The organism is Neoroseomonas lacus (genome assembly GCF_014644535.1).
In the GTDB taxonomy this organism is placed as follows: domain Bacteria; phylum Pseudomonadota; class Alphaproteobacteria; order Acetobacterales; family Acetobacteraceae; genus Neoroseomonas; species Neoroseomonas lacus.
The window spans coordinates 1-55,169 of sequence record NZ_BMKW01000020.1 but is presented as its reverse complement, the minus strand read 5'-3'; the positions used below and the strand labels follow the sequence as shown (position 1 = coordinate 55,169).

Genomic DNA, 55,169 nt, shown 5'->3' with positions numbered 1-55,169 from the left:
CTACTTCCACCCGCGTCCGTCCGCGACCACCGAGCCTGACCCGGCGAATGAGGGCAGCACCCGCGCCGCGCCCTACAATGCGGCCGCCTCCGCCGCCTCGCAGCTCGGTCCGACCTCGGCAGCGCTGCTGGAAGCAGTGACGGAGCGCGTCGCCACGCTCGGCGGCGCTCCGGTGCCGGCTGATGCCGCTACCGCCTCGGGCTCGGGCCTGGATCCGCACATCAGCCCCGAGAACGCGGTGCGGCAGATCGCGCGCGTTGCCGCCGCGCGTGGCCTGCCGGAGGCCCGGCTCGCGGATCTGGTCGCGCGCCACACGGAAGGCCGGGAGCTTGGCCTGTTCGGCGAGCCGCGCGTGAACGTCCTTCGCCTCAACCTCGCGCTTGATGCGCTGCGCTGACCCCTGCGCAACCTGACTTGGAGATCAACAGTATCATGCGCACCCGCCTGTACTCTGCGGTCGCGATCGCGGCCCTCCTGAGCACGCCGGCCGTCGCCCAGACAGTTGCAAGCCCACCCTCCGAGACCCCGCCGGCATCTGAGACCGCGTCGCCCGCACCCACCCCGGGCATCGCCATCCCGGACACCGGCCTCACGCTCACCTCCACCGCGGCGGCTTCCAGCGACTACCTGTTCCGGGGCATCAGCCAGACCCGGAACAGGCCCGCGGGGCAGGGCACCTTCGACCTCGCGCACGAAAGCGGGGTCTATGCCGGCGCCTTCGTCAGCAACGCTACCTTCCTCGGCAACCCCTACAACGACACCCGGCAGGAGCTCGACCTGCTCGCCGGCTACCGGTTCACGGTGGGCCATGTCAGCCTCGACGTCGGCTACATCGCCTATCTGTACCCGGACCAGAGCAAGCCGCCCGGGACGCAGCTGAACGAGTACCAGGAGGTCGCGCTCCGCGCCTCGAGCCAGGTGACCGAGGCGCTGAAGCTCTCGGCGGCCATCAATTACTCGCCGAACTTCTTCGGGCGATCTGGCAACGCCTACTACGTGGAGGGCGGTGCCGACGTCTCGCTGCCGCTCGGCTTCACCGCCTTCGGGCGGCTCGGCTACCAGTGGATCGAGAACAACGCGCGCTTCGGCACGCCGGACTACCTCTGGTACGGCATCGGCGTGCAGCGCGAGATCGTCCTCGGCGTGACCCTGGCCGTGGGCTGGTACGGCACCAACATCAGCCAGAGCGAATGCGCGCCGGTGGCCGACCGCGCCGATACGGGCCAGAAGATCTGCGACGGCCGGGTGCTGGTGACGCTGAGCCGCACTTTCTAGAGCGTGATGGCCGTAGGTGCGAATGCACCGAAGGTCTGAATCGCGCGATAGAACAATTGGTTAGAGCGTCATGCGTGAACGACGTTGAACGCATCCCGCTCTGACGGTGCGCCTGCGTGCGTTGAGGAGACATCGCCTCGTTCGCACTCGTGGCCGGGCGCGCGAGGACGTTGGTCTGCCGCCTTGTGGCTGAGGATAATTCGCTGACTCTGCTGCTCGCCGTGCCGATCTGGCTCGGCGGGCTCGTGGCGATCAGCGGAGGCACTGTCTTCGCGCTGCCGAGGCTGCCCAGGATCAGATCGGCGCGTTGATGCGCTCTTTATGCGATCGACCCGGATCTCACATCGATTCTTTGCAGCCCCGCGGACCATGTTCGGCCGGCGCCCCAATCGCTGCCCAGCCCGGCATGGTGCCGGAGCCGATCCGGCCGGGGCCGTAGGCGGGCTTACTGCCTGTGAGGACCATGACGTCGCTTCCCGAACTCCTGATGCAGATGGGCCCGGCTTGGCATGCTGTGCTGGCGATTGCCGGCGGTTGCCTTTGGCTTCTCGCGTTCCGCCGGGTGCTGCGCGACCTGCGGCGCGTTTCGCCAGCCAGGCCGGAACAGGCGCGCTGCGGCCTGCCCAGCGGCCCGCTTGGCGGCTCGCCTCTAGCCCACTACCTCGGCCGAAACTCCCATCACCGACGCGCCTCCTTCGGGCCGCACGCCGCGTGAGGGTGCCCGCGCCATTGCTGCCTCGAAGCCGCCGGGAGGTCTGCGCGCTGATCTGCCTCGGACAGCTCTTGTGGCTCGACGCCATCGTGACTTTGGCCGGCGTATCGTCGCAGTCGGCAACCGACCTGATCGCCCTCGGTGTCGGTGGCGCGATCGGATTCTTGACCGCCGGCGTCCTCTACGCGCGGCGGTTCCGCCGCTGACTCGGTGCCGACAGGCGCCTATGGTCATCGTCACATGAGCGCCGCCGAGCCCGCCCGCCCCAACCCCGACGCCCTGCTCGCGCTCGCGCGGCGCGAGGGGCGCGGGCGCCTGAAGGTCTTCCTCGGCGCCGCGCCCGGCGTGGGCAAGACGGTGGAGATGCTGACCGAGGCGCGGCGCCGCCATGCCGGCGGCGCCGACGTGCTGATCGGCATCGTCGAGACGCATGGGCGGGCGGAAACCCAAGCGGCGATCGGCGATCTGCCCATCCAGCAGCGCGCCCGCATCGATTATCGCGGGCAGGCGCTGGAGGAGTTCGACCTGGACGGGTCGCTGGCGCGCCGACCTCAGATCCTGCTGCTGGACGAGCTCGCCCACACCAACGCGCCCGGCAGCCGGCACCCGAAGCGGTGGCAGGACGTCGAGGAGCTGCGCGAGGCCGGCATCGAGGTGTGGACGACGATGAACGTCCAACATTTGGAAAGCCTGTCGGAGGCCGTCGCGCGCATCACCGGCGTGCGCGTGGCAGAGACAGTGCCCGACCGGGTGCTCGCCGACGCCGACGCCGTCGAGCTCATCGACATCCCGCCGGCCGAGCTGATCGAGCGGATGCGCCAGGGCCGCATCTACCGGCCCGACCAGGCGAGCCGCGCGCTCAAGGGCTTCTTCAAGGAGGGCAATCTCGCCGCGCTGCGCGAGATGGCGCTGCGCCGCACGGCGGAGCGCGTGGACGCCGATGTCACGGGCTACATGCGCGCCAACGCCATCGCCGGCCCCTGGCCTGCCGGCGACCGCGTCATGGCACTGATCGGCGCCGACCCTTCGGCCGAGACAGTGGTGCGAGAGGCGCGGCGGGTCGCCAACACGCTGAAGGCACCGCTGCTTGCCCTGCATGTCGAACAGCCGACTGCCGACCCCTCGCCAGATCCTGGCGGCGCGCTGCGGCTGGCAGAACGTTTGGGCGCCGAGACCGAGACGGTGGCCGCCGCGGACCTGCCCACTGCCATTCTGCGCGAGGCACGGGCGCGCAACGTCACCCACCTCGTCATCGGCCGCGGCCGACCGGGATGGTGGCGAAGGCTGACGGGGCGGACACTCTCGGCGACGCTGGTGCGCCAGGCGACGGACTTCACGCTGCACCTCGTCCCGGAACCGGCGGGCGCGCCCCGCCGCCTTCCTCCGGAGCGCGGTGCGCTGCCGCCCTGGTCCGGCTGGATCGCAACGCCCATCCTCGTGGCGCTGGCGACGGCGGTCGGTCTCGCCGTGGACGGCGTGGTGCCCGAGGGCGCGCTCGGCATGGTCTATCTCGTGCCGATCGTCGCGGCCGCGGTGGGGTTCGGGCCGGTCCAAGGCAGCTTCGCTGCCGCCTTGTCTTTCCTGAGCTGGAACTATCTGTTCCTGCCGCCACGCTACACGCTGACCATCGCCGGTCCGCAGGACGTGGTGGGGGTCGTGGTTTTTGCCCTAGTCGCCCTGCTGCTGGCCGGGACCACCGGTGGGCTGGGCCGTTCGGTCCGCACGGCGCGCGCGCGGATGCTTGGCCTTCGGCGGCTCGTTGAGTTCAGCCGGCGGCTCGGCGCCCCGGGGGACAAGGGGGATCTCGTCCTGGCCATCGCTGAGGAGGCGTCGCGGATCGCTGGCGGCCCGGCGTGCGTGCTGCTGCTCCTGCCGCCGCTCCTGGGGGAGAGCGCGCCCGAGCCAGTCGTCCGGGCCGCCGTCCCGATCGATGCCGAACCCGACGACGCCAGCATGGCTGCGGCGAGATGGGCGGCCGCGAACCGGCGCCCTGCCGGACGCGGCACCGACACCTTGCCCTCGGCTGCCTGGCAGTTCCGGCCGATGCGTACCGCCCGCGGTCTGGCCGGCCTTGTCGGGCTCCGCCCGGCGGACAGGCCTGGCGCACTGGATGGGGAGGCCGATCGCGCGCTGGATGCGCTGCTCGACCAAGCGGCCGTCGCGCTGGAGCGCGCCGACCTGATGGAGGAGCGCGCTCGCGGCGAGGCCCGCGCCGAGACCGAGGCGCTGCGCCTTGCGCTGCTCACCTCGCTCGGGCACGACCTGAAGACGCCGCTGACCTCCATCCGCGGCGCCATCGCCACGCTGCGCACCTCCGGCCCCGCGCTGTCCGAGGCAACGCGCGCCGACCTGCTGGCGACGGCCGAGGAGGAGACCGAGCGGCTCTCCCGCTGGATCGCCAACATCCTCGACATCGTCCGCATCGAGAACCGGCAGATTGCGCCAAAGAGCGAGGTGGTGGATCTGGCCGAGGCGGCGGAGACGGCCGCCGCCCGTGCCTCCCGCACGCATGACCGCGAGGTCGATCTCGACTTCGGCCCACGGCCCACGGCGCCGCGCCTCGACCCAGCCCTGCTCGACCAGGTGCTGGCGAACCTGCTCGACAATGCGCTGAAATTCTCCGGACCGAATGGCCGGGTCGCCCTGAGGCTGACCCGTGAAGGGCCGGAGGTGGCAATCGCCGTGGAGGACGACGGTCCCGGGATCCCGCGCGAGGACCTGCACCGCGTCTTCGACCCCTTCTTTCGGGCCACGCGCACGGACAGGGTCGCGGCCGGCAGTGGCCTCGGCCTTGCGATTTGCCGAGGACTGGTACAGGCCATGGGTGGACGGATCGCAGCCGAAAGCCCCGTGATGCCAGACGGACGCGGGACTCGGATCGTGGTGAGGTTTCCGGGCGCATGAGCGGCATCGCCCGGCCCCGCATCCTCGTCGTGGACGACGAACCGCAGATCCACCGCTTCCTGACCCCGGCGCTGGAGGCTGCGGGCTACGAGCCACTGCGCGCCGAGACCGCCGCGGAGGGCCTGCGCCTCGCGGCCGAGCGGTCGCCAGCGCTCGTCCTGCTTGACCTAGGCTTGCCGGACGGCGACGGCAAGGCGGCCATCCCGAAGCTTCGGGGTTTCATCGAGGCGCCGATCATCATCCTGTCGGCGCGCGACCAGGAGGCCGAGAAGGTGGCTGCTCTCGATGCCGGGGCCGACGACTATGTGGAGAAGCCCTTCGCCCTGGGCGAGCTGCTCGCGCGCATGCGCGCCGCGCTCCGTCGGGCCGGGCGGCATGTGCCGGAGGCGCCGGGGACGGTGGTCCGGGTGGGCGGGCTTGAGGTCGACTTCGGGCGGCGCTGGGCACGGGTCGGGGAGGACGAGCCGCTGAAGCTCACCCCACGGGAGTGGGACCTCCTGGCGGCGCTCGTGCGTGGCGGCGAGGGCCGGGTGATGACCCACCGCCAACTCCTGACAGCCGTATGGGGGCCAGCGCATGCTGAGGAGACCCAGTATCTTCGGGTCTATGTCGGCCATTTGCGGCAGAAGCTGGGTTCCGCGGCCCCTCTGATACGCACCGAACCCGGCGTGGGGTACCGGTTCGGCAACGACGTGTCCTGAGGTTTCACAGCACCCGGCGCCTCGTCACCCGAACCGACCGCGTCGCCGCGTTGAGCTCGATGAACCGCGTCGACGATACCAGCGACGCCTGCACCAAGTCCCCCGCCCGTGCCCCGCTCACCGTGACATCGATCAGCGAGGTCGCCCCCGGCGCCAGGCTCGGCAGGTCCCAGGACACCTCCGCCGCGAATTCCCGCTGCCCCGACTGAGGCAGCAGCGGCGTGCCGTTCAGCACCGCGGGCGCGGCTTCCGGCAGCCCGTAGAGCCGCAGCGATTGCAGGTCGATCGGCCCGTCGAAGCCGATCACGCCCGCCTGCGCATAGGCCACGGACGCGCCCACGCGGATGGTCTGCCGCCGATTGAAGTTGGCATCATCCATCGGCGCGCCTGCATTCCAGCCCTTGGCAGGGCCGTTCCACTGCATGGTGGTGATGGAGGCCAGCACGTCGCCCGCGATGTCCTCGCGGACGTTTCCCGCGCCATCGAACAGGAGAAGCGGCGATGTGTCCGCGAGCAGGATGCTCGTATAGGCGAGGAGGGAAACACCGGTCCGCGCCGCGGCCACGACGACGTTGACGTGCTGCCGCAGCCGCCGATCGACGGCGTTGGAGGAAATCAGCAGCAGCCTGTCCACGCCGGCAAAGGCGGCATCAAGCGTCTCCGGCCGGTCATAGTCGAGGACGCGGACATGCACGCCGCGCGCCGCATGCGCGGCCGCCGCAGCGGTGTCGCGCACGCCGGCGACGATGCATCCGGCCGGTACGGTCTTCAGCAGTTTCTCGATGACGAGTGTGCCAAGTTGTCCGGTCGCGCCGGTGACGAGGATGACAGGCAGATCACTACGCATGAGGGGGATCCCTTCGATTTCCGGTCATGGTCGTCACGGGCCGGGATGCGGCAGGACCGTCTGTCGCGATGGTGAATGCCGGTCCCGCCGATGCCGCGATCCGCGAGCGGGAGGCGCCGCCGCCGGCCACTTGCGACGAGGCTCCCATTGCGTGGCGGCGGCGTGGAGCGGTGTGTCTTCGCGCTCCCCGGCCGCTGGGGCCGCGCAAGGGGCATCGGGGCTGCCTCTGCGACTCAGCTCGTCGGGCCAAACGCGTCGGCGGCGATCCAGCCCAGCAGCCGCGCTGCGACGCGATCGAGGGCCCGGGACATCAGCAGCAGCGCGAACAGCAGGGGCACGCAGATCGTCATTCGCATGGGCATCGGGTTGCTCCAGGAACGCTTCGGCGTCAGAAGCGGTAGGTGAAGCCCAGCAGGCCGAAGGGCTGTGTCGCCCGCTGGGTGATCGGGCTGTCGGCGGCGTCGCCCAGCAGCTGCGACACGCCGCCGGAAACGCTGACCGACCAAGTGTCGGTGATCTTGTAGATCGCCGTCAGATTGGCGCTGACCGAGCGAAACCCTGCCCCGGCATTGTAGGCGGCGAAGCGGGACCGGCTGGCCTGCTGCGCCGTCACGCCGAACCATTCCTGCATGTTGTCCTGATCCGCCCAGGTCGCCTCGACCTTGCCCATCATCATCAGGCCGGGAGCGATCGGCTGGCCCAGCGACGCGCCGAGCACCACCGTGGTTCCCTGCTGGTCGCCCACAGCGGTGAAGCTCTGGAGGGACAGGCCGAACGGGCCGAAATCGGCGCGCACGAAGGCGCTCGCGCGGGCCGCGGCCTCGATGTCGCCCATACCGTGCAGCCGCGCCGCCACATCCTGGTCGCGCCCCGGCGCGAAGCCGATCGACCCGCCGATGGAGATCGGCCCCTGGCGGAAGACCACGGCGCCGAACCCGTCGCGCCCATTGAGGAAGACGGAGTCGAGGAAGGGCAGTTCCGGGCGGTAGGCGATTTCCACCACCGGCAGCGGCAGGGCCCTGATCGTGCTGCTGCCGGGATAGGCGGGGCCGAAGGCCACGCCGGCGCCGAGCCGCACCTGCCATTGCGATTGTTCGAGATCGGCGCCCTGGCGCACGGCGGATGGTTCGACCTGGATCGGCGCCTGCTGGGCGCGGGCAGCGGGGGGCAGGACCGTCGCGATGCCCGTCACGGCCAGAAGGACAAGGGTGGGCCGTGTCTGGCGGAGGCGGCGGGCATCGGGCGTCATGCGGAAAGTCCTTGATGGCGAGCCGGGTGATTCCCGGCGTCGCCGCCGCTGTAACGGTGCCGGGTTGCGGCAAGCTGGCATGGCGAGGAATTCCGGCGCAGCGCGGATCACGGCGCCGCCGCCGCGACGGCCCTTCCGTCTTCCATGGCCACGACCCGATCGGCGATGCCGAGGATGCGCGGGTCGTGTGTCACCATCAGGATCGGCGTGCCGCGGGACTTCGCCATGTCCCGCAGCAGATGCGCCACCTCGCCGCCCGAGACCCTGTCCAGCGCCGCCGTCGGCTCGTCGGCCAGCACCAGCCCGGGTCCGGCAACCAGGGCGCGGGCGATGGAAACACGCTGGCGCTGGCCACCGGACAGATGCGCCGGCGTCCTCTCCTCGTGCCCCGCAAGGCCCACGGCGGCGAGCATCGCCCCGGCGCGCGCCATTCGCTCGCCTTCGGGCATCACCGGGTCGATCTCGAGCGCCATGGCGACGTTCTGCCGGGCGGTGAGGAAGCCCAGCAGATTGTGGTTCTGGAAGATGAAGCCGATGCGACGGCGCAGCGCCACGCGCTCGCCTTCGGCCGCCCCGATCAGTTCGCGGCCGAGCACCTGGCAGGACCCGTCCTGCACGCCGCGCAGCGCGCCGATCAGGGTCAGCAGCGTAGTCTTGCCCGAACCGGACGGGCCGGTCAGCAGCACGACCTCCCCGGCCTGCACAGTCAGCGACACGTCGCGCAACACCGTCCGGCGCAGTTCGCCGTCCCCATAGGCATGGTTCAGGCGTCCGACGTGGATCGGGTCCATCAGAACATATCCGCCGGATCGGCATCCCGGAGCTTGCGCATTGCCAGCAGCCCCGCCGCCGCGCACATGCCGAAGACGAGAACGAACACCAGCGCGGCGCGACCGATGGTCATGGTCAGCGGCATGAAGGTCGCCCCTGCCACTACCTCATACAGCAGCACGCACAGCACCAGCCCCGGCACGAAGCCCATGACCGCGAGGATTAGCGACGCGGCCATGACCACGCGCGCCAGGTATCCGGTGGCGTAGCCGATCGCCTTCAGCGTCGCGTATTCGCGCAAGTGGTTGGAGATATCCGAGAACAGGATCTGATAGACGATCACCATGCCCACGATCAGGCCCATGGCGGAACCGAAGGCGAAGATGAAGCCGATCGGCGTCGCCGTTTCCCAATAGTGGCGCTCGCGCGCCATCAGCTCCGCATGGGTCAGCACGATCGCATCCGGCGGCATGATGCTGCGCAGGCGCCGCTGTGCGGCGGCGACATCGGTCCCCGGGCGGAGGCGGATGGCCACGAGGTCGGTGTTGCTCGGCTGGCGTTCGCGGAGGATGCGGCGGAAATTCACCTCACTCATCATCAGGTTGCCGTCGGCGGCGAAGGACGGGCCGATGGTCACCAGCCCCACCAGCTCGACCATGCGGTTGTCGACCTGCACCTCGAATGGGCCGCGCTCGGCGAACAGCGCCGGGATGTCGCCGTATTCGGGGCGGGAGAGCGTGTCGAAGGCGACCGCGTCGATCCGGCGCAGCGCGGGAGCGAGGCCGTCCAGCCCATCGGCGCGGATCGCGCGGGAATCGGGGTCGAAGCCGATCAGTTGGATCGTCTGGCGCGATCCGTCGCGCGGGTTCCGCCAGCCCGCCTGCGCCAGGTAGATCGGCACCGCATGCGTCACCCCGGGCACCGCCAGCGCCTGATAGGCCCGCGCGCGCGGCAGCGGCTCCGGCTGGGTGACCGCGGGCGACTGGGGGTTGATCAGGAACAGCTCAGCATTCATCACGCTCAGCAGCTGCATCGCGCTGTCGAACAGCGCGGAACGGAAGCCGAGCTGCATGAACACCAACAGCACCGCGAACATCACCCCCGCCATGGCAGAGAGCAGGCGCGCCCGTTCCGCCCGCAACTGCCGCCAAGCGAAGCGCGCCGGCAGCAGCAGCCAGGCCCCCCATTCCGGGCGCGTACCCGTGGGCGGCGCGGCCGCAGGCATCGCCTCGCGGCCATGCTCGGGCGCCCAGGGCAGCAGGGACGGCTTGGTCAGCGCATTCATGGGCGGATAGCCACATGCACCTGCATGTTCGATCGTCGGCGTAGCGCCGCGCTGCCGGCATCATCGAGGGCGAGGCGCACCTCGACGGTGCGGCTGTCCACCGCCGCGACGGGGTCGGTGTTGCCCTGAGTCTGTCGCCGCACCGTCCAGCCGATGTCGCGCAGCGTCGCGACGAAACGGCCTTCTTCGCCAGGCACCACGATCTCCGCCGATAGGCCGATTCGCAGCCGGGCGAGATCCGTCTCGTAGACATCCGCGACGACATCCATGCACGTCACGTCGGCGATCTCGAGCAACCCGTCCGTGCCGACCTGCTCGCCGGGCCGGGCGATGATGCGCAGGATGGTGCCCGCGAGCGGGGCCCGCACGCGGGCGAGATCCGCATCGGCCGCCGCCTTGGCCAGCGACGCTTCGGCCGCGGCGATCCGCGCCTCCGCCAGCGCGATATCCTCGGGACGGGAGGAAAGGAGCGTGTCCAGCTCCGCCTCGGCCTGGCTCCGTTCCGCGGCGAGGCGCGTCGCCGCGACGCGGTTGCGGTCCGCCACGACGGCGGCCGCCGCGCCGGTCGGTACCAGCCGTTCCGTGCGCTCGGCCTCGCGCTGAGCAAGCTCCTCCTGCACCGCCAGCGCGGCGATGCGGGCACGCTGCGCAGCGATCTCGGAGGGTCGGCCGCCGGCCCGGACGCGATCGAGATTGGCGCGCGCTTCCGCCACCGCTGCACGCGCATGCGCAGCCAACGCATCCCGCTGCGGCGTATCCGCGAACTCGGCTAGCAACGCACCTTCCGCCACCACATCGCCGGCTTCGACGAACAGGCGCTCCAGCCGGGCGACCGCCGTGCCGCCCGGCTGGCCGAGGCGTCGGATGCCCGACGCGGGTTCGATCCGGCCCAGCGCACCCACGCCGAGCGGTTCGGCCGCTGCGTCTGGCCACATGGCCGGCTCCGGCCGGCCATGCCGCAGCGCGGCATAGCTGCCGGCAGCAAAGACCAGCATGGCCAGCCCGAGGAGAAGACCCGCGCGCAAGGTCACGACGCCGTCCGGCGCGACGGGCGCCGCGCCGCGGGAGTCCCAGTCGTCGGATGTCGGCGGGATACAGGAGACATGCAGAGGATCCTTGGCAGCGCGACCGGATTCGAGCCCGGCGTCGGCGTCCTCTAGCGATGCTGTATTGCGGCAGGCTGGCGCGGCGGTGCAGTCCGCCTGACGGGCCGTGCCAGCTTGTGGCAATCTACGGCCGGCATCAGGGCGTCCTCCCATCGCCGACCCGAGAGCCTGTACTGGAAGATCGATGCGTATCCTGCTTGTGGAAGATGAGGTCGAACTCGCGGCGGCCTTGCGCGGGGCGCTGGCGCGGCGCGGTTTCGTCGTCGATTGGGTGCCCGATCTCGGCCAGGCGCGCATCGCGGTCCGGGAGCCGGGGCTGCGCGCCGTGCTGCTGGATCGTGGCCTGCCGGATGGCGACGGCGTCGGCCTGCTGCCGGTGATCCGCAGGATGCCGGCCCCGCCGCCGGTGATCGTGTTGACCGCCCGAGGCCAGACCATGGAACGGGTCGAGGGGCTGGATGCCGGCGCCGACGACTATCTTGCGAAACCCTTCGAGCTGGATGAGCTGCTGGCGCGGCTGCGCGCGGTCATGCGCCGCCGTTCCGCCGCCGCGCCCGAACTGCTGGTGCTCGGCGCGCTGAGCTTCGACCCTCAGCATCGGGAAGCGCGCGTCGCCGAGGAGCCCCTGCATCTGCCGCGCCGCGAGCTGGCGCTGCTGGAGTTGCTGCTGCGCCGCGCCGGGCGCGTGGTGCTGCGCGAGACGATCGAAAGCGCGATGTTCGGTTTCGACGACGCGCCCGCCTCGAACACCGTGGATTCCCACGTCTCGCGGCTCCGCCGGCGGCTGGCGGAGGGCAAGGCGGGGGTGGGGATCCATCCGGTTCGCGGCGTCGGCTACATCGCGCGCGTCGAATGACGCCGCGCAGCGTGCCGCCGCCGTCGCTGACGCGGCGCATGACCCTCGCGATGATCGCCTTTCATGCGCTGGGCATTTTGCTGCTGTTGCTGGCCCAGCCGTTGCTCCAGGCCGGTCCCGGTTCGCTGCGCGAATGGTTCGCGACGGAGCAGGCGACGAAGCTGCTGCGCGACTCGCTCGGCCGCGACACGGCGGGAGTGCTTGTCTTCCAGCCGACATCCGACATGTTCACCTATATCGAGACCACGCCTGAATTCTGGTTCGGAGTAGCGGACGGCACCGCGCGCCTGCTTGGCGGCAGGGGCTCGCCGCCCGTCGGCGTGCGTCCGGGCGAGGGGGCCTCGCCGCCCTCTTGGGTGGCTATGCCGGTGGGTGTTGCCGCCATCGATCTCTGGATCGAGGGCCGCCGCGTCGCCGCGCTGATCGGCGGGCACCGCGGCAGTCTCGCCGCCGGGATCTGGGCTTGGATCACCGATTGGCTCGGCAACTGGCTGCTGGCGGTGGCGGCGATATCGGCCGGCACGAGCCTCGTGACCTGGCTGCTGGTGCGCTTCCTGCTGCGCCCGGTCCGCGAGGCCGCCGAGGCGGCCGGACGGCTCGTCCCCGGGCAGCACCAGGCTGGGCTGCCCGTGGAGGGTGTCCCGGCAGAGATCCTGCCCCTGGTCAGCGCAACCAACCTGGCCTTCACGCGCGTGGAGAAGGAGCATGAGCGGCAGCGCCGATTCATCGCCAATGCGGCGCATGAGCTGCGCACGCCGATTGCCATCCTATCGCTGCGGCTCGACGAATTGCCCGACGATGCGACTAGACAGAAGCTGCAACTGGACGTCCGGCGGCTGACCCTGCTCGCTAACCAGTTGCTGGATCTGGAACGGATGCGGCACGCGGCGGACACGGCGGAAGACCGCACCGTGGAGATGGTGGGGCTGGCGCGCGAGGTGGTAGCCGAGTTAGTGCCTCTGGCGCTCACGGCCGGCAGCGACATCGCCCTGCACAGTGCGGTGCCGCGCTGGAGCGTCCGGGGCGACGAGCAGGCGCTGCGCAGCGTGCTGCTGAACCTGATCGGCAATGCGCTGGCGCATGGTGGGCCTGGCGTCCAGGTGGAACTGCGGATCGATGGCCATGGCTTCGTCGAAGTCAGCGACAACGGTCCCGGCGTGCGTGAGGATGCGAAGGAGCAGGTCTTCGAGGCGTTCCAGCGCGCCGGCGGCAGCGGTAGCGGTGCGGGCCTTGGTCTCTATATTGTGCGCGAGTTGCTGCGGGCGCATGGCGCGAGCATCGACCTGCTGAACGGAAAGCCAGGAGCGGTCTTCCGCCTCCGCTTCCCGAAAGGTGACGTGTTCCGCGACCATGCCCCGTCAACCGAGATAGGGTGATGACTGCGCCGCGATGGAACGCCCGGAAGCTCTAGCCGCCAGTGATACTGCACGAGGGGCAGATCGAGGGTCGTGGTGGGGATGGCGGCGGACCCGCTGGTGCTCACCAGGCCGGCCGTCGTAGGGCCGGCCGCATGGTCGGAGGCGGGTGCGGAGAGGATGGAACCGCACCCGCGGTCCGACTCATGGCACGCGCCGCTTGCTCACCTGCACAGACAGCGTTGCCGAACCCAAGTCGAAGGTGGCCGGCGAGATGTTCCTGGCCATGACGCGCACGGTGTTGTTGGTCCACGCCGCGGCGTCGAGCTCGACGAAGCGCGTCGACGATGCCAGCGCCGCATGGGCAGGTCCCCCTGCCGCGCGCCGTTGACGGTCACGTCAATCAGACTGGTCGCGCCCGGTGCCAGCGATGGCAGGTCCCAGGCCACCTCCGCCGCGAACTCCCGCTGCCCAACCGGCAGCGCCGGTACCGCCTCGGGCAGTCCGTAATGCCGCAGCGCCTCGACCTCGATCTGCCCGTCGAAGCCGACACGATGCCGATCTGCGCGAAGGCGACGCCTGCGCCAAGCCGCACCGTCATGCGCTTGTTCAACGACGCGTCCGCCATCGCGGCGCCGCCGGTCCAGGCCTCGGATGAGACGTTCCACAGCAGGGTGGTGATCGAGGCCAGGGCATCACCGGCGACATTCTCGCGCACGTTCATCGCCGCGTCGAAGCGACGCGCAAAGACGCGAATCGCTCTTGCGGCAGATGCCGCGCCCGTGGCCGAAGCACGCATCGTGCAGATCATGCGCGCTTCTGCCAACCCTGCCATTGGTCGGGGCGGGCTGTCGCCGGAGACGTCACTAGCGTCACAGCGCACGCCGAAGAACCGAGCGCCGGCGGCGGGATTGCGGGGAAACCCATACCCGGAAATCGACCCCGTTTGATGGATACACCAGTTGCGGTCGGCTATAAGGAAGTGCGCCCCTGATTGGCAGAGGGGTGCGGAGTTCGATCATGGACTATGCGGACCTTCGCGTGCTTGAAGTTGTTGCCCGACACGGCAGCATGAACCGCGCAGCTATCGAGTTGCACACCGTGCAGTCGAACGTGACGGCGCGCATTCGTGCCTTGGAGGATGAACTCGGCAGTCAACTCTTCGAGCGAAGCAGCCGAGGCGTGTTGCTGACGGCCGCCGGGCAGAGGCTGCTGCCCTATGCCGCGCGGATCGGCGCGCTGCTGCGCGAAGCTGTCGTGGTGACCCGCGACGACGGGACGCCGCGTGGTCGACTTTCCGTCGGCGCGCTGGAAACCACTGCAGCCCTTCGCATGCCACTCGTCCTTGCCGCCTATGCGAAAGCCTGTCCCGAAGTTGGCCTCACGCTGACGACCGGCACCAGCGCCTCACTGATCGCCGATGTGCTCGAATACCGGCTGGACGGCGCCTTCGTCGCCGGCCCGGTGCGGCATCCAGACCTGGCGGAAGAGGCCGTGTTCCATGAGGAACTGCAGCTTGTCACTGCCCCCAGGCTCGGCGGCATCGATGATCTCGATGCGCAGCGCGACCTGCGGATCATCGTGTTCCGCCGCGGCTGCTCTTACCGCCAGCGGCTGGAGGCGTTCCTGAGCCAGCGCGGCATTCAGACTGCAGAACCGCTGGAGTTCGGCTCGCTCGACGCAATTCTGGGCTGCGTCGCCGCCGGGGTCGGCGTGACGATCCTGCCGCGTGCGGTGGTGCAACCGCTCCTGGCCGAGCGTCGCGTCGCGGTTCATGCGTTGCCGGCGCGGGATGCCCGGGTCGACACGGTCTTCATACATCGGCGGGCGAGCCAGCCAACCAGCGCCATGACGGCCCTGCTCGCAACCGCCCGGGCGGGACAGCGGCAGCTGGTGGCCGCCGAATGACCGGGTATCTTTCAAACCGATAGCGGCTCTTCCAATAATTCGTTATCGCCGATAGCCGAGCTGCGCCTAGCTGTTCCCCGGAAACGGAGGGCCCGGGCAGCATGGACGGATCCGATGCGATTGTGGTGGCGCGCCAGGATGCGCCTGCCGCCAGCGCCTGGCGGGCGACGCTGTCCGCCTGCTGTGCGAGCCTCGTGGGCATCGGGCTAGCGCGTTTCGCCTATACGCCCCTGCTGCCGGCGATCATCGAGGTTGGCTGGTTCAGTTCGGAAGCCGCCGCCTATCTCGGCGCTGCCAATCTTGCGGGCTATTTGGCCGGGGCTCTGCTCGCCCGGCCGCTGGCCGCTGCCTTTCCCGGAGCTGCGCTGCTGCGGGGGATGATGCTGCTGGCCGTGGTGGCATTCTTCGCCTGCGCGCTGCCCATCTCTCTCGCCTGGTTCTTCGCCTGGCGGCTGCTGTCCGGCGTGGCGGGCGGTGCACTGATGGTGCTCGCAGCGACGACGGTACTGCCGCATGTGCCAGCGCGGCGCCGCGGCATCGCGAGCGGCGCGATCTTCGCCGGCGTGGGCATAGGCATCGCCGCGTCGGGAACACTCGTGCCGCTGCTGTTGCGCCATGGTCTGGTGGCGACCTGGTGTGGTCTCGGTGCAGTCTGCCTCTTGCTGACGGCCGTGGGCTGGTCAGGCTGGCCGATGGGTGGCTCGGCGCCCGCGCCGCGAGATTTGGCGCATGGGCCGGCACCGACGACACGCCGTGCGAAGCTGCGGGCGCTCTATGCCGTGTATGGGCTGAATGCGACGGGGCTGGTGCCGCACATGCTGTTTCTGGTGGACTTCGTCGCACGCGGGCTCGGACAGGGTCTCGATGCCGGTGCGCAATACTGGGTGCTATTCGGGCTCGGCGCGATGGTCGGGCCGGTGCTGAGCGGCCATCTCGCCGATCGCACGGGGTTCGGACCGGCGCTGCGGCTGGCTCTGCTGGTCCAGGGCGTCGCCGTGCTGCTGCCGGCACTAGGCGACAGCACGGCGCTGCTGGCGATCTCCAGCGTTGTCGTCGGCGCCTTCACGCCGGGCGTCGTCCCACTCGTCCTTGGTCGCGTTCACGAAATCCTTCCCCATGACAGTCAGGCGCAGAAGGCCGCCTGGAGCAGGGCGACGACCGCCTTCGCCCTGATGCAGGCCGCGGGCGCCTATGGCTTGACCTTCGTCTTCGACCTTAGCGGCGGCGACTACCTGTTGCTGTTCCGACTCGGCGCGGCGGCGCTCCTGCTGGCGCTGGCCATTGACCTCGCCGCGGCAGTCGCCGGGCAGTCGCGCGGTGCGGCGTGAACGAGACCACCATGCGAGGATAGCGGACCATGAGCAGCATCTCCGAACAGATCTTCGGCACCGAGACCGGCCATGACCCCGGTGGGCCGCTGGCGGCGCTCATCGCCTTTTATCGCGGCTTCAATGCACGGGATCTGGACAGTCTAGCGGGGACTTGGCTGGACGGCGCGGACCCCAGCATGAGCAACCCGATTGGCGGGCTGCGCCGGGGCTGGCCCTCCATCCGGGAAGGATACGCCCGGCTGTTCCAGGGGCCGGCGCGAGTCACCGTCGCGTTCCACGACTTCACCATGCAGGGCGATGACCGGGCCTGCCTCTTCGTCGGACGGGAGAAGGGGCGTTGCGCGTGGCCAGGCGGCGAGATCGCGCTGCGCATTCGAACCACTCGCTGGTTCGTCCACAGGAATGGCACCTGGCGCCAGCTTCACCATCATGGCTCCATCGAGGAGCCGGCCTTGCTGGCTGCCTATCAGCGATCAATCCTCGGCACCGAACAGGCATCCGCATCGTGACGGCCCCTGGCACTCACAGCGCGGATCGCAGAGGAAAGTGACAGCCATGACCATGCGCATCGCGCGTATTGAGACATTCCTTTTCCGCGCCGAGGTGAAGGAACCCGTGAAGACATCCTTCGGCATCATCCCGCGCCGCAGCGCGCTTCTGCTGCGCGTCGAGGATGTGGACGGCGCGCATGGTTGGGGGGAGGTCTGGTGCAACTTCCCGCCCTACAGTGCCGACAACAAGATGCGGCTGTTCGAGACGGTCATCGCGCCGGCCGCGCTATCCGCGGCCTATGCTGATCCGCCTGATGCCTGGCACCGCCTGACGACCCGCACATCCCGATGGGCGATCCAAGGCGGCGAGCCTGGCCCTTTTGCGGCCTGCATCGCGGGCCTGGACTTGGCCCTGTGGGATCTGGCGGCGCGCCGCGCGGGCCTGCCGCTTCGGGTGATGCTGGCTGGCGACGCGGCCCGCGACACGGTTCCGGCCTATGCCAGCGGGCTTAACCCCGACACGGCCCCGGACACGGTGGCACGATGCCGGGAGGCGGGCTTTGCCGCCTTCAAGGTGAAGGTCGCCTTCGGCGCCGAGATGGACGAGTCCGTGGTGTCCGGACTCACGCGTGGTCTGCGGCCGGGCGAACGCCTGATGGTGGATGCCAACCAGGGCTGGGACATCGACGAAGCGCGGCGTGCCGTGCCACGCCTCGGCGCGCACGGGCTGGGTTGGATCGAGGAGCCGATCCCGGCGGATCGTCCCGCGGCGGAGTGGGCCGAACTCGCCATGCTGTCGCCGGTGCCACTTGCCGGCGGCGAGAATGTGATGGGCTACGACGCCTTCGCCACGCTCATTCGGCAGGGCCATCACGGCGTAGTGCAGCCGGACATGCTGAAGTGGGGCGGCCTGACCGGATCCTTCGCCGTGGGGCGACGCGCCGTCGCCGCAGGGCGCAGCTATTGCCCGCACTGGCTCGGCAGCGGCCTGGGTTTGCTGGCCGCGGCGCAGGTCCTGGCCGCCGTTGGTGGTCCCGGAATGCTGGAACACGACGTGATGGAGAACCCGCTTCGCGAGGCGTTGGCGAAGCCCTTCCCCTCCGTTCGAGACGGCGTCCTGCCGCTGCCGAGAGAACCGGGTCTCGGCGTCGATCCCGATCTCACTGCGGCGGCGCCATGGCTCGTTGCGCGCGTCGAGCACGTCCCCTGACGAGCGCCCCTACCCGCACTGATGGTGGAAAGCCGCGTCGACCGGGAGGACCAGCATTCAGAGGTGCCGATCGTGCATCTCATCGCGTCGCGGCTGGTCGATCGGTCGGATCTGCTCGAACAGCTGGGAAAATTCAATCGCCAGGACGATGACGCGTGGGCGAAACGGACGCTGGGGCGGGCCGATGAGGTGAATCGGCGCGTGCCGTGAACTGGGTTGCATACTCTTCACCGTGAGCGCGCATATGTCAGATTTCCTCCAGGGAGTGTCCGAAGCGATCGCTGCTGATGTTCCTCTATGATGGCACTGGGGACCGGGCTGCCCAAGGCTACATCTTCCCCGACGCCAGATATGGGATCGCGCCGGCAATGTCGGTATCGTCGATGACGATGAAATTGCTGATGCTTCCCGCCTGACGCGCCTTGCCGTAGGGCGCGTACTCCGGGTCCGCGGCGAAGTGCTCAAGCGCATCCATCGATGGGAACGCGACCAAGGCTATCAGAGTGCTATCCTTCGGCGGACCCTCAAGCGTTCGAATGTTTCCACTGCGAGAAAGATAGCGCCCGCCGTGCCGTTCGATGATCTTGTGGACTTGCGTGGCGTAGTCGGGAACCCACGCACCGTCCGTGACCTTGATGTCGGCGATCAGATAAACGCTCATTTGGTGTCCCTCCTCGTATAAGTGTTGGCATGCGTGATGCTGCCCGCTGCAACTTCTCGATGCCGGCGCCTGCCGGGTCACATCCACCCAAGCTCGCGCATTGCCCAACCGGCGTTCCAAATCTTGGTCATGTGGCGGATCTTCCCGCCCGCGAACTCCATGACGTAGACATAGTCGGTGCGCGTGCTCTTACCGGTGGGTGGGCACGGCCCTCCATCGGCGCTGTGCGTGCCGGCGAAGACGGCATAGGCGCAGACGCTGCTCCGCTCGGCATCAGTGGCGAAGGAGCGGACCTCGTACCGGCCATCCGGGATGAAGGTCAGCAGCCCGCGCATCCACTCGGCATAGGCCTGCAGGCTCTTGATCTCGGTCAGAGGCTCGGCCTGTGCGGCAAAGGTCGCGTCGGGCGTGCAATGGGCACTGGCTGCCGCCCAGCCCTTGCCTGTTTCGACGGCGTCGAAAAACGCGCGTGCCGTGTCGGTGATGTTGGCCATGTCGCTTGCTCCTCCGGTTGCTCGGTTGGTTCAGTCCCGTCGCGGGTGTGACCTGAAAGGCAGGCCCACCCGCGATGACGGATACGGCGTCACTCGGTTGCCGGACTGCCCGCGCGATGCGGCTTCAGCACGGCATAGAGCGCCGCATGATGCGGCGTCGGCACGCCCAGGCGGCGACCTTCGCGGACGATGTGACCCAAAAAGCCGTCCACCTCGAGCGGACCGCCCTTGGCGATGTCGTGGAACATCGACGCGTACATGCCAGGCAGAAGACCCTTGAGCCGCGTCAGCCAGGTCTCCTCGATGTCGTCCGGCAGCGTCACGCCCTCGGCGCGCGCGACCGCGGCTGTCTCTGCGATCAGCGCAGCGACGACCTCAAGGATATCGTGATCAGCGTAGAGTGGGCCGGCCGGCAGGCGCGCGGCCGTGGTCATCGCGGCATTGGCGGCGAGGCCGCTCAGCTTTCCCCACAGCGCGCTGCGCGCATCCTCCGTCATCTCGGCGCCGATGCCCGCGCGCCGGCAACGCTCCGCAACGTCGGCGGCCTTGGCGCGGGCTGCCTCATCGCCGACGGGGGCGCCGAAGACGATGGATGACATCGCGCCGGTGTACCGGATGTGACCTGGCGCCGTGATCACCGCTGAGACGTATGCGCAGCCGGGCAGGATGGTCGCGCCGGGCAGTGCGGATGCGATCGCGTCCGGACCGGTGACGCCGTTCAGCAGCGAAATCCCCAGGGTCTCCGGCCCGAACAGCGACGCTGCGGCGCGTGCCGCCTCCTCCACCTGGTACAGCTTCACTGCGAAGAGGACGATGTCGGCGAGCCCGAGACTGCCGGCGTCGTCGCTGGTGTCCATGCGTAGCGTGTCGTCGCCGCGCGGCCCCTCCACCCTCAGCCCGGACTTCCGGATGGCAGCAAGATGGGCGCAGCGCTCCAGGGCGGCGACATCTTCTCCCGCCTTGGCCAGCATCCCGCCGAAATAGCCGCCACCCCCGCCCGGGGCGACCATTGCGATGCGCATCGGTTTCTCTGTGGCGTTCATGATCTGGCGCCCTGACCCTATTTGGCCTCGGGGCGTACCGCGCCCGGAGCGCGGCCCTGCACGTAATGCTCAATACCGGGTGGCGGGACGACCCATGCGTGCTTGGATTCTTCGAAGAGGGAGACCAAAGGTGCGGGGAAGTCCGGGTCTGCAAATGCGCCGACGGGGATGTTGCAGATACCGGGAAACTTCTCGCCGCTAGAGTACACGGTCGTGCCGCATTCCGGGCAGAACAACCTGCGGATCTTGCGCCCCTCCTGACCTTCGCGCTCGTGAACCTTGTGCGTCCCTTCGAGGCGAACGTCGGATGTCTGGTAGAAGGCATTGTAGGCAAACGCGGAACCGGAGCGTCGCTTGCACGCCAGGCAATGACACATGGCCACGGACTTCAAATCGCCTGTCACGACGGCGCGGAACTGACCACACAGGCATCGGGCTACCATTTCCACGGAGCTTCTCCCCATTGTTCGTTTGGCGCATGTCCATCGCCGCCGGACGTCAGAGGCGGCTCGCTGTATTCCTCAATCCACGGAGCCGAACCGCTCGGCTAACGGCGCCTCGCATCCAGCCGGCGTCAGGGCTAGCACGCTGCGGATCGCGGGCGTTACCGTAACCTTCCCGGCGTCGGTGCGCCCCGGCGCGGGCACCGCGAAAATTGGCGCGCCTGCTGTCGGCGGCATCTCCCACCCGATCGCGTAGAGCCCTTCCAGCGCAACCGACCATGGCGGCCGCAGGAAGTCCGCCGCGCGCACATCCTCGAACCAGTGGCCGAGAGGTGAGTTGCGGGAATAGGCGCCGCCGCCGGCGATGCGGCACAGCTGCGTCAGCACCGGTTCCGCCAGTGTGGCCAGGTTCGCTTTGGCCATCTGCGCGTCGCGCCGCGACCTGCCGCGCTGCTCCAGCGCGCGCAGGGCGCCGTCATAGGCCTGCTGCGTCAGCCGGGCCTCCCGCTGAGCCATCACCCACTCCCCCTTCTCGAAGGCGGGCAGCGTCGACGCGGGTGCGCCGCGGCCGCGCAACTGGCGGTCCATGTAGGCCATCGCGGCGTCCACCACGCCGAGGATGACGCCGACGAACAGGATGATCGAGGTGCCGCCATTGGCCTCGATCGCCTGGCGCCAATGTCCCGGCCGCGCCATGCGTGTCGCCGGGAAGTCGCGTAAGGTGTCGCCGTGGCTGTTGGTACCCGCCATGCCGTGCCCGTCCCATTCGGCGCGGAGTGCCAAGCCGGTGGATCCGTCCCACGGCACGCCGCGCATGTCGAAGATGAACCAAGCGGGCTCGGCCTCTCCTTCCGGCAGCGCGGTGGTGATCATGTAGGAAGTGACGCCGGAGCCGGAGCCGAAGTGCTTCTCCCCCGTGATGCGCCAGCCGACAGGGGGCGTGGCATCACGGTGTGCCGCCGCGCGTGTCTTGCCGATGTCGCCGCCGCTGCCCGGCTCCGACGTGATCGTACCCCACCAGGCGTCGTCGAGCGCGCTGACGAAGACCTCCCGACGCTGCGCCTCCCAGGCATCCGCGCCGGGCTGGCTGGGCGGCACCTCAGCATCCCGCCCGAAGCAGACCACGCTCGGGTGCATCGACGCGGCGAGGGCGAGAGACGGATCGCCACCGGCGAGCGTCCGATACGCCTCGCGAGGAAATGCCCTGAGCGACGTCAGGACCATGCGCACTTCAAGGAGCGCATTTCGGTGCGAGCGCGCACAGCACCGCGACTGGCGAGGATGATGCGGCATGAGCCCGGCCACCTAGCCAGGCGCCCGCTCGGCGATGCCTGGGCAGGGCACATGGTGGCCGACGGTGACCAGATCGGCGAGGTGTCCGATGGTGATCCGGGGAAGTCGGAGATCGTCTTCAGAGGCCGCGACTGAGCCACCGTCGGCTGCGGCGCGCGTTCAAGGCGCGCTGCGCCGGCGTGTGTTGGTGGGCTAAATCCATTCCTGCCTGGACTTGGCGAGCAGCCCGTTCGCGTAGAAGTCCGTGCCACCTCCGTTGACGGCCTCGGTGTTGTTGCCGTCCAGCCCGACGGCCGTCTGTGGCACCGTAGTACCGGCGAAGTTCACTGGCTTGTTGTTTACCGGATTGTTGGCGGGCGCCGGCGTGCCGCTGACCGTGGGGCAGGCGAGGATGAGCGGCAGCATGCGTGCCGCCATCTTCTGTCCGCAGAGCGTGTCGCTGGGGTAGTGGACGCCAAGCACCTCGCGGTTGCGTCCGGTGCGCCGCGCGAGGTTGCGAAGCGGGCCTGCATCCGGAGCGCTCACACCACCACTGTCCTCGGTGATTTCTGCCGGCAGCACCTGTTCGAGCACCAGCGCGATCAGCATTGCCTCCGCGCCATGCGCGCTCGGGTAGGATGCGTGGCCCGGCACCTCGATGGGCGGCAACAGCGCCGGGTCGAGGCGCGAGGGCCGCGCGCGCTTGAAGATGCGCTTGTAGTGCATCGCCACCATGCTGCCGATTAGCTGCGTCGAATAGACGAGCAGGAACGTATTGCGATGAGAGGTGGGCGAGAAGTTGGCGACTGCGCGGAGGTAGCTGATGATTCCCCACCGCTGCTGCAGCGCCTCGTCCAGCGCGGCAGCGCGGTATTCGGTGAGGGCGCGCAGTTCCTGCAACTCGCGGTCGATGGCCGCGTTCGCGCGGGGATAGTCGTCCGGTCCGTTCATCGCGGTATTAAGCATGGTGGCAGTCCAATTGGCGTTCACCCTAGAAAACTCGGCCAGCATGAACATGACCCAGTGGTCGGGCGCCCAGTCCTCGTCCCGGAAATCCGCGGTGGGCAGCCGATTCCAGGAGACGTTCACGGTCGGCGGCCAGCGTTCGCTCTGGTAGATCAGCGGCGCGCCCGGCGGCAGGCCCTGCAGCGTCTGGCGGGTGGGTACGACGCCGGTGGGGCGGAACAGCGCACCGCTCGGCCCCAAGAGATCCAGCGCGAATGACACGCCGCCCACCCCCCCGACGCCACCGACGCCGCCCACGCCACCCACTCCGCCGACACCACCGACGCCGCCAAATCCCCCAGAAGCGCTCATCCCAGCCTCCTCCGCTCGATGCCGATCTGTCCTGCTGTCATTCGGGTAGCCCGGCTGCTGCCAGGTCGCGCACGAAGCGCACCCGATGCTCGCCGGCGAAGGGGGCGCGATCGCGGGCGTAGACGCCCAGCCGGAAATCCGGCTCCACCCTCAGCAGATGCCGTCCCACCTCCTCCGCCTCGTCCCGCCGGCCGAGGCCGCCGAGCACCGCCGCCAGCATCCGCAGGGCGGGCGCGTGCCTTGGGTTGCTGCCGATGGAGGTACGGCATGCCTTCTCGGCCGCGGCCAGGTTGCCGTTCACGTACTGCGCGATGCCCAGGAAGAGCTGCCGGTAGAAGCGCAGCGGTCCGTACGGCGACAGTCGAATGCCGCGTTCGGCGTGCTCCACCGCTTCCTTGCCGCGGCCAAGATAGGCACGCGTCGCGCTGGAGAAGGTCCAGGCGGTGGCGTTCCCGGGTGACGCGTCGAGCGCCAGTTCGAAATGCTCCAGCGCAGTTTCGTAGTCGCGGCGCAGGAAGGAGAGGTTGTGCCCTATGACGCTGAGCGCGAGCGAGCAGCGCCAGTCGAGCGTCAGCGCCTCTTCCCCGAGCGCGAACAGCTTCGCGGCCTCCGCGACGCGGTCGGAGGACATCCCTCTCGCGATATGGATGTTGTGCCAGTAGGCGGCCCAGGCCCGTGGCAGCGCGAAGGCCGGGTCAAGGTCCATCGCCCGCTGCAGTTGCTCGCGTGCGCCGAGGAACGCCTCGCGATCCTCCGAGCCGAAGGCGTGGATCCCCCGCAGCATGTGGTCGTAGGCGGTGAGGTTATCGGGCCGCTTGCGCATCGCCTCGCGCAGCGCGGCCGCCTGAATCCCCGGTGCGATGCCGGCGACGATGCGCGCTGCGAGGTGGTCCTGCATCTCTAGGATCTCGCGCTCGGGCGCGTCCATCCGCTCGCCCCAGAGTTCCTCGCCGCTCCGCGTGTCGACGAGCCGGACGGAAACGGCAAGCCCGCCACGCGCACGCAACATCGTGCCAGACATGGCGAACTGCACGCCCAAGGTGCGCCCGACCCGCTGCGGTGGCGGCGTGTAGCCGGCAAACATGCGCGTGGTCTCGGGCGCGATGACGAAGAGCTCGTGCAGGCCCGCGAGCATCGCCGCGACATCCTCGACGAGCCCGGCAGCGAGATAGTCGTCGCGTGGGTCGCCACCCAGATTGATGAGCGGCAGCACGGCGACGGAGGGCAGCGTGGAGGGTGGCGGCGCGAGCGGCACCGGCACGCTCCGCACCGGGTCCAATGAAATGGCCCGAACGCTGCGCGACAGGTTGCGCAGCGGCAATTCGCCGAGATCGCGTGCGCCCGCGAGCGCATCCGCTGGGAGCATCCCCGCTGCTTCTGCGGAAAGCAGGGTGCCACCTGGCGTGCCGAACTCCTGCAGCCGCGCGGCAAGGTTCACCGCATCCCCGAGGATGCGCTCGCCATCCTCGATCACCGGACCGAGGTGCAGCGCAATGCGGAACGCGATCGGCGGCATGGTGCCCACGCCTTGCGCCTCGGCCTCTGCCGCCGCATGCAGAGCCCGCGCCCATTCGAGCGCGGCTTCGATATCGGGAAACTCTGCGAGAACTCCGTCGCCCTGCACGTCCACGATGCGGCCGCCGAGCCGCTCCGCGGTGGGCGCCACGGTCGTGCGGAACAGCGTCATCCAGCGCGACACGGCAGCGGATTCGTCGACCGAAGTCAGCGTCGACCAGCCAACGATGTCCGCGAAGGCAACGGCAGCCAATCGCCGCCGCAGCGGACCATCGGTCGCGACATGCATGAGCAGATTGGGGGCCATGGCTCAATGGTCCTCGCGAGTGCGTAGGGTGTCATTTCCGTTGGCGTGCTGCAACAAATGAACGGCTGACGGAGCAATTCCGCTTTGCACCAGCCGTCGTTGGGCGGCAGACTGCAGGCACGCCGCGCTAGGAGGGCCGAATGTCAGGCAGCGGGACGTCGCATGGCCGGGCGCAGGTCATCGTCGAGCTTCCGAACGAGCCGGAGATGCGTCAGGCATTCCTCGACGAGAACACGGATCTCATCGCGAGACGGATGAACGGCATGACGAGCCTGGTCATCTCCAAGGACCAGGTTGTCGGGCTGCCTGCCTTCCGGATCGGCCGCGTGACGCTCCCGTCAGCGGCGCAGCAGCCTCCGGAGCCGGGAGTGGAGCGGCCATCGGATGCGGCCATCCAGGCCGCGCTGGCTGGCCTCATCTGTGTGGTCGAGATCCCCGCGGAACGCACGAGCGGCTATATGACATCACTTCGCGATGCCGGGCTGCGGGTCGGCGCGCAGGCCGCCTTCGAAGCCTTCGACCACTGGGTGCCGAACGGTGATCGGCCCGGGACCTTCCACACCCGCCCTGCCGCCGAGGCGCTGATCCGCGCGGACGCGACGCGCAGCCGCAATCTGCTGGGCCAGGGGGTGAACCTCGTGGTGGTGGACGAGGGGTTCAGTCTCGCGGCCTTGCGCCGTCGCGCGGCGCAGGTTGTCAACTACATCGACGGCTGGGGGACCTACCCGCCCAATGCCGCGCCCAACCTGCCAGGCCAGGCGGCGCCCGATGGACACGGCACGATGGTGGCGCTCAACGCGATCTCGCTCGCGCCGCAGGCGCGCCTCTGGGATGCGCCGGTACGCCCGCCCAGGATCAACGACGTGGTGCCCTTCGCCGATTACGCGGCCGCGGCCCTGATCTGGATCGAGGCCGAGATCCGGCTGTGGCTGGGCTTCGCATTTCCGGGACCCTGGGTCTTCTGCCATCCCTGGGGCATCTACGACAGGCGCCTGGAGGTGCCGGCGGACAGCTACACGGGCGATCCCAACCACATCCTGAACCTGCTGTTCCGCGTCCTCGACAACGACCGCGACCAAGTGTTCGCAGCCGGCAATGGCGGGCAATTCGCCCCGCATCCGCGCTGCGGTCCGGGCGATATCGGTCCCGGCCAGAGCATTCTGGGCGGGAATTCCTCGCCTCACATCCTCACGATTGGGGCGGCGCGGGCGGACGGAATCTGGATCGGCTACTCCTCCCAGGGACCGGGGCAGCCGGGTTTCGCGACGGCCCCCGGGTCTGTGGTCGAGAAGCCTGATCTTTGCGCGCCGAGCCACTTCTGCGAGCCCACCGATGCGGCCTGGATTTCATCGGGTACCTCGGCGGCATGCGGTGTCGCGGCGGGCGCCGTGGCGGCGCTGCGGAGCCAAGGCTCGCCGCTTCGAAGCATGCCGCCGCACGCACTCCGGAAACGCCTGCGGGACAGGGCACGACAGCCGCCGACCATGGCGCAGACACCCTACGACTTGCGCTTCGGCTACGGCATCCTCGACCTTGACGCAGCGCTGCGGTAACGGCCCCACCTGCTGACGTACAGTCTCGTACGGATTTCGATGTCCGACAGTCTCGCCTCCACGCGTTCGTCGCCCAGGGGCTGACCCGCATACGTGGACACCTTTTGGCCTTGGGCGGCGGGAGGTCACGCGGGGTCGTCTGCGATGCGGATCGACTTTCTTGTCCATGGTCTGCTCGGCGGCAACCATGAGAGGCGGTCTGATACGAGGAAGGGGCCGATCTCGAAAGCGCCGTCGATGACCCACCAGTGATGCAGGAAGCCGGCGAGCTTACGGGCGAGGGCGACCTTGGCGCGCTAGGCGCCGCGGTGCCAACCGAGTATTGGTTGCGCGACCAGCTTTCTTTCGTACCTTCGCGCGTCTCGCGCTGTACGAGCCGGTGTCGGACGCCAAGACGATCGGGCTGGTCCGTGAGGAACCGGAGACGGTTCGAACCTGATTGCATTCCCTCCTCCAGTGCGCCAAGCCAATGCGTGGATTTACAGACAGAAAATCGGTCGGCCTGGTTCGTTGCCCCCATGTCTACCCCCAAGGTTGCGCCGGCTAGGGCTGCATCGGGATAGACGGGTATAGCCCTCGAGCATCGCTACCGAGCGCTCATCCCGCCTTTTCAGTGGGCATGTTCCGTCGCAGCGTACCGCTTACGGACGCGGCGATTGGGCAGCAGCGGGCGGCGCCGCGCGGCTCACAGCGGTCGTTCCCTACATCGCCTATGCACGCAAGGATCGCCGGACCAAGCCGCGCGATCCCGTCACGTCGCGCTATGTGGCGCAACTGCTTGAGGCCATAGGTTGACGCGTAGCGCCGATCCTGCGGTGCGGATGGTCCGGTGCCGGCATTTGGTGATGCGCATCATCGACATCGCCAAGGTAAGGATCGGCCTCGCGCACCTCGCCTGACAACATACGCCGCCTCGTCTGGCTCAGCGGCAGGCCAGCGCATGCAAATCTGCGCGAAGATCCGCACCGCTGTCCCGACCCGCGTCGCCGCCCCGTCGGACGGCCACGCGCGTAGCGTTATGCCGTACCAGCAACCCCGACCCGGCCTACCACCAAAGCTGCTGGGTTCCTGGAATCGCCCAACTTGTCCCGATCAAAGGACCCGTACTCGGGCACAAGACACCATGAATCAGTGCTTCGACCGCTTTGATATCCAAAATGCCATCTGGACTGCGGCGTGCGCCAAACACGTCCGCTCGGGCCATTCGGATTTGGAGGCGGAACGCGCGGCCCGCTACTTCTTCGCCCGCTCAACCGCCTCCATGATCAGCCGGCGAGCTTCATCGGCCCCACCCCAGCCCAGCACCTTCACCCACTTGCCTGGCTCAAGGTCCTTGTAGTGCTCGAAGAAGTGCTGGATCTGAGCCAGCGTGATCTGCGGCAAGTCGGTGTGGTTCTGCACATGGGCGTAGCGCTGCGTCAGCTTCGCCGACGGCACCGCGATGATCTTCTCATCCCCGCCGCCGTCATCCTCCATGCGCAGCACGCCAACGGGGCGAACATTGATGACGGCGCCAGGGATGATGGGGCGAGTATTGGCCACCAGCACATCGATCGGGTCACCGTCTTCCGACAGCGTATGCGGCACGAAGCCGTAATTTCCCGGGTAGCGCATCGGCGTATAGAGGAACCGGTCGACGAACAGCGTGCCAGCCTCCTTGTCCATCTCATATTTGATGGGCTCGCCGCCGACCGGAACCTCGATGATGACGTTCACGTCCTCAGGCGGGTTCTTGCCGATCGCGATGGCATCGATACGCATGGAATTGATCTCCGGAAGGTCTCGGTGCGGCTGGTAGCAGAGTGGCGCGGCGCGGCCAATCGCAGTGCAGCACGGCTTGCGCAGCGGGGCTGCGGCAGCGACGCTCCCCCCATGTCGAACCGTACCTCATTTGCCGCCGACGCCGCCGCCCGCGCGCCGGAGGTGGTAGCCCTCACCCGCCGGCTGATGGCCGTCCCGTCGCCCAACCCGCCCGGCGATGTGCGCGCCTGCGCCGCCGAAGCAGCCGCGCTGCTGCGCGAGATCGCCCCCGAGGCGACCGTTACGCTGCATGACACCTCGCCCGAGGTCACCAATCTTGTCGCTCGAATCGCCGGTGCCGCACCAGGCCGGCTGCTCGCCTTCAATGGCCATCTCGACACCTATCCGGTCAACGATGCGCTGCCCTGGACGGTGGACCCGCTGCGCGGGGAGGTGCGCGACGGGCGCCTGTATGGCCGCGGAGCGGCCGACATGAAGGGCGGCATGGCGGCCTCCATGCTCGCCTTCGCGCTGCTGGCGCGCCATCGGGGCGCCTGGCGGGGCGAGGCGCTGCTGACGCTCGCCGGCGACGAGGAGAGCATGGGTCCGCTGGGAACAAAGTGGCTGCTCGACCACGTCCCAGGATTGGCACAAGCCGGCGCGGTGATCATCGGCGATGCCGGCAGCCCGCGCGTGCTGCGGTTCGGCGAGAAGGGCTTCCTGTGGATCGAGGTTTCAGCCTCCGGCACCCCAGCCCATGGCGCCCATGTGCATCTCGGCGAGAACGCCATCGACCGTCTGCGGGTGGCGCTCGATGCCGTGGCGGCGCTACGTGACCTGCCGGTCGCTGCGCCGCCGTCGGTGACGGCCGCGATCGCCGCCGCGCAACCGATCAGCGAACCGCTGGCGGGGGCGGGCGAGGCCAGGGTACTCGGCAGCGTGACGGTGAATATCGGTCGCATCGAGGGTGGCACTGCGCCCAACCTGGTGCCGGCCTCGGCAACGGCGGCCTGCGATATCCGCCTGCCGGTCGGACTGAGTTGCGCCGACGCCGAAGCCGCGCTCGCGGTCGGGCTGGATGCCCTACCCGGCATCACCTGGCGACTGCTCCGCCGGTTTGAGCCGAACCCCACCGACCCCGACGCCGCCATCGTTCGCCTGACCCATGCCGCAGCCGAGGAGGTACTTGGCGGCACGGTTGCGGTGAACATGCGCGTCGGCGGGTCTGACGCCCGGTGGTTCCGCATGGCCGGGCTGCCGACCGTCGTCTACGGCCCGACTCCGCACAATATGGGCGGCGCCGATGAATGGGCGGACATTGCCGAGTTGGAAGCCGTCACCCGCGTCCATGCCCTCGCCGCCTTCGATTTCCTCACGTCCTGATCGCCTCGCCACCGATGCGGCGCAGGCGCCGTTCGACCTCGACCGGGTGGGACTGCGGCGAGGGGTGATCCGAGCCTCGACAGCCTGTAACGCTACCCGCCTGCTGCCGACGCTCGCCGCCTGGCCTGCCTCGAAGCCATTGCGATGAGATTTGGCCACTGGCAGTTTCGATGCCGATCAGGCGGTGTGGCTTCGGGGCCTTTATGCCGGTGTTGGGCAACAAGGTCCTGATGCTGGTACACCCGCTGCCCTGGCGGGCGTTTGATTTTCGTCGCTGGTCCGGGCAATCAAGGTTTGCGAGGGCCTGTAGCTCAATGGTCAGAGCGGACCGCTCATAACGGTTTGGTTGCAGGTTCGAGTCCTGCCGGGCCCATCGCACTGCCTCCGCCGGTTGCGACGTTGGCGGGTACCGGCCCGGACGTGCCTCGGCGCGACGGCGGGCTGCCCAACCGCCCACGACTGGCGCAGCAAGTGATTCCACCCGAGTCAAAATAAGAACCTGCATCAACACTGTGACGAACGATACAGACGTGCGTGGGTTTAGTATTTTATCTGACAACGTATGGCCGCTGTATGTTGTAGAGAGTTGCTGAATTTGCCGCACAAGATTCAATTGTTGAATTTTTTCGACGAAAAATCGCACAGAATAATTAGAAATTACAATTTTTTTTTATATAAAAAATCAGATATTTGTATTAATATGCATGCGTTGATACGGCAATTCGTCGTATTTTGGAGTTTAATATAGTGAAAATATATTCAGTTTCTTCGTTTTCCAGTCTAGGTGGTACGCCATACACATTAAATACGGGCGATAGCATAATTGTCACCCACGAAGGGACCCTCGTCGCGTCAAATATAGCAGCTTTCGGCGTCGCGATTCAGGGCGCGCATGTCACGGTGTTGGTCGACGGGGCCGTCTATGCGCCTGCTGTGAACAGCTATGCGATCGCTACACTCAATCAGACCTATTCCGCTGCCGTCCATATCGGGGAATCGGGCAGCGTTCATGGTGCCATTGCGGCCCTGTCTCTTGGAACCGGCAGCACCGTGGACAACGCCGGCACCGTGTCCGGCAACTACGGTGTCCAGCTGAGCAGCGGATCGATCATCAACAGCGGCGATATCAACGGTGCCACCGCCGGCGTGTCCACGAGTGGCTACGACATGTCCCTGCGCAATGCCGGCATGATCGCCGGCGGCACTGATGGCGTGCGGCTGTATGGCGGCTCGATCGTGAACAGCGGCGAGATCCATGGCGGCACATCGGGCATCTTTGCGTTGTCTACCGACGTCTGCATCTCGAACACCGGCCTGATCTCCGGCGAGATCGACGGCATCCACGTCAATGTCAGCCAATACGGCACGGCCGATCCGGCGAGCGTGATCAATGAAGGCACGATCCTGGGCGGAACCAGTGCGGGCTCCTATGGCGTGTTACTTGGCGCGTCCGGCGCGCTGCTCGAGAATGACGGCCACATCTCCGGCTTCACCGGGGTCGGCTTCCTCGCCTTCGGGGCGGCTGGGGATGCGGGCGGCACGCTGGTGAACACGGGCCTGATCGCGACGAGCGGGGCGGGCGGCCTCGGCCGCGCCGTGCTTGGCAGTGCGCTGTCCGACATTGTCACGAATTCAGGCAGCATCAGCGGCACCATCAGCCTCGGCGCGGGCAACGACCTGTATGACGGGACCGACGGGCATATCCTGAATGGCGTGGTGCTGGCTGGCGACGGCAACGACACGCTGCTCGGCGGCACGGGCCGGGATGTGCTGCAGGGTGATGCAGGCCTCGACAGCCTGGATGGCGGCGGCGGCGACGATGTGCTGCGCGGCGGGCTCGGCGCCGATGTGATCGATGGCGGGGCTGGCAGCCACGACCTGCTCGACTATTTCGGTTCAGGCGCGGTGAGCGTGAACCTGGCAGCCGGCGATGCCTCTGGCAGCCACGCCGCCGGCGATGAGTTCACCGGCATCGAGGGTCTTGCGGGCGGGAACTTCAACGACATCCTGGTCGGCGACGCGCAGGCCAATCTGTTGTGGGGGCGCTGGGGCAATGACATGTTGTCGGGCGGCGCCGGCAACGACAATCTGCTCGGTGATATCGGCAACGACACGCTAATCGGCGGTGCCGGCGTTGACGTTCTGCGCGGCGGTGCCGGCGCCGACATCTTCCGCTTCCTCGCCGCCACGGAAAGCGGCGCGCCGGGGCAGGTGCGTGACCGCATCGTCGACTTCAGCCACGCACAGCTTGACCGGATCGACCTGTCGATCATCGATGCCAATGCCGTGCTGGCAGGCAGTCAGGACTTCGCCTTCATCGGCGGCGCTGCCTTCTCCGCTGCCGGTCAGGTCCGTACGCAGGTCATCGGCGGAAACACCTTCGTGTTCGGTAATACCGATGCAAACCTTGCCACCAGCGATTTCTCGATCGCGCTGACCGGCAGTGTGGTCCTGACAGCGGCCGACTTCATCCTCTGAGCCCGTGACGCATCGCCGGCCCACAGCCGGCGATGTATCCTGCGTTCACGCGGAGTGCTCATACGAGCGGCACGAGGTTCCGAACCGTGCCGAGGCCGCGGATGTGGCCCGCCGACATTCCAAGTCTGAGGGCCTGTTGAGGCAGATACCAGCGGTCGAAGCATTCGGCCGTTGGTATCAGGCCGCTGCCGCCGCTGCCGCCGCTGCCGTCGAGGCCGCACGCCGCGGCCGAGCCCCAAGCGCCAGCACCGCCGCAACCAGACACGCCGCACCCGCCAGGTAGAAGGCCGGCAGGTAGGAGGCGAGCGCATCGCGGCTCAGTCCCGCGCCCAGCGCCGCGATCGCGGCGCCCAATTGATGCGCGGTGAACACCCAGCCGAACACCATCGGCGCCTTTTCCCGCCCAAAGGCCTGGCCGGCGAGGCGTACCGTCGGCGGCACCGTGGCGATCCAGTCCAGCCCGTAGAAGATCGCGAAAATGGACAGGCCATAGAGCGTGAAGGTGCTCGACGGCAGCCACAGCAGCGACAACCCGCGCAGGCCGTAATACCAGAACAGCAGCTTGCGGTTGTCGTAGCGGTCCGAGAGCCAGCCGGAGGCGATGGTGCCGACGAAATCGAACACTCCCATCATCGCCAGCACCGAAGCCGCCTGCACCTCGGCCATGCCGAAATCGACGCAGAACGGGATGAAATGCGTCTGCAGCAATCCGTTGGTCGACAGTCCGCAGATCAGGAAGGTCGCGAACAGGATCCAGAAAACGCGCGTGCGTGACGCCTCGGCGAGCACTGCGAAGGCATTGCGCACCGGATTGCCGGTGGGTGGCGTCGGCGGTGTGACCGTCGTCTCGCCATAGGCGGGCAGGCCGAGGTCGGAGGGATGGTCGCGGCCGAACAGCACCATCAGCACGGCGGCGAGCGCGCAGGCGCCGAGGCCCGGCACGATCGCGACGCGCCAGCCATGTTCCTGCGCCAGCCAGGCGCCGAGCGGCAGCAGCACGAGCTGCCCGGTGGCGTTCGCCGCCGTCAGCAGCCCGATCACCAGGCCGCGCCGTTGCGCGAACCAGCGGTTCGCCACCGTCGCGCCGAGCACCAGTGCTGTCATGCCGGTGCCGATGCCGGTCACCACGCCCCAGTAGAACCAGATCTGCCAGACCGCCGTCATTGTCATCGACAGCAGGCAGCCCGCGACGACCATGGTCAGGGCGAGGGCCACCACGCGGCGCAGCCCATAGCGCTGCAACATGGCGGCGGCAAAGGGCGCCATCAGTCCGAACAGCAGCAGTCGCAGCGCCAGCGCGCCGGAGATGGCCGAGGTCTCCCAGCCGAATTCGCGCTGCACTGGCAGCAGCATGGCACCGAGCACGCCGAGCGCACCGGCCGAGGACACCGCGACCAGGAAGGTGATGGCGACCATCACCCAGGCGTAATGGATGCCACGACGGGCCAGGGCAGCGTTGAGGGGCGCGGAGAGCATGGCGTTGGTCCTGTCCGGCGTCAGTGCGCGGTGGCGAGATCGGTGGCGATGAGCGTGGCGAGCAGGCCGCGCAGCGTGGCGGCCTGCGCCGCGCCGAAACGGTCCTCGAAGGCCGTCTGCGCCGCGGCCCAGAGCGGGCGGGCCACGTCCAGCCGCGCCTGGCCCGCGGCGGTTAGCGAGACCAGCCGACTGCGGCGGTCGGCCGGGTCGACGGCGACCGCGACGAGCCCCTCCCGTTCGAGCGGCTGGAGATTGCGGCCCATGGTCGTGCGGTCCATCGCCATCAGCGCGGCGAAGGCGCCGGGGGCGATGGGGCTGCGCCGCGCCAGATTGGCGAGCAGCGAGTATTGCCCGATGTTCAGCCCCGTCGGCGCCAGATGCTGGTCGTAGTGCTGGGTCAGATGGCGTGTCGCCTTGCGCAGCCCGGCGCAGCTGCAGCGATCGGCGCGGGGCGGGGGTGACGACGTCATGCTGCGCAAAATAGGCGTATATACACGCAATTCAAGCCCAACCTTGGCGTGCCGGGCCCATGGACGTAGAACCCGGGGCAACCCCCTCCGTCACAGGTTCCCCGCCCCATGGCCGCCTACCAGTACGTCTACGTCATGAAAGACCTCACCAAGTCCTATCCGGGCGGGCGTGAGATCTTCAAAGGCATCACCCTGTCCTTCCTGCCGGGGGTGAAGATCGGCGTGCTCGGCCCGAACGGCGCCGGCAAGTCGACGCTGATGCGCATCATGGCGGGGCAGGACAAGGAATACGGCGGCGAGGCCTGGGCCGCCGAGGGCGTGCGCGTCGGCTACCTTTCCCAGGAGCCCGAGCTCGATCCGAACCTGACGGTGGGCGAGAATGTCCGTCTCGCCTTCGCCGAGCTGAACGGCCACATGGCGCGATTCAACGAGATCTCCGAGAAATTCGCCGAGGAGATGTCGGAAGACGAGATGAACACCCTGCTCGCCGAGCAGGCCGACCTGCAGGAAAAGATCGACGCCGCCAATGGCTGGGAGATCGACCGCCAGGTCGAGATCGCGCTCGACGCGCTGCGCTGCCCGCCGCCGGATGCGGCGGTGACCAACCTGTCGGGTGGCGAGCGCCGGCGTGTCGCGCTGTGCCGGCTGCTGCTCGAGAAGCCGGACATGCTGCTGCTCGACGAACCGACCAACCATCTCGATGCCGAGAGCGTGTCGTGGCTGGAGCAGACGCTGAAGGCCTACACGGGCACGGTGCTGATCGTGACCCACGACCGCTACTTCCTCGACAACGTCACCTCCTGGATCCTCGAGGTCGATCGCGGCCGCGGCATTCCCTACGAAGGCAACTACTCCACCTACCTCGAACAGAAGCGCAAGCGCCTGTCGCAGGAGGAACGCGAGGAAAGCACCCGCCAGCGTCAGCTCGCCGAGGAACGCGACTGGATCGGGCGGTCGCCTTCCGCCCGCCAGGCAAAGTCGAAGGCGCGTATCGCGGCCTATGAGGACCTGCTGCGCGCCAGCCAGGACAAGGCGCCCGACCCGACCGAGATCGCCATCCCGCCGGCCCCGCGCCTCGGCAATACCGTCATCGTCGCCGATGGCATCTCGAAGGGCTATGGCGACCGGCTGCTGATCGACAACCTGTCCTTCAAGCTGCCGCCCGGCGGCATCGTCGGCGTGATCGGGCCGAACGGTGCGGGCAAGACCACGCTGTTCAAGATGATCATGGGGCGCGAGACGCCCGACGCCGGTACCCTGACCGTCGGCGAGTCCGTCGAGCTCGGCTATGTCGACCAGAGCCGCGACACGCTCGACGACAGCAAGTCGGTCTGGCAGGAAATCTCCGGTGGCGACGACATGATCACCATCGGCAAGCGTTCGGTCCCCTCGCGCGCCTATGTCGCGGCCTTCAACTTCAAGGGCGGCGACCAGCAGAAGCGGGTGGGCTCGCTCTCGGGCGGTGAGCGCAACCGTGTCCACCTCGCGAAGATGCTGAAGAAGGAGCACAACGTGCTCCTGCTCGACGAACCGACCAACGACCTCGACGTCGAAACCCTGCGCGCACTGGAAAACGCACTGATGGAGTTCGCCGGCTGCGCGGTCATCATCTCGCACGATCGCTTCTTCCTCGACCGCCTCGCGACGCACATCCTCGCCTTCGAGGGGGACAGCCACGTCGAGTGGTTCGAGGGGAATTTCGAAAGCTACGAAGAGGACAAGCGACGTCGACTCGGCGACGCGGCAACCGACCCTCATCGGATCAAGTACAAGCCACTCGCACGGTGAAGGAGGCGGGGGAGGCAACTCTCCCGCACCGGGCACCCAATGGCGTTGCGCCGCAACACCATTGGGACCGGAACCCCTTCCTGTATCTGTCTGTCACCAGGGCAGGCCCGGCGCGGCTGCCATGCCCCCTCGGCGGAGGCCACAGATGAGTGCTGCCATGCAGGCGTTGCGGTCGAACAGGATCGTCACGACCGAACGGCTGATGATGATCCCACCAGGTAAGGAGAACCTGCCGGATCTCACTCGCCTCAAGGGGGATGACCGGGTCTTCGGCATCATGCTGCATGGCGTCCGCACGGCCGAACGCACGCGCGAGGAGCTGGAAGACGACACTGACTTCTGGGAAGTGCGCGGCTACGGCACCTGGTGCGTATTCGAACGCACCAGCGGCGATTTCCTGGGCATCTGCGGCTTCATGGAGAGACCGGATGGGCGCGGCGTCGCGCTGCGCTACGCCCTCTGGCCGGAATGCCGGGGCAAGGGCTACGCCCGCGAAGCCGCGCGTGCCGCCCTTGCCTTCGGCCACGCTGCGGGGCTGAAGCGCATCATCGCCGTGGCGCGCTTCACCAACCACGCCTCACGCGCCGTCATGCAGGATATCGGCATGACGCCCGCCGGAGACTTCCGCCACAAGGGCGAGGCGATGCTGGTGTTCGAAAGCCTGGCCTGATGGTCAGTCGAGGCTCTGCGGCCAGCCGATGAACAGCCCGACATCCCCCGGCACCCCGCCGGGGAAGTCGATGACGCGGGCCGAAAATGTAAAGCCGCTGGGCGCCAGGTCCCGTTCCCACCAGTCGTAGATCTTGCGATAGACCCCCGGCAGCGTGTCCTGCCAGCCCTCTAGATGATTGTTGATGCGACGCGCGCCGTCCTCGCACAGCAGGGACGGGAACTTCACCAGCATCAGCTCGCGTTCACCGGCCTCGAAAGCAATGCGAATGCGCTTGATGGCGCGCTCGCGGTCCTCATCGGTGATCTCATAAGTCCGCGCGCGCTCCGAGAAGGCTGCCAGCTCCGCCTTGTGCTGTGCCTCGGCTTCATCCGCCTCGGCCTTGCGGCGCGCGGCAGCAGCGGCCTTCTCATTGAACAATTGCTTCAGATCCAGCATCGGCATCGATGAGCTCCCCACAACGGATCGGGTCCTGGCCCCGCACACCAAGGAGACAACATCTCGCATCATGCAGCCTAGCACTTTGACTCAGCGCAGAGCGTGACGCCTGCCAGCCGGCACTGCGGCGTTCGGGTGTCACTGACGCAGGCGCCGATTTGTGACCGCGTCGCCCCGTCATGTTCGGCAGAGCGGCGCGGCCGTTCCCGGCGGCTGTCAGCCGCGGCCCTCGCGTGCGGCCAATTGCGCGATCTGGTTGCGCATGGCCTCAAGCAGGGAAGCGACCCGCCCGCCATTGCGCTGGATCACCGCCGAATACTCGCTGCGCGTTGTCAGGCGCAGGGAGGTCCCCTCGGCAATCACATCCACCACGCGGGGCTGGCCGTGCACATCGCTGACCCGCCAGTCGAGCGAGAAGGCCGCCGTATTGGGCCGCTCGACGATGGTGCTGACCAGCACGTCTTCCTCGGTCCGCTGCTGGCTGCGGCCCATGGTGAACCGGACCCCGCGATATTCACCGAAGCGGGCGGACAGGTTGCGAACGATGATGTCATCGAACAGGCGATTATACTCGGCGAGTTCCGCCGGGCTGGCCTGGCGAACATAGCGGCCGAGAATGAAGCGACCGGTCCCCTCAATATCGATGGTCCGCCGCAGCGTCGCGGCCACGCGGTCCCGTCTGGTAGGGAGGTCGAGTCGGGGGTCGTTGATGGCCGTCACCAGTTCATTGCCGGCGGACTGGATGAAGGTGGTGGCCCGGGCAGGGTCGATCTCGGCCCGACCGAGGCGCGGGAGGACGACGAGGCCGGCGGCGACCAGGGGGGTGGAAAGCAGGAGCCGTCTTTTCATGGCGCTCATATGGGGCCGATCCAATGGTTGCCGAGTCATGGCTCACTCCGCGCTGGTGGTGCTGCGGGCTGGGTCACACCCTGGCCGAAGCCGGTGACGCCCGATGGGCCGACAATGCGGCCACGGTCCTCTTCGTTGCGGATTTCATAGCCGCGGCGCTGGCGATAGGCAGACCGCAGCGTGGAATAGGGGTCGAGCGAGGTGGCGCGGACCTGGTCGATCGGTTCCAGCAGCGCCTCGCGCGTGTCGACCACGGTCAGGCCCAACTGGGTCCAGCCGGCGGCATCCACCAGGATGCCCTGGCCGAACCAACTCAGCGGATTGATGACGAAATCCACCCCTTGGCCGACCAAGTCACGCGGATTGGACGGCCCGAGCAGTGGCACGAAGATGTAGTGACCTTCACCGACGCCCCAGACCGCCAGGGTCTGGCCGAAATCCTCGGAATGGCCGCGCACGCCCCAGAAATCCGCCGCGTCGATGATGCCACCGACACCGATCGTGGAATTCACCATGAACCGGCCCAGCGTTTCGCGCGCACGGGTCACGTTGCCCTGCAACAGGTCGTTGGCGAGGATGACCGGGGCGCGGAGATTGCCCAGGATGTTGCGTACCGCGATGCGGATGCCCTGCGGCACCACGTCGCGATACGCCTCGGCGACCGGTTGCAGCACATTGCGGTCGGCCGCCTCATGCGCCGCGAACAAGGCACGATTGGTCGGCTCGAAGCCGTCGTTGTTCTCGCGGAATTCCGCCAGGCCTTCGGGATCGTCTTCCCCGGGGCGCGTGGCGCAGCCGCCCGCCAGGAGTACCGCGGCAAGCATGGTGGCGAGCGCCAGGCCGGATCGTGTTTGGAACATAGCGGCGGAATACAATGTCTCGCGGGCCCTTGGAACCAGAGTTCGTGCCGTTCGAAATGGCGTTGTTGTCGCCACGTTCCACCCTTACCGCCGAGAGATTGCCTCGGCAGCGATTGATAACATCATACACCAGGACCGCCTCCGCGTCCTGTCGCCCGTCGTCGAACCGTGTGACGAAGGGTTGCCAGCCCGCGCGGGACGCGCCAGAGGAACCGCCGGTCGCAGCCCGGCACCAGCGAATGAGGAAAGTGCATGATGAACCAGGCCTTGAGCGGAACCCTGGCCCGTTGGCTCACCGGCCCACGGGTGGCCGGCTTGCCCGCGCCATCCGCGATGCCCGCGCCGCGGCTTTCCTTCGAATTCTTCCCGCCGCGGACCGAAAAGCTCGAGGAACAACTCTGGGCCTGCATCCGTCGGCTGGAACCGCTGGCACCACGTTTCGTCTCGGTCACCTATGGCGCCGGCGGGACGACCCAGGAGCGCACCCATGCGACGGTGGCCCGGCTGGTCTCCGACACGACGCTGACGCCGGCGGCGCACCTGACCTGCGTCGGCGCGACGCGGGACGAGGTGGACGCCGTCGCCCGCCGGTACTGGGAGGCCGGGGTGCGCCATATCGTCGCGCTACGCGGCGACCCGCCGGCCGGGGCGGACCGGTATGAGCCGCATCCGGGCGGCTACGCCCAGGCGGAGGACCTGGTCCGCGGCCTGAAGCGGATCGGCAATTTCGAGATCAGCGTGGGGGCCTACCCGGAGGTGCATCCTGCCGCCGTTTCGGCCGAGGCCGATCTCGACTTCCTGAAGCGCAAGATCGATGCCGGGGCGACCCGGGCGATCACCCAGTATTTCTTCGATGCCGAGGTCTATCTGCGCTTCCTCGACCGCTGCCTGGCGGCCGGCATCAACGTGCCGATCGTGCCGGGGATCATGCCGGTGACCAATTTCGCCTCGGTGCAGCGCTTTTCGGCGATGTGCGGTGCCTCCGTGCCTGGCTGGATGGGCCAGCTCTTCGAGGGGCTGGACGAGGATGCCGAAACCCGCCGCATGGTCGCCGCCGTGGTCGCGGCCGAGCAGGTGCGGCTGCTGCAGGCGAATGGGGTGGACGAATTCCACTTCTATACGCTGAACCGGCCGGACCTGACCTTTGCCATCGCCCATATCCTGGGCGTGCGGCCGAAGGCGGCGAGGTGATGGGCGGCACTTTAGCATTTTAGGATTTTAAGCGGAAGAAGCTTGCCCGATTCGGACAAAGTCCTGGTGCCGGCCGAGCATGGGCCTTGTCGGCAAGACCATTGGTTCGCATTGGCGGACAGGGCGCGTGGCGCATAATGGGAGGCCTTCTGCAAGGGGCAGGACGCTAACGGATCGGGCGTCGCGTTTAAAGAAATATATCCTATTTGCGGGCGCCGCGGAAGCCTGGGCCGCGCGTAGGCAGCCGCGCCCGGAAGGGCCCGCCATCGCCCCCTGGCCCGCCCCGTGCCGGGCCTGCCTTGCGCTTGGCTTGCCTCGCGCTGGCGCCTATGCATCCGACATGCTCACGCAGAAGGCGAAATACGCGCTGCAGGCCCTGCGGGTCCTGGCGGCGGCGGGAAGCGAAGGCGCCGCCCAGACGGCGCGGCCGACGCTGACCATCCAGGCGATCGCCGAGCGCGCCCGTGCCCCGCGGAAATTCCTCGAAACCATCTTGCTCGACCTGCGACGTCACGGCTTTGTCGACAGCCTGCGCGGCAAGGCCGGCGGCTATGTCCTGGCCATGGCGCCGGCGGATATCCGTCTGTCGGAGGTGATCCGCGCCCTCGATGGCCCCTTGGCGCCGATCCCCTGCGCGAGCCTGACCGCGTATCGGCCCTGCACGGATTGCCCGGATCCGGCGGCCTGCGCTCTGCGGCGCGTGATGCGGGAAGTGCGGGATGCGACCGCGGCGATCCTCGATGCCCGGAGCGTCGCCGACCTGATCGGGCCGCCGGATGCCGGCTGCGGGAAGAAATAGCGCTTGATTTAATCTACATTAAATCGATAGGAATTATATGTTCCGGATATCCCGGGGCCGATGCCATCGATGGAGATTGCCATGACGAGGTTCTTCGACTCCCACGCATGGAACGTCCGTAATCGCGATGCCGCCGCGGCTGTTCTTCGCGCGTTCGGTCTGGACCGGGCCGGCGGCTCGGGGCCGGGCTATCTCAGCGCCGAGGTCGCCGACGTGACAGTGCGGGCCGGGTGCCCGACCGGCCTGGCCGCATCGCAGGGTGGCAGCGCCGTTGATCCGAGCTGGCTCGGCGGTGGCGACGTACCTCAACCGGCGGCCCCGGGTCCGGAATCGGCCTGAGCCGAATATTGGCGATGCCGGCTGCTGCCAGCCCCGGTCTGGCGCGGCCGGATCAGAGAAGGGCGAGCAACTTCCGCCGCAGCGCCGCCGCTTCCGCCGGCGCGACATGCGTGCAGACGCGGGTGACGAAATCCTCCGCGCTGGTCGATTTGGCGGCGGCCTTTTGCACCAGCACCTTGGCGATCGGTCCGACCAGGAAGGCCACGGTCTCGACGATGCGGGCCTGGGCCGGTGCGGGCAGGCTGAAGCCAGCCGGCGCCATGGTCATCGCCGCGCCGGGGAATCCGACCGACGAGCCAAAGCGGGGGAAGGCCGAGGTCGACCCGCGCGCCGCCGGCGGCAGGACGCGGGTGGCGTCGATCGCCGGGTTGCCCTCCTGCGCCAGGGCGCGGTCCAGGGCCTCGGCGAATTCGGCCGCCGAGGCGAAGCGCATCGTCGGGTCCTTCGCGAGGCCACGGGCCAGCACGCCGCCCATCAGAGTGCCGGCCAGGTCGCCGACATCGGCCGGTTCCGGGCTGGTCAGCCGCAGCAGCGTCGCGGCCATGGTGCCGGCGGAGAAGGGTGGGCGGCCGTGCAGGATCTCGTACAGCACGGCGGCGGTGGCGAAGAGGTCGGTGCGGTGGTCCACCGTCTGCCCCAGCGCCTGTTCGGGGGCCATGTAGCCGGGCGTGCCGATCATGTCCCCGACCAGGGTGAGCGAGGAGCTGGCCAGGCGGGCGATGCCGAAATCGGTGATCTTCACCATCCCCTGCGGGGTGATCATGATGTTGCTCGGCTTGATGTCGCGATGCACGACGCCGGCCGCATGGGCGGCGTGCAGCCCGGACAGCACGTCGATCATCGAGCGCACCATGCCGGGCACCGCCGCGGCACGTTCGGCCGGCGAGCGGCGCAACAGGGCGGTCAGCGTGTCGCCGGGCACCAGTTCCATGACGATGTAGGGCATCGGCCCGTCATCGGCGAAGTCATAGACGCTGACGATCGCCGGATGGGCGCAGAGCGCCGCGGCCCGGACCTCGGTGCGGAAGCGTTCGAGGAAGGCCGCCCGGTCTTCCTCGGACAGGCCCTGCGCGCTGATCACCTTCACGGCCACCTTGCGGTCGATCAGCGGGTCGATCGCGAGGTAGACCTTTCCCATGGCGCCGGTGCCGAGTTCCTCGAGCGGCCGGTAGCGTCCGAAGGCGGCAGGCAGGCCGCTGGTTCCGCTCATGGTGCTGCGCTGGTCCTTTGCATCACTCGCCCAGCATCTTCACGGCCTGGTCCAGGCTGCGGCGCATGCGGGTGAAGGCGCGGCCCAGTTCGGCGATCTCGTCGCGGCCCGTGGCGGGGAATTCCTCGGCATCCGACTGGCCGAGGCTGACCGCGGTGGCGGTGCGCGACATCATGCCCACGGGGCGGATGACGACGAAGTACATGAGCAGGTTGAGCGCCACCATCAGCCCGACGAAGATCGCCAGCAGGATGGCCATGGCGCTGTAGAGGTTGGTCTGGGCGGTGCGCAGGGCGACGGCCATCGGCACCGAGACGAGCTGCGCGCCGATCGTCTCGTTCATATGCCAGCCGAAGCCGTTGGACGAGCCATAGGCCGCGACCATGCGCGCCGGGGCGCGGTCGGGCGTCGAGTGGCAGGTGAGGCAGGCTTCGCTGCGGATGGTGAGCGGCCGCGCCAGGGTCAGGGTCGGGCCTGCGGGGGTGTCGCGTTCGCCGACCAGTTCGCTCTGGCCCGGCGTGTTGCGGAAGCTGTTGATGAAGTCGGCTTCCCAATCCAGCGCGCGGTCGGCCGGGTTGGTCGGGTTCAGCGCCGCTTCCTTGTAGGTGTAGTCGGGCAGGTCGGCGCGCATGGTGCGGAAATTGGTCTGCGCGGCGTAGGACGGCACGGTGACCGGGGCGATCCAGTCCTCATTGTCCCGCTGCACGGCGGGCAGCACCTCGCGGGCCGTGTAGGTCCGCACGGCATTGGCCGCGCTCATCATGATGCGTGCGTTCTGCAACACGTCCTGCCGCGCGCTGGCGACGAATTGCCGGTCGAGGATCAACCAGGCGGCGGCGAAGGCGATCGCGAAAACCGCCAGCAGGCCGAGGTTCAGTTTTGCGCGAATGCCCATGGTTGTGTTTTGCGCCGACACGGGGTGGTCTGCCAAGCGCCAAGGCGATCAAAGCACCTGAGATCGTGACAATTTTTGGAGCGATTGCCGAAAATTGGAGTCATATCGCCAAGGCAAGGCGCCCGGGACGGAGTGACCGGACGCGGCACGAAGGCGCCGGACCGGGGATGCCGCCTGGCACGCCCGGCAGCTGGCGCGGAGGGGGGGCGGCCCCCTCCGCGTCGTCATCAGGCGCGCTCGGGCGGGAAGCCGCGCGACCACAGCGACGCGCCCGTCGCATCGCGCAGCGTGACCGTCATTTCCTCGGTCCGTCCGTCGATCTTCACTTCGCCAAAGAACTGCATCCCGGCGGAGGGCGGCAGGTTCACCTGGCCGGCCGGCGGGGCCTTTTCGAACACCACCTGCATGCCGAAGGTGTTGTCCGGCGCGTTCGGGCCGAAGGTGCCGGCGTTGAGCGGGCCGGAGACGAATTCCCAGAAGGGCGTGAAGTCGGTGAACTGCGCCTTGGCCGGGTCGAAGTAATGCGCCGCGGTGTAGTGCACGTCGGCGGTCAGCCACACGACGTTCTTCACGCCGTTGTGCTTGATGGCGGCGAGCAGCCCGGCGATTTCCAGCTCGCGGCCGAGGGCCGGGCCGTCGCCGTTGGCCACCGCCTCGAACCGGTCGCGGCCCTGGGCGTCCTTGCCGTCGGGCACCAGCAGGCCGAGCGGCATGTCGGAGGCGATCACCTTCCAGGTGGCGTTCGATGCCAGCAGCGCCTGCTTCAGCGAGCGGATCTGCTCGGTGCCGAGGAAGGTGGTGTCGTCGCCTGCCTGCTCCTGCCGGTTGAAGGTGTTCGGGCCGCGATAGGAGCGCATGTCGATGACGAAGACGTCGAGCGAGGGGCCGTAGGGGATGTGGCGATAGACGCGCTGGACCTCGACATCCCCGGCGCGGCGGATCGGGGCGTATTCCAGGAAGGCCTGGGCGGCGCGGGCGGTCAGCAGCGGGACGTTCTTTTCCGTGTAGCGGGCATCGGCCTGGATGTTCTTCGAGTCCGACCAGTTGTTCATCACCTCATGGTCGTCCCACTGCCAGATCTGCGGCACTTCGGCGTGGAAGCGGCGCATGTTCTCGTCGAGCAGGTTGTATTTGTAGGCGCCGCGGAACTCGGCGAGGGTCTCGGCGACCTTCGACTTCTCCTCGGTCACCACGTTGCGCCAGGTCTGGCCGCCGGGCAGGGCGACTTCGGCCTGGATCGGGCCGTCGGCATAGATGGTGTCGCCGTTGTGGATGAAGAAATCCGGGTTGGTGCGGCGCATCGCCTCGTAGATCGTCATGCCGCCGAAGGCCGGGTTGATGCCCCAGCCCTGGCCGACGGTGTCGCCCGACCACAGGAAGGTGATGTCGCGGCGGCCGGCCGGCATGGTGCGGAAGCGGCCGGTCACCGGCGCCGAGGTGGTCTGCAGGCCGGCCAGGTCCTGCCAGGTGACGCGGTAGAGGATCTGTTCGCCCTGCGGCAGGCCGGTGAGATCCAGCCGCGCGGTGAAGTCGGTGTCGGGCAGGGCATGCGGGCCGCGGACGCGGCGGGCATCGGAGAAATCCTCCCGCGTCGCCCATTCGACGATCATACGCGAGGGGCGGTCGGCGCGCGACCAGATGATGGCGCGGTCGGCGGTGACGTCGCCGGTCATGACACCCTGGGCGGCCTGCGGCCGCGCCGCCTCGGCGGTGACGATGGCGGGCGCCGTGCCCTGGCCGAAGGCGAGGCGTGGGCCGGCGAGCGCAAGGCCAGTCGACGCGCGCATGAGATTGCGCCGGCCGAACCGGCCGGTGAGGAAACGATTGGACATGCGTGGAGCCCCCTGGGTCCGATTGAGTCGGCCGGAAGCTATCCGCGCTGCGTGATGGCCGGATGGTGATGGCGTTGCAATCGCACGACAATCGCCGGGCAGGTCAGCCCCGCAGCCTGGCGTAGAGCCCGCGCAGCAGGAACGGGCTGAGGAACAGCGGGAACTGGCACAGCGCGAAGAACAGCAGGATGCGTTCATCCGTCGCCGCAGGCAGCACGGCGAGGAAGAGTGCCATGTTGCGGTTGCCGCCGAGCAGCCCGGCCGCCAGCGCCAGCCGCCGCCCCGCCGGCAGGAACACCAGCGCGGTGGCGATGTTCATGCCGACATTGCCGGCAAAGGCCAGCGCCAGCCCACCCAGCACCCAGTGCGGGTCGGCCAGCAGCCGCGCCAGCATGCCGTCCATCACGCCGAAGCCGTACAGCACCACCAGCCACACCACCGCGCCATCGACCGCCGGGCCCAGCCGGTGCAGCGTTGGCGCGGCGACCATCCGGCGGATCACCATCGAGATCAGCAGCGGCAACCCCACCACCAGCGCCAGCCGTGCCATGAGCCCGGTCAGTGAAATCGCCAGGTCGATGCCCATCAGGCCGAGCGCGAGCGGGGGCGCGGTGAACGGGATCAGCAGCGTCGTCACCATGGCGACGACCAGGCTGATTTCTCCATCAAGGCCGACCAGCCGCGCGAAGGCGGGCGAGGAGGTCGCCGCGCAGCCGGTCGCGCTGATCACCAGCGCCGCGCCGAGCGGGCCATCCATGCCCGCCGCCATCGCCACGCCATAGGTGAGCACCGGCATCGCCAGCAGCAGCCAGAACGTCAGCGCGGCGACCAGCACCGGCCGGCGCAGATAGGCCAGCACCTGCGCCGGGTCCACCCGCAGCAGCACCAGCGTCATCAACCCGGCGACGGTGATGGTGACGACGTCGCGGAACACCGCGGCAAGCGGCGGGATCAGCAACCCGGCGAAAATGCCCGTCGCGAGCAGCGCGCCACCCTGCCGGGCCGACCATTCCAGGAAACGCAGCGCGAACAAGGCAGGGCGTCCAGCGGTTGGAGGAGCAGGCGCAAGCTTCTATATCCCATGGCGTGCACACACCATCCTCGCTACCCACCCTTGTCGCGGGGCTGGTCCTGCTCCTTGCCGGGCCGGCCATCGCCGGCTGCACCGACCCACCCGCCCCCGAGGTGGTGTGGCGACGCTGCCTGTTGGAACAGAGCGAACTGGCCGGCGCGGACCTCTCCCGTGCCGTGCTGCGCGATGCGTCCTTCCAGCGCGCCACACTCACAGGGGCGAAGCTGATCGAGGCGGATGCCATCGAGGCGCGCTTCGTCTCGGCTGACCTCATCGGCGCCGACCTGTCGCGCGCCACGCTGCGCAATGCGGATTTTACCCGGGCCAACCTTCAGCACGCCATCCTCATCGGGGCCGATCTGCGCCGCGCCACGCTGTTCCGCGCTGATCTGACCGATGCCAACCTGACGGGGGCCAATCTGTCCGGGGCGAATATGTCCGGCGCAATGCTGGGCGGGGCGCGTTGGACCGATGGGAGACGGGTCTGCGCCGCGGGGTCGGTGGGGAATTGCCAGTGAGGCAGAAGAAAGCAGCGGGGGAGGGAACTCCCCCGTGCTCCTCCTTTTACCGAACGTGAGAGCAGGCCGGTAAGGCTTGCGTCAAGCGAGGCGTCGTCGGGGGCCAGCCTGGCCCCGCCGGCCTTGAGCATGGCGATAAGGTTGCCGGTCAGTTCGATGATCGGTGGCTCGCCGGGATCGTCGGGCGGGGAGACGACGACAGTGTCGACCAGGGCGCGGGCGGCTTCCAGCACATCTGAGCCGTCGTCGGCATCGAGAGCCTGGCGTAGTTCCGCGACTCGTTCGGCATAGACCTGGGCGATATCTGGATGCAGGGCCGGTGCGGCCGGCACCTCGGTGGCCATGGCGGCCTTCAACTCCGCCTGGCGAGTTTCGAGGTCGACCAGCTTCTGCTGGATCCCTGTAGCCTTGAGCCCGTCGGCGATGGCCTCGACGAGGTTCGTGAGCTTTCGTTCGATCGCTTGCAGCTCCCGCTGCCGCGCCTCGGCCCCCGCCGACGCCTCTGCCGCCAGGCGGTTCCACTCGGTGATGAACTCGGCGCAGAAGGCGGCAACGAGGTCGGGGCGCATCAGCTGGCGGCCCAGCGCATCGAGCACCCTTGCCTCCAAGGTGGAGCGGCGCACACTCCTGGCGTTGCGGCAGCCGCTGCCGTTCCGAGCCGCCCTGCAGGCCAAGTAGTCCTGGCCCACCGCGGTAAATCCGCGCCCGCAGCAACCGCAGACGACCTTTCCGGTGAGCAAATGACGTGGCCGGCGACGCTCCCAGAATTGGGGCGGGCCCTTGGCCAGCCGGGGCGCCGCCTCCGCGCCGAGACGGGCCTGCGCCTGGTTCCAGACGTCGTCGGGCACGATCCGCAGGTCGGGCACGGCAGCTTCGACATGCGCTTCCGGCGCTTTGGCCCGCCAGATTTGGGTGCCGGAACGCGGATCGACGACAGCGGTCTGTCGGTTCCAGATCATGCGTCCGACGTAGAGCGGATTGCGCAGGATGCCGTCACCCCGGCCCGGCCGGCCGCGCAGCGTGAGGTCGTACCACGTGCCGCCGCGCGGCGCCGGCACGCCCTCGCTGTTGAGCGCGCGGGCGATGACCAGCGGGCTCAGGCCGGCGACATAGTCACGGTAGATGCGCCGGACCACGCACGCCCGCTCGGGATCGATCTCCCGCAAACCGCGTTCAGGCTCACCATCGGCACCGAGGTGTCGGACGACGCGGTAGCCATATGGCGGTGCGCCAACCCCCCGCCCCTGACGTACACGCCCTTCGAGGCCACGATGCGTCTTGGCCGAGAGATCGCGCAGGGAGAGAGCGCCCATGGTGCCTTTGAACCCGACCGCCATCTCCGAGACCTCGCCTTCGGACAGCGTGACGATCTGGACTTGGCAGAACCGCGCCAGCTTGTGGAAAGCGGCGACATGTTCGAGGTCGCGGGAGAACCTGTCGAGGCTCTCGGCGAGGACAATGGTCAGCGTGCCGCCGCGCATCGCCTCGAGCAAGGCCTGGTAGCCAGGCCGGAGGGTCGTCGCGCCGGAGATCGCGGCGTCGGTGAAGCTTCCGGCGATCGTCCAGCCCTCACGTTCGGCGCGGGCCGTGCAGAGGCGGAGCTGATCCTCGATCGAGGCCTCGCGCTGGTTCTCGGAACTGTATCGGGCGTAGATCGCGCAGCGCGGGGTCATCGCGGTTCCTCCACGGGCGGCGCCAGTCTCCGGCGTTCCTCGCGGATCCGCCGCGCCAGCCCTGATGTGCGCCGGCGCTCTTCGTCCAACACATCATGAAATTCATTCGCGGCGGCAACCTGGTCGCCACGTTCGTAGTGCTCACCTTCCACGTCCGGCGTGATCCCCAGGATCGCGGTCGTCACGCCAGGGCTGTCGGGCAGCTCGCGCGGGCCATAGGTCGCGATGCCGTAGCGAAAGCGGTGCGGTCCGAAGCGCTTATCCCGCCGGAACTCCTTGGCCGATTGCCAGAATATGCGTGTCTCCGGATCCTGCAGCGCTTCGCCATGGCGGTTGATCCAGAACGCGTCCGATACCTTGCCGCCCAGAAGCTCCTCCCGCTCCACGCTGATGTAGCGCTCGATCCAGGGCCAGAGTTCCTTCGGCGCAGGATATTCCAGAGGCCGCTTGGTCTTCACGTCCTTCCGCCCCAGCACGATCCACCAGCCCTGACCATCGTGGCGAACCTGACGGCCAAGCTCCATGACGCGCATGGAGCGGCGGCGGGGCGCCCTTGAGGCAAACAGCGCGATCATGAGTCCATCGCGCAGCTGGACCTGGCGCCGATACGCCGGCGTCATGGCGACAGCCTCCTCCATCAGACGAACTCCCCACCGGAATAAGACCCGCGGGTGGTAGACGGTGAAGTCTCGTTTGCGCATCTCAAGCAGTGCGCGAACCGGGACGCCGTCCGGCGCCTGGATCCAGCGAAAATCCTCGCCGGGCGCCATGATCCTCAACGCGTCGGTGAGTTCCTGCAACCTCCCCGTGATCGTGTGATCGGCATTGCCCAGTTCAATCATCTCATCGATCAAGATCGCGATCCGCTCGGGCGTTGGGCGGTTGGCCGGCCCCTGGTCAAGGTCGAGATCGTCCCGGCCGGCGAGCGACGTCAGGAAACGGCCCCAACCGTGTTCGGCCTTGCCGAGGGCTTCCGCGCCGAGCTTGGCCGCCGCTGTGCGGTCGGTGAACCTCGGCCTCTCGCGACCGGCAAGGCCAGCCGTCCAAGCCTGGCGGTCCCTCATTGGCCATTCGGCAACAGGCATGCAGCGGCGTCGCGGATCCAGGAGCGGTATCATTTGCGCTCCCGTGGCTTCTTCGGCCTACTTCGCGCCAGTCCTTTCCTGGCGGCTAGCGCGGTCGGGCGGGTCGCACGGCGCTCCTCATCGAGCACGGTATCGAACGACTTCGCCGCGGCGGCTTCTTCGAACGCATCGTAGAATGCGACCGTCGTGGCAACGTTCTTGTGCCCCAGGATCTTCGCCACCACGCCGTAGCGGCCCTGATACTTCTTCAAATAGAGATATGCCGCGAAATGGCGGAGCAAATGGACGTTGATGCGTACCCCCACTTCTTGGGCGATCGTCTCGACAATACTCGTGGAGACATTGCCTTTGCTGGCGCAGGCGAGGCGATCGTGGCCGGGAAACAGATAGGGGCACGCCAGCTCCGCCAGGGCGGGGCGGAATTTCCGGATGTACTCCTCGATCATGTCTGCCGACCCAGGCGGGATCGGCCATTCGATCAGTTTGCCGTTCTTCACCTCGTGGGGCTTGAGGACGATGTGCGATATGCGTCGGGCCCTGGGGTCCGGCCGCTCCAGGTGCTGGTCGAGTCGAAGCTTCGTCAGGTTGTCGAGCCTCATGGGAAAGCGCAGCAGGATTTCCATCTGGACGGCCAGCCGGGCGACACGCGCCGCTTCCGCAGGACTGCCGTCGATCGCCCGGGCGGCCTCCATCAGCGACCGCGGCGTATCGAGCAGCAGGGCATAGGGCCTTGGTTGAACAAGGGCGCGCAGCCGCTCGCGGTTCTTGGCGGTCAGTCCCTGATTGCGCGGCGGGAGCGCATCCGAGACCCACTGCTTGATGACAGCGCATGTCTCAGGGGGCAACTTGAGCCAGTGCACGCCGACCTGCCGCATCGTCTCCGCGATCTGCAGGAGTTGGCCCCCGAGCACCTCCTCCTCGTCGTCAGGCTGCTGGCGAGCGTGGAACCAGTCGATCACGGTGCTGGCCCGCTCCAAATCGTCGAAGATGTAGCGGAGCGACGTCATCTCCTCCGGCCTGTGGCCGTGCAGGACCAGGCAGCCCAGGATCTGGCGGATCGCGAACTCGCGGACGGCGATAGTGCTCGCGCGCACCACCTTCCGAGGCCCGTCACGAACGGCAAGGAAACGCTGGCCCACCCGACCTCGGCCCAGGCGATCGAGGCCACGTTGGATTTCCTCCTGCAGCGACGCCGGATAGGCGGCCAGCGGCAAGGCATAGGGCACCTTCTGCCGGGGAGCGGCGAGACGCGGCAGATCGGCACGGGGAAAGGCGATCGGCAGTGCCTTGTTCAGCGCGCGGGCGACAATCGTGCTCGCCGAACGATCGCTGACGCTGAGCCGTGTGGCGACGTCGGACTGGCCGTAACGGGCGATCACCTCGTCTGTCACATCGAGGGGCTCGATGCCACGCTGGGTGCACCACCCACCCAGACGCTTCGCGCAGCCGCGCTCACCGGCAGCCTTGATGACCGAGAGGACCTTCTCCCAGGCGGCAGAGAGGCCCGGCTTGCGCTGATCGGGGGCGTGGAGGCCCTTACGACGGAGCGCCTTGCGGATCCGGGACAGGAGGTTGCGGAAGTTCCGCTCGCCGACGCCGAACTCTGCCGGAACCTTGCCCTTGAGGCGCTCGGACAGGAAGGCGGGTTCGCAGGGCACCGTGGCCGGATGCATCTGCAGCATCTTCGCCACGCGGCGGAAGGCGGAAACGCCATCGCGCTGCACGGCCTCCGGCCAATCCACCCAGGTCGGGATCTCCTGCATCATCTGCTGGAAGGTCGGAACCGAGGTCATCTTAAGCTCCGGCAGTGGCAGCTCCGGCCCGTTGCCGATCTTCATGGCAGCATTTTCCTCACGGGATTGGCGATGCGGACATCGGCGGACATTCGTGAAGGCGTATCACAACAAAACACCACCATTTGCTGCGTCACGGGCTCACGAGACCCGCGCAGAGCCTTGAGTTCACAGGCATTAAAATCGACGCTGAACATGGTCATTTGCGTCATCCGGCATCGTCGCCGAACTCGTCGACATCAGCGCTCAGCTCGACGGGTCGCAGGAGCGCATCAGCCTCCTTGTGGCGGCCATGCGACCGCAGGTAGTCGCTCAGCCATGTGCCGCGTGCGCGACCCTCGCCGACATTCTTCAGTCGGCCATCCTTCAGCATGCGTCTGATCGTGCGACGGCACTTGCCCTCGATGCGCGCGAGTTCGCCGATGTCGAGGATGCGGTCCTCGAATTGCGCCGCGCGACTCATCTCGGGGACGTGCCGCCGCTGCTTACCGCCGTGACCTGATGCAAACGGCGAGCGCGTTGGCCGGCGATGCGGTTAGCGGGCGGCATTGCGGCCGCGCAAGCGCAGGATCTTCGCCGTGGGCGCGGGCGTGTCCTGGAACGGTGACGCCGCGTCGCTCCGAAGCCCTTCGGCCCAGTTTGCACGCGCGACCAAGCGTGCCAAGGCGCGAGCGAGGGCCCTCAGCGCATCGTTGGCCCGATCCACCGAATGCTCATCGCTTTCGCGGCCGCGATCCGACTCGGTGCTGATCTCGAAGGGTTCGCCCATGGCGACGGGAACATCTATCGGACCCGCCTCAAGACCTCACCAGCCGTCTGCTCCCGAAAATCGCGTCGGGTGATGGCCGATGCACGGAAACCCTTGCCTGGCCTCGTTTTGAGGCCTGCTGGATCGCTACGGGAGCGGCTCGCCATAGAGATCGACAAGCCGGCCGCGCTGCCGGCCGCCGAGCTGACCAATGGTTGTGCGCAGGACGGCGGCGGTGTTGGGCAGGTGCGAGTGTCTGTTCGGCAATCCCTGAGCGTCGCGCCCCCATCCCGGAGAAAGTGCGCAAACATGGACGTCGTCGCCGAGGTCGCATGCCCACATGCCGACGAGCGCCACGATGGCAGCGAGCGTTGACGCAGCGGCATAGGCAGACGCGCCGCCGGTTGCCGCAATGCTGCCGGGATCGGGCATCACCACCACCAGCTTGCCGCCTGGGGAACGAAGCAGCCGGCGATGCGCGGCGACGACAGCGTGCAGGCGTGCAGGAAGGGTTGCCATCATGCCGGGCCCAGCGGTCCACATCGCGTGTTCGAGCTCGCGTGGCTTGCGCTCGCCTCCCACCGTCAATGGCGGGCCCAGGCAGACCAACATCAGCAAATCCAGGCTCCCCTCCGCGATGCCCGCAACGTCGATGCCCTGGGCTTCGACGTCGCCCGGGATCAACTGGCTGCTCAACTGCGTCCCGTCAGACCGGAGTTGTGACGCGACTTCGTCTGCGAGTGAGTGTCCATCGCTGAAAAAGGCGGCCGTCTCGATCCGCGGCGGGTCCGGTGGCGCCGGTGCCACATGCGCCTTCGCAGCGGGACGCGACGTGTCCTTGAGGTACGCGGCCACGGCCTTGCGCACCGTCCCGTCGCCGAAGTCGCACGGGCTTGCCGTCAGGACCGCCTTGGCGAGATCGCCGAAACCTCCCGTATTGCGTGACTGGGTCGGTGGCATCTGGCGGTGCTGCCACCAGACCCGCTCGAGCTGGTCGAGAGCGACAGCGAGAACCCCCGGCCGTCGCGGCGCGCCGCGGGGTAGGGGCGATCGTCGCTTCGCGGCATCTTCGAGGCCCGTGGCGAGACGATCGAGCGCCAGGAGGGTCGTGCCGAAGCGATCTGCGAGGTCAAGCCGGCTAAAGTCGGTGATGGCGTCCTGGTGGGGCGCCCGCTGCTCGCCTGGGGCGGGCGCCCCCAAGGCCTGCAGGACGGTCAGGATATCGACGCCCCGTAGATGAGTTCCCGCCACGGCGGCCGCGTTCGCGGCTGACTTAAGGGTCTTGATCGCCCGGGAACCCGTGCCGCTGGCGGCGGCACCATCGCGCATAAGGCGCACGAGCTGGGCGATCGACTGAAGCGCTGGGCCGGCCGAAGCCGTCCCCAGATGTGTCGCCGCCATTGTCGCGTAATGCGTTGACGAATGCGCGCGACCCGGCGCGCCCGAGCCTGCCTCCCCGTTGCCCTTGTTGGGGATACGCGTCTGAGCGTCCGCCATCGGCTCCCTTGTCATGTCTATAAGCCTCGATGCCATTTCCTCTCAGGTAGGTCAGGGCGCGTCGGTTCCCAACTCCCTCTCCGGCAGGATCCGTCCGCCTGTTGACTCGCCGAGGCTGAGTGGCCGCGTAGAGGATCCCGCAGCGCGAGTCGGGACCATGGCACGACTACTTGCTCCCGAAAATGGTCCCGAATGATGTCGATCCTGCGCTCACCCAGATATTTCCTGGCTTTGCGGGCAGACCATATTGGCGTCGCCAGGCAGCGCTTTGAAAGCGTTTGCGGCAGAAATTTAGGTGAGGTCGACGGTAGTCTCGATCGGCATGGCGGCACTCAGGATGGCGCCGGATCGTCACCGGACAGCTCGCCAGGTCAGCGCTCCGACAGGGGCTGCAGCGCTGAGCCACGCGCAACCGTGTGGCGGCCAACCTCAAACAGGAGACAGTGGATTATGAAACAAGTCTACGATGCGGACGCGACGGAGGTGATGGACATTGCCTCTGACTTCATCGACGAACTGGTGGCGGAAGGGATGACGCAGGGCGATATCCTGAATGTCTTCACGACCGCGGTAGTGACTTGGGCGGGCGAATTCGAGCGCACGGGCAACCAGGGCGCCCTGCGCCGCGCGGTGCGTACCCAGCCCCAGGCCATCAAGGAAGTCAGTCGTCTCCTCGGCAATCTTGCTGACAGCTACGAGGAGCGCCGCAAGCGTAGGCCGGCGAAGCGCTGAACTGCAACGCCGTCAATCTCCCCAAACGCAAAAGACCCCGCCGGATTGCTCCGGCGGGGTCTCTTGATGGGCGCTACGGCTCCCGATCCTCGGCGTCCATGACAACGCCGAGCAGGGCGGCGGCTTTGGCGGAAAGGTGACTGGACGCCTTGTCCATGTCGTCCACCGCGGCGCAAAGGAGGAGATTGACGTCCGCCCAGGCCTCTCGGACCCGCCGCGGCGTCTCGCGATCCTGAATCCTGGCCTGTTCGGTGGTGGCGAGACGCGCCAGGGCGGAAACGCGCCTGGCGGCCACGAAGACCGCTTCGAGGTCGTCGGAAAGGGTGAACCAGTCAAGGCGCGCGGGCGCGCCGGGGGTGTTGTGCCCCTGGATCATGATGATGCTCCGAATTGTCGGTTTGTGTGTTCTGGGCATTTGCCGCAGAAAGCGAACAATTATTGTTCGCAATTTTGAAATTGTATCAAGTAAGTAGTTTATCAATAGCAATTACGATATTTGGTGTCGAATAAAACACCCATAGAAAACATAATTATTAATAAATAGAGCATATCTTAATTCGTGCGATATAGGTCTGGTTCAGATTAGGCTCAGGACTCATTGGCCGAGCCAGAAGATGACGGTGGCGGCAAGCGTGATAGCGCTGAAGAAGGTGTGGGCGCAGCGGTCGTAGCGCATGGCGATGCGGCGCCAATCCTTGAGCCTGCCGAACATGATCTCGATGCGGTGGCGCTGGCGATACAGCGCGGTGTCGTGCGGGATGGGCAGCTTCCGACGGCGCGTTGACGGGATGCACGGGGCGATGCCCCGAGCCGCCAGTTCTGCGCGGAAGCGGCCGCTGTCGTAGCCGCGGTCGCCGATGAGTTCGCTGGCTGGTGGGAGCTTGTGCAGCATCAAGGCAGCACCCCGGCGATCACTGGCCTGGCCTGTCCGTCGTCGAATGCTTTGAGACAGCGGAGGCGGCTGGCTAGCGGAGTATCTGGCCCATCTGGCGGTGAGGTTAGGCGGCGTGCTGCTGGTGGATCAAGC

55 protein-coding genes, 1 tRNA gene and 1 pseudogene (1 of these 57 running past the window's edge) are annotated in these 55,169 nt (G+C 68.0%); 25 read left to right on the top strand and 32 right to left on the bottom strand.

Annotated elements, in window-relative coordinates; translation table 11 throughout:
- The 5 genes from kdpC to IEY36_RS27770 form a co-directional block, all read left to right on the top strand.
- Positions 1-397: the 3' portion of a potassium-transporting ATPase subunit KdpC gene (kdpC, locus tag IEY36_RS27785; RefSeq protein ID WP_188973128.1), read on the top strand. It extends 191 nt beyond the left edge of the window; the window shows 397 of its 588 coding nt (coding positions 192-588); its start codon lies beyond the left edge, outside the window; its stop codon occupies positions 395-397.
- Between the two features lie 35 nt (positions 398-432).
- Positions 433-1,275, top strand: coding sequence for a TorF family putative porin (locus tag IEY36_RS27780; protein WP_188973126.1), 843 nt, complete (start codon positions 433-435; stop codon positions 1,273-1,275).
- A gap of 783 nt (positions 1,276-2,058) precedes the next feature.
- Positions 2,059-2,193, top strand: coding sequence for a hypothetical protein (locus tag IEY36_RS31210; RefSeq protein WP_268238205.1), 135 nt, complete (start codon positions 2,059-2,061; stop codon positions 2,191-2,193).
- Positions 2,194-2,227: 34 nt separating this feature from the next.
- Entirely contained in the window at positions 2,228-4,891 is a 2,664-nt protein-coding gene (locus IEY36_RS27775; protein ID WP_188973124.1) for a sensor histidine kinase, read from the top strand.
- Positions 4,888-5,592: a response regulator gene (locus tag IEY36_RS27770; RefSeq protein WP_188973122.1), complete on the top strand. Its 705-nt coding sequence runs from the start codon at positions 4,888-4,890 to the stop codon at positions 5,590-5,592. Before IEY36_RS27775 ends, IEY36_RS27770 begins: the two co-directional genes overlap by 4 nt.
- A gap of 4 nt (positions 5,593-5,596) precedes the next feature.
- Here IEY36_RS27770 and IEY36_RS27765 read toward each other — a convergent pair whose 3' ends face one another.
- From IEY36_RS27765 to IEY36_RS27745, 6 genes are all read right to left on the bottom strand, one after another.
- Entirely contained in the window at positions 5,597-6,439 is an 843-nt protein-coding gene (locus tag IEY36_RS27765; RefSeq protein ID WP_188973120.1) for an NAD(P)H-binding protein, read from the bottom strand.
- Positions 6,440-6,672: 233 nt separating this feature from the next.
- On the bottom strand, positions 6,673-6,801 hold the full coding sequence (locus IEY36_RS31205; protein ID WP_268238204.1) for a hypothetical protein: 129 nt from the start codon (positions 6,799-6,801) through the stop codon (positions 6,673-6,675).
- A gap of 26 nt (positions 6,802-6,827) precedes the next feature.
- Positions 6,828-7,688: a MipA/OmpV family protein gene (locus tag IEY36_RS27760; protein ID WP_188973118.1), complete on the bottom strand. Its 861-nt coding sequence runs from the start codon at positions 7,686-7,688 to the stop codon at positions 6,828-6,830.
- 107 nt (positions 7,689-7,795) lie between these two features.
- On the bottom strand, positions 7,796-8,479 hold the full coding sequence (locus tag IEY36_RS27755; RefSeq protein ID WP_188973116.1) for an ATP-binding cassette domain-containing protein: 684 nt from the start codon (positions 8,477-8,479) through the stop codon (positions 7,796-7,798).
- Complete coding sequence (gene devC / locus IEY36_RS27750) at positions 8,479-9,744, bottom strand: ABC transporter permease DevC (protein ID WP_229681630.1); 1,266 nt, start codon at positions 9,742-9,744, stop codon at positions 8,479-8,481. The genes IEY36_RS27755 and devC overlap by 1 nt, the downstream gene beginning before the upstream one ends.
- The gene (locus tag IEY36_RS27745) at positions 9,741-10,775 is read right to left on the bottom strand and encodes an efflux RND transporter periplasmic adaptor subunit (protein ID WP_188973114.1); all 1,035 of its coding nucleotides are present in this window, start codon (positions 10,773-10,775) and stop codon (positions 9,741-9,743) included. The genes devC and IEY36_RS27745 overlap by 4 nt, the downstream gene beginning before the upstream one ends.
- A gap of 259 nt (positions 10,776-11,034) precedes the next feature.
- Here IEY36_RS27745 and IEY36_RS27740 point away from each other — a divergent pair, with 259 nt between their 5' ends.
- The 8 genes from IEY36_RS27740 (at position 11,035) to IEY36_RS27705 (ending at position 18,211) form a co-directional block, all read left to right on the top strand.
- Positions 11,035-11,706 carry a response regulator transcription factor gene (locus tag IEY36_RS27740; RefSeq protein WP_188973112.1) on the top strand — a complete coding sequence of 224 codons (672 nt, stop codon included), beginning with the start codon at positions 11,035-11,037 and terminating at the stop codon, positions 11,704-11,706.
- Positions 11,703-13,082 carry a sensor histidine kinase gene (locus IEY36_RS27735; protein ID WP_188973110.1) on the top strand — a complete coding sequence of 460 codons (1,380 nt, stop codon included), beginning with the start codon at positions 11,703-11,705 and terminating at the stop codon, positions 13,080-13,082. Before IEY36_RS27740 ends, IEY36_RS27735 begins: the two co-directional genes overlap by 4 nt.
- A gap of 488 nt (positions 13,083-13,570) precedes the next feature.
- Positions 13,571-14,011, top strand: coding sequence for a hypothetical protein (locus tag IEY36_RS27730; protein ID WP_188973109.1), 441 nt, complete (start codon positions 13,571-13,573; stop codon positions 14,009-14,011).
- Between the two features lie 70 nt (positions 14,012-14,081).
- Entirely contained in the window at positions 14,082-14,969 is an 888-nt protein-coding gene (locus IEY36_RS27725) for a LysR family transcriptional regulator (protein ID WP_188973107.1), read from the top strand.
- A 101-nt stretch (positions 14,970-15,070) separates the two neighbouring features.
- The gene (locus IEY36_RS27720) at positions 15,071-16,297 is read left to right on the top strand and encodes a YbfB/YjiJ family MFS transporter (protein WP_188973105.1); all 1,227 of its coding nucleotides are present in this window, start codon (positions 15,071-15,073) and stop codon (positions 16,295-16,297) included.
- A gap of 29 nt (positions 16,298-16,326) precedes the next feature.
- Complete coding sequence (locus IEY36_RS27715; protein ID WP_188973103.1) at positions 16,327-16,809, top strand: YybH family protein; 483 nt, start codon at positions 16,327-16,329, stop codon at positions 16,807-16,809.
- A gap of 46 nt (positions 16,810-16,855) precedes the next feature.
- Positions 16,856-18,001, top strand: a complete 1,146-nt coding sequence (locus IEY36_RS27710; RefSeq protein WP_188973101.1) for a mandelate racemase/muconate lactonizing enzyme family protein — start codon at positions 16,856-16,858, stop codon at positions 17,999-18,001.
- Between the two features lie 21 nt (positions 18,002-18,022).
- The gene (locus IEY36_RS27705; RefSeq protein WP_188973099.1) at positions 18,023-18,211 is read left to right on the top strand and encodes a hypothetical protein; all 189 of its coding nucleotides are present in this window, start codon (positions 18,023-18,025) and stop codon (positions 18,209-18,211) included.
- Between the two features lie 118 nt (positions 18,212-18,329).
- Here the strand turns inward: IEY36_RS27705 and IEY36_RS27700 are convergent, their stop codons facing one another.
- From IEY36_RS27700 to IEY36_RS27670, 7 genes are all read right to left on the bottom strand, one after another.
- Positions 18,330-18,662: a DUF1330 domain-containing protein gene (locus IEY36_RS27700; RefSeq protein ID WP_188973097.1), complete on the bottom strand. Its 333-nt coding sequence runs from the start codon at positions 18,660-18,662 to the stop codon at positions 18,330-18,332.
- Positions 18,663-18,739: 77 nt separating this feature from the next.
- Positions 18,740-19,156 carry an ester cyclase gene (locus IEY36_RS27695; RefSeq protein WP_188973095.1) on the bottom strand — a complete coding sequence of 139 codons (417 nt, stop codon included), beginning with the start codon at positions 19,154-19,156 and terminating at the stop codon, positions 18,740-18,742.
- Between the two features lie 89 nt (positions 19,157-19,245).
- On the bottom strand, positions 19,246-20,166 hold the full coding sequence (locus IEY36_RS27690; RefSeq protein ID WP_268238209.1) for a ketopantoate reductase family protein: 921 nt from the start codon (positions 20,164-20,166) through the stop codon (positions 19,246-19,248).
- Positions 20,167-20,216: 50 nt separating this feature from the next.
- On the bottom strand, positions 20,217-20,642 hold the full coding sequence (locus IEY36_RS27685; RefSeq protein ID WP_229681635.1) for a GFA family protein: 426 nt from the start codon (positions 20,640-20,642) through the stop codon (positions 20,217-20,219).
- A 78-nt stretch (positions 20,643-20,720) separates the two neighbouring features.
- Positions 20,721-21,866, bottom strand: coding sequence for an acyl-CoA dehydrogenase family protein (locus IEY36_RS27680; RefSeq protein WP_188973089.1), 1,146 nt, complete (start codon positions 21,864-21,866; stop codon positions 20,721-20,723).
- A gap of 261 nt (positions 21,867-22,127) precedes the next feature.
- The gene (locus tag IEY36_RS27675) at positions 22,128-23,231 is read right to left on the bottom strand and encodes a phosphatase PAP2 family protein (RefSeq protein WP_188973087.1); all 1,104 of its coding nucleotides are present in this window, start codon (positions 23,229-23,231) and stop codon (positions 22,128-22,130) included.
- Between the two features lie 37 nt (positions 23,232-23,268).
- Positions 23,269-25,053, bottom strand: coding sequence for an adenylate/guanylate cyclase domain-containing protein (locus IEY36_RS27670; RefSeq protein ID WP_188973085.1), 1,785 nt, complete (start codon positions 25,051-25,053; stop codon positions 23,269-23,271).
- A 140-nt stretch (positions 25,054-25,193) separates the two neighbouring features.
- Between IEY36_RS27670 and IEY36_RS27665 the strand changes: the two genes are divergently transcribed.
- Together IEY36_RS27665 and IEY36_RS31200 are read left to right on the top strand one after the other, a co-directional pair.
- Entirely contained in the window at positions 25,194-26,606 is a 1,413-nt protein-coding gene (locus tag IEY36_RS27665) for a S8 family serine peptidase (RefSeq protein ID WP_188973083.1), read from the top strand.
- A 582-nt stretch (positions 26,607-27,188) separates the two neighbouring features.
- Complete coding sequence (locus IEY36_RS31200; RefSeq protein ID WP_268238208.1) at positions 27,189-27,401, top strand: ribose-phosphate pyrophosphokinase-like domain-containing protein; 213 nt, start codon at positions 27,189-27,191, stop codon at positions 27,399-27,401.
- Between the two features lie 438 nt (positions 27,402-27,839).
- On the opposite strand, the gene ppa is transcribed toward IEY36_RS31200, so the two are convergent.
- Positions 27,840-28,367, bottom strand: a complete 528-nt coding sequence (ppa, locus tag IEY36_RS27655; protein WP_188973081.1) for an inorganic diphosphatase — start codon at positions 28,365-28,367, stop codon at positions 27,840-27,842.
- Between the two features lie 111 nt (positions 28,368-28,478).
- On the opposite strand from ppa, the gene IEY36_RS27650 reads away from it, so the two are divergent.
- The 3 genes from IEY36_RS27650 to IEY36_RS27640 all read left to right on the top strand — a co-directional run bounded on the left by IEY36_RS27650 (position 28,479) and on the right by IEY36_RS27640 (position 32,207).
- Positions 28,479-29,729, top strand: a complete 1,251-nt coding sequence (locus IEY36_RS27650; RefSeq protein WP_188973079.1) for a M20/M25/M40 family metallo-hydrolase — start codon at positions 28,479-28,481, stop codon at positions 29,727-29,729.
- A 300-nt stretch (positions 29,730-30,029) separates the two neighbouring features.
- Positions 30,030-30,102, top strand: a tRNA-Ile gene (locus IEY36_RS27645).
- A 359-nt stretch (positions 30,103-30,461) separates the two neighbouring features.
- Entirely contained in the window at positions 30,462-32,207 is a 1,746-nt protein-coding gene (locus tag IEY36_RS27640) for a calcium-binding protein (RefSeq protein ID WP_188973077.1), read from the top strand.
- 177 nt (positions 32,208-32,384) lie between these two features.
- Here the strand turns inward: IEY36_RS27640 and IEY36_RS27635 are convergent, their stop codons facing one another.
- Together IEY36_RS27635 and IEY36_RS27630 are read right to left on the bottom strand one after the other, a co-directional pair.
- Positions 32,385-33,683: an MFS transporter gene (locus tag IEY36_RS27635; protein WP_188973074.1), complete on the bottom strand. Its 1,299-nt coding sequence runs from the start codon at positions 33,681-33,683 to the stop codon at positions 32,385-32,387.
- A 20-nt stretch (positions 33,684-33,703) separates the two neighbouring features.
- Positions 33,704-34,153 carry a MarR family winged helix-turn-helix transcriptional regulator gene (locus tag IEY36_RS27630; RefSeq protein ID WP_188973059.1) on the bottom strand — a complete coding sequence of 150 codons (450 nt, stop codon included), beginning with the start codon at positions 34,151-34,153 and terminating at the stop codon, positions 33,704-33,706.
- Positions 34,154-34,261: 108 nt separating this feature from the next.
- Here IEY36_RS27630 and ettA point away from each other — a divergent pair, with 108 nt between their 5' ends.
- Complete coding sequence (gene ettA / locus IEY36_RS27625; RefSeq protein ID WP_188973057.1) at positions 34,262-35,941, top strand: energy-dependent translational throttle protein EttA; 1,680 nt, start codon at positions 34,262-34,264, stop codon at positions 35,939-35,941.
- Positions 35,942-36,086: 145 nt separating this feature from the next.
- Positions 36,087-36,611, top strand: a complete 525-nt coding sequence (locus IEY36_RS27620; protein WP_229681628.1) for a GNAT family N-acetyltransferase — start codon at positions 36,087-36,089, stop codon at positions 36,609-36,611.
- Positions 36,612-36,614: 3 nt separating this feature from the next.
- Here the strand turns inward: IEY36_RS27620 and IEY36_RS27615 are convergent, their stop codons facing one another.
- The 3 genes from IEY36_RS27615 to IEY36_RS27605 all read right to left on the bottom strand — a co-directional run bounded on the left by IEY36_RS27615 (position 36,615) and on the right by IEY36_RS27605 (position 38,758).
- Positions 36,615-37,055, bottom strand: coding sequence for a hypothetical protein (locus tag IEY36_RS27615; RefSeq protein WP_188973055.1), 441 nt, complete (start codon positions 37,053-37,055; stop codon positions 36,615-36,617).
- Between the two features lie 210 nt (positions 37,056-37,265).
- On the bottom strand, positions 37,266-37,898 hold the full coding sequence (locus IEY36_RS27610; protein ID WP_188973053.1) for an MlaC/ttg2D family ABC transporter substrate-binding protein: 633 nt from the start codon (positions 37,896-37,898) through the stop codon (positions 37,266-37,268).
- 35 nt (positions 37,899-37,933) lie between these two features.
- The gene (locus IEY36_RS27605) at positions 37,934-38,758 is read right to left on the bottom strand and encodes an MlaA family lipoprotein (RefSeq protein WP_188973051.1); all 825 of its coding nucleotides are present in this window, start codon (positions 38,756-38,758) and stop codon (positions 37,934-37,936) included.
- Positions 38,759-39,091: 333 nt separating this feature from the next.
- On the opposite strand from IEY36_RS27605, the gene metF reads away from it, so the two are divergent.
- The 3 genes from metF (at position 39,092) to IEY36_RS27590 (ending at position 41,087) form a co-directional block, all read left to right on the top strand.
- Positions 39,092-39,949: a methylenetetrahydrofolate reductase [NAD(P)H] gene (metF, locus tag IEY36_RS27600; RefSeq protein ID WP_373290357.1), complete on the top strand. Its 858-nt coding sequence runs from the start codon at positions 39,092-39,094 to the stop codon at positions 39,947-39,949.
- Positions 39,950-40,289: 340 nt separating this feature from the next.
- Positions 40,290-40,748, top strand: coding sequence for an RrF2 family transcriptional regulator (locus tag IEY36_RS27595; RefSeq protein WP_188973047.1), 459 nt, complete (start codon positions 40,290-40,292; stop codon positions 40,746-40,748).
- Between the two features lie 81 nt (positions 40,749-40,829).
- Positions 40,830-41,087: a hypothetical protein gene (locus tag IEY36_RS27590; RefSeq protein ID WP_188973045.1), complete on the top strand. Its 258-nt coding sequence runs from the start codon at positions 40,830-40,832 to the stop codon at positions 41,085-41,087.
- Positions 41,088-41,139: 52 nt separating this feature from the next.
- Here the strand turns inward: IEY36_RS27590 and IEY36_RS27585 are convergent, their stop codons facing one another.
- From IEY36_RS27585 to IEY36_RS27570, 4 genes are all read right to left on the bottom strand, one after another.
- Positions 41,140-42,297: a serine/threonine-protein kinase gene (locus tag IEY36_RS27585; protein WP_188973043.1), complete on the bottom strand. Its 1,158-nt coding sequence runs from the start codon at positions 42,295-42,297 to the stop codon at positions 41,140-41,142.
- Between the two features lie 22 nt (positions 42,298-42,319).
- Positions 42,320-43,192, bottom strand: coding sequence for a Tll0287-like domain-containing protein (locus tag IEY36_RS27580; protein WP_188973041.1), 873 nt, complete (start codon positions 43,190-43,192; stop codon positions 42,320-42,322).
- A 227-nt stretch (positions 43,193-43,419) separates the two neighbouring features.
- Entirely contained in the window at positions 43,420-45,024 is a 1,605-nt protein-coding gene (locus IEY36_RS27575) for an alkaline phosphatase D family protein (RefSeq protein ID WP_229681627.1), read from the bottom strand.
- 103 nt (positions 45,025-45,127) lie between these two features.
- On the bottom strand, positions 45,128-46,057 hold the full coding sequence (locus IEY36_RS27570) for a hypothetical protein (protein ID WP_188973039.1): 930 nt from the start codon (positions 46,055-46,057) through the stop codon (positions 45,128-45,130).
- A gap of 53 nt (positions 46,058-46,110) precedes the next feature.
- On the opposite strand from IEY36_RS27570, the pseudogene IEY36_RS31275 reads away from it, so the two are divergent.
- Positions 46,111-46,506: pseudogene (locus IEY36_RS31275) on the top strand (pentapeptide repeat-containing protein); the annotation flags it as partial.
- Here the strand turns inward: IEY36_RS31275 and IEY36_RS27560 are convergent.
- The 7 genes from IEY36_RS27560 to IEY36_RS27530 form a co-directional block, all read right to left on the bottom strand.
- On the bottom strand, positions 46,428-48,287 hold the full coding sequence (locus IEY36_RS27560) for a recombinase family protein (RefSeq protein ID WP_229681626.1): 1,860 nt from the start codon (positions 48,285-48,287) through the stop codon (positions 46,428-46,430). The pseudogene IEY36_RS31275 and the gene IEY36_RS27560 overlap by 79 nt on opposite strands.
- Positions 48,284-49,405 (bottom strand): site-specific integrase, encoded by a 1,122-nt coding sequence (locus IEY36_RS27555; protein ID WP_188973037.1) that lies wholly within the window; start codon positions 49,403-49,405, stop codon positions 48,284-48,286. The genes IEY36_RS27560 and IEY36_RS27555 overlap by 4 nt, the downstream gene beginning before the upstream one ends.
- A complete protein-coding gene (locus tag IEY36_RS27550; protein ID WP_188973035.1) occupies positions 49,402-51,210 on the bottom strand; it encodes a site-specific integrase in 1,809 nt (602 codons plus the stop codon). Before IEY36_RS27550 ends, IEY36_RS27555 begins: the two co-directional genes overlap by 4 nt.
- Complete coding sequence (locus IEY36_RS27545) at positions 51,207-51,368, bottom strand: hypothetical protein (RefSeq protein ID WP_188973033.1); 162 nt, start codon at positions 51,366-51,368, stop codon at positions 51,207-51,209. Before IEY36_RS27545 ends, IEY36_RS27550 begins: the two co-directional genes overlap by 4 nt.
- A gap of 5 nt (positions 51,369-51,373) precedes the next feature.
- Positions 51,374-51,628, bottom strand: a complete 255-nt coding sequence (locus IEY36_RS27540) for a MerR family transcriptional regulator (protein WP_188973031.1) — start codon at positions 51,626-51,628, stop codon at positions 51,374-51,376.
- A gap of 72 nt (positions 51,629-51,700) precedes the next feature.
- On the bottom strand, positions 51,701-51,934 hold the full coding sequence (locus IEY36_RS27535) for a hypothetical protein (RefSeq protein WP_188973029.1): 234 nt from the start codon (positions 51,932-51,934) through the stop codon (positions 51,701-51,703).
- A 126-nt stretch (positions 51,935-52,060) separates the two neighbouring features.
- The gene (locus tag IEY36_RS27530) at positions 52,061-53,410 is read right to left on the bottom strand and encodes a hypothetical protein (protein WP_188973027.1); all 1,350 of its coding nucleotides are present in this window, start codon (positions 53,408-53,410) and stop codon (positions 52,061-52,063) included.
- A 450-nt stretch (positions 53,411-53,860) separates the two neighbouring features.
- Between IEY36_RS27530 and IEY36_RS27525 the strand changes: the two genes are divergently transcribed.
- Positions 53,861-54,142, top strand: a complete 282-nt coding sequence (locus IEY36_RS27525) for a hypothetical protein (RefSeq protein WP_188973025.1) — start codon at positions 53,861-53,863, stop codon at positions 54,140-54,142.
- A 73-nt stretch (positions 54,143-54,215) separates the two neighbouring features.
- Here IEY36_RS27525 and IEY36_RS27520 read toward each other — a convergent pair whose 3' ends face one another.
- Positions 54,216-54,518: a hypothetical protein gene (locus IEY36_RS27520; RefSeq protein ID WP_188973023.1), complete on the bottom strand. Its 303-nt coding sequence runs from the start codon at positions 54,516-54,518 to the stop codon at positions 54,216-54,218.
- A 219-nt stretch (positions 54,519-54,737) separates the two neighbouring features.
- Positions 54,738-55,094, bottom strand: coding sequence for a transposase (locus IEY36_RS27515; RefSeq protein ID WP_268238206.1), 357 nt, complete (start codon positions 55,092-55,094; stop codon positions 54,738-54,740).
- Positions 55,095-55,169 lie beyond the last annotated feature (75 nt).

What these genes read in the sequence shown, in the direction of transcription:
- IEY36_RS27635 (WP_188973074.1), bottom strand. Translation starts at nt 33,683, where the DNA reads ATGCTCTCCGCGCCCCTCAACGCTGCCCTGGCCCGTCGTGGCATCCAT.
- IEY36_RS27720 (WP_188973105.1), top strand. Translation starts at nt 15,071, where the DNA reads ATGGACGGATCCGATGCGATTGTGGTGGCGCGCCAGGATGCGCCTGCC.
- IEY36_RS27685 (WP_229681635.1), bottom strand. Translation starts at nt 20,642, where the DNA reads ATGGTAGCCCGATGCCTGTGTGGTCAGTTCCGCGCCGTCGTGACAGGC.
- IEY36_RS27650 (WP_188973079.1), top strand. Translation starts at nt 28,479, where the DNA reads ATGTCGAACCGTACCTCATTTGCCGCCGACGCCGCCGCCCGCGCGCCG.
- IEY36_RS27665 (WP_188973083.1), top strand. Translation starts at nt 25,194, where the DNA reads ATGTCAGGCAGCGGGACGTCGCATGGCCGGGCGCAGGTCATCGTCGAG.
- IEY36_RS27555 (WP_188973037.1), bottom strand. Translation starts at nt 49,405, where the DNA reads ATGATACCGCTCCTGGATCCGCGACGCCGCTGCATGCCTGTTGCCGAA.
- IEY36_RS27700 (WP_188973097.1), bottom strand. Translation starts at nt 18,662, where the DNA reads ATGAGCGTTTATCTGATCGCCGACATCAAGGTCACGGACGGTGCGTGG.
- IEY36_RS27530 (WP_188973027.1), bottom strand. Translation starts at nt 53,410, where the DNA reads ATGGCGGACGCTCAGACGCGTATCCCCAACAAGGGCAACGGGGAGGCA.
- IEY36_RS27610 (WP_188973053.1), bottom strand. Translation starts at nt 37,898, where the DNA reads ATGAAAAGACGGCTCCTGCTTTCCACCCCCCTGGTCGCCGCCGGCCTC.
- IEY36_RS27550 (WP_188973035.1), bottom strand. Translation starts at nt 51,210, where the DNA reads ATGAAGATCGGCAACGGGCCGGAGCTGCCACTGCCGGAGCTTAAGATG.
- IEY36_RS27545 (WP_188973033.1), bottom strand. Translation starts at nt 51,368, where the DNA reads ATGACCATGTTCAGCGTCGATTTTAATGCCTGTGAACTCAAGGCTCTG.
- IEY36_RS27680 (WP_188973089.1), bottom strand. Translation starts at nt 21,866, where the DNA reads ATGGTCCTGACGTCGCTCAGGGCATTTCCTCGCGAGGCGTATCGGACG.
- IEY36_RS27740 (WP_188973112.1), top strand. Translation starts at nt 11,035, where the DNA reads ATGCGTATCCTGCTTGTGGAAGATGAGGTCGAACTCGCGGCGGCCTTG.
- IEY36_RS27725 (WP_188973107.1), top strand. Translation starts at nt 14,082, where the DNA reads ATGGACTATGCGGACCTTCGCGTGCTTGAAGTTGTTGCCCGACACGGC.
- IEY36_RS27525 (WP_188973025.1), top strand. Translation starts at nt 53,861, where the DNA reads ATGAAACAAGTCTACGATGCGGACGCGACGGAGGTGATGGACATTGCC.
- IEY36_RS27765 (WP_188973120.1), bottom strand. Translation starts at nt 6,439, where the DNA reads ATGCGTAGTGATCTGCCTGTCATCCTCGTCACCGGCGCGACCGGACAA.
- IEY36_RS27715 (WP_188973103.1), top strand. Translation starts at nt 16,327, where the DNA reads ATGAGCAGCATCTCCGAACAGATCTTCGGCACCGAGACCGGCCATGAC.
- IEY36_RS27675 (WP_188973087.1), bottom strand. Translation starts at nt 23,231, where the DNA reads ATGAGCGCTTCTGGGGGATTTGGCGGCGTCGGTGGTGTCGGCGGAGTG.
- IEY36_RS27540 (WP_188973031.1), bottom strand. Translation starts at nt 51,628, where the DNA reads ATGAGTCGCGCGGCGCAATTCGAGGACCGCATCCTCGACATCGGCGAA.
- IEY36_RS27710 (WP_188973101.1), top strand. Translation starts at nt 16,856, where the DNA reads ATGACCATGCGCATCGCGCGTATTGAGACATTCCTTTTCCGCGCCGAG.
- IEY36_RS27735 (WP_188973110.1), top strand. Translation starts at nt 11,703, where the DNA reads ATGACGCCGCGCAGCGTGCCGCCGCCGTCGCTGACGCGGCGCATGACC.
- IEY36_RS27780 (WP_188973126.1), top strand. Translation starts at nt 433, where the DNA reads ATGCGCACCCGCCTGTACTCTGCGGTCGCGATCGCGGCCCTCCTGAGC.
- IEY36_RS27605 (WP_188973051.1), bottom strand. Translation starts at nt 38,758, where the DNA reads ATGTTCCAAACACGATCCGGCCTGGCGCTCGCCACCATGCTTGCCGCG.
- IEY36_RS27690 (WP_268238209.1), bottom strand. Translation starts at nt 20,166, where the DNA reads ATGGTCGCCCCGGGCGGGGGTGGCGGCTATTTCGGCGGGATGCTGGCC.
- IEY36_RS27615 (WP_188973055.1), bottom strand. Translation starts at nt 37,055, where the DNA reads ATGCCGATGCTGGATCTGAAGCAATTGTTCAATGAGAAGGCCGCTGCT.
- metF (WP_373290357.1), top strand. Translation starts at nt 39,092, where the DNA reads ATGCCCGCGCCGCGGCTTTCCTTCGAATTCTTCCCGCCGCGGACCGAA.
- IEY36_RS27520 (WP_188973023.1), bottom strand. Translation starts at nt 54,518, where the DNA reads ATGATCCAGGGGCACAACACCCCCGGCGCGCCCGCGCGCCTTGACTGG.
- IEY36_RS27595 (WP_188973047.1), top strand. Translation starts at nt 40,290, where the DNA reads ATGCTCACGCAGAAGGCGAAATACGCGCTGCAGGCCCTGCGGGTCCTG.
- ppa (WP_188973081.1), bottom strand. Translation starts at nt 28,367, where the DNA reads ATGCGTATCGATGCCATCGCGATCGGCAAGAACCCGCCTGAGGACGTG.
- ettA (WP_188973057.1), top strand. Translation starts at nt 34,262, where the DNA reads ATGGCCGCCTACCAGTACGTCTACGTCATGAAAGACCTCACCAAGTCC.
- IEY36_RS27770 (WP_188973122.1), top strand. Translation starts at nt 4,888, where the DNA reads ATGAGCGGCATCGCCCGGCCCCGCATCCTCGTCGTGGACGACGAACCG.
- IEY36_RS27580 (WP_188973041.1), bottom strand. Translation starts at nt 43,192, where the DNA reads ATGGGCATTCGCGCAAAACTGAACCTCGGCCTGCTGGCGGTTTTCGCG.
- IEY36_RS27560 (WP_229681626.1), bottom strand. Translation starts at nt 48,287, where the DNA reads ATGACCCCGCGCTGCGCGATCTACGCCCGATACAGTTCCGAGAACCAG.
- IEY36_RS27760 (WP_188973118.1), bottom strand. Translation starts at nt 7,688, where the DNA reads ATGACGCCCGATGCCCGCCGCCTCCGCCAGACACGGCCCACCCTTGTC.
- IEY36_RS27670 (WP_188973085.1), bottom strand. Translation starts at nt 25,053, where the DNA reads ATGGCCCCCAATCTGCTCATGCATGTCGCGACCGATGGTCCGCTGCGG.
- IEY36_RS27590 (WP_188973045.1), top strand. Translation starts at nt 40,830, where the DNA reads ATGACGAGGTTCTTCGACTCCCACGCATGGAACGTCCGTAATCGCGAT.
- IEY36_RS27535 (WP_188973029.1), bottom strand. Translation starts at nt 51,934, where the DNA reads ATGGGCGAACCCTTCGAGATCAGCACCGAGTCGGATCGCGGCCGCGAA.
- IEY36_RS27575 (WP_229681627.1), bottom strand. Translation starts at nt 45,024, where the DNA reads ATGTCCAATCGTTTCCTCACCGGCCGGTTCGGCCGGCGCAATCTCATG.
- devC (WP_229681630.1), bottom strand. Translation starts at nt 9,744, where the DNA reads ATGAATGCGCTGACCAAGCCGTCCCTGCTGCCCTGGGCGCCCGAGCAT.
- IEY36_RS27755 (WP_188973116.1), bottom strand. Translation starts at nt 8,479, where the DNA reads ATGGACCCGATCCACGTCGGACGCCTGAACCATGCCTATGGGGACGGC.
- IEY36_RS27705 (WP_188973099.1), top strand. Translation starts at nt 18,023, where the DNA reads ATGGTGGAAAGCCGCGTCGACCGGGAGGACCAGCATTCAGAGGTGCCG.
- IEY36_RS27730 (WP_188973109.1), top strand. Translation starts at nt 13,571, where the DNA reads ATGCCGCAGCGCCTCGACCTCGATCTGCCCGTCGAAGCCGACACGATG.
- IEY36_RS27775 (WP_188973124.1), top strand. Translation starts at nt 2,228, where the DNA reads ATGAGCGCCGCCGAGCCCGCCCGCCCCAACCCCGACGCCCTGCTCGCG.
- IEY36_RS27695 (WP_188973095.1), bottom strand. Translation starts at nt 19,156, where the DNA reads ATGGCCAACATCACCGACACGGCACGCGCGTTTTTCGACGCCGTCGAA.
- IEY36_RS27630 (WP_188973059.1), bottom strand. Translation starts at nt 34,153, where the DNA reads ATGACGTCGTCACCCCCGCCCCGCGCCGATCGCTGCAGCTGCGCCGGG.
- IEY36_RS27585 (WP_188973043.1), bottom strand. Translation starts at nt 42,297, where the DNA reads ATGAGCGGAACCAGCGGCCTGCCTGCCGCCTTCGGACGCTACCGGCCG.
- IEY36_RS27620 (WP_229681628.1), top strand. Translation starts at nt 36,087, where the DNA reads ATGAGTGCTGCCATGCAGGCGTTGCGGTCGAACAGGATCGTCACGACC.
- IEY36_RS31205 (WP_268238204.1), bottom strand. Translation starts at nt 6,801, where the DNA reads ATGCCCATGCGAATGACGATCTGCGTGCCCCTGCTGTTCGCGCTGCTG.